Origin of the sequence: Collinsella aerofaciens, from assembly GCF_019131995.1 — a bacterium.
In the GTDB taxonomy this organism is placed as follows: Bacteria; Actinomycetota; Coriobacteriia; order Coriobacteriales; family Coriobacteriaceae; genus Collinsella; species Collinsella aerofaciens_S.
On record NZ_JAHONA010000010.1, the window covers coordinates 1 to 56,763 of the forward strand.

At 62.0% G+C, this 56,763-nt stretch carries 59 protein-coding genes (1 of these 59 only partly in view); 17 read left to right on the forward strand and 42 right to left on the reverse strand.

The window, feature by feature from the left end; translation table 11 throughout:
• Positions 1-390 precede the first annotated feature (390 nt).
• From KSY82_RS04575 to KSY82_RS04585, 3 genes are all read left to right on the forward strand, one after another.
• Positions 391-840 carry a DUF4869 domain-containing protein gene (locus KSY82_RS04575; RefSeq protein WP_217750364.1) on the forward strand — a complete coding sequence of 150 codons (450 nt, stop codon included), beginning with the start codon at positions 391-393 and terminating at the stop codon, positions 838-840.
• 97 nt (positions 841-937) lie between these two features.
• The gene (locus KSY82_RS04580; protein WP_217750365.1) at positions 938-1,993 is read left to right on the forward strand and encodes an IS1595 family transposase; all 1,056 of its coding nucleotides are present in this window, start codon (positions 938-940) and stop codon (positions 1,991-1,993) included.
• Positions 1,994-2,039: 46 nt separating this feature from the next.
• The gene (locus tag KSY82_RS04585) at positions 2,040-2,237 is read left to right on the forward strand and encodes a type II toxin-antitoxin system RelB/DinJ family antitoxin (RefSeq protein WP_217750366.1); all 198 of its coding nucleotides are present in this window, start codon (positions 2,040-2,042) and stop codon (positions 2,235-2,237) included.
• A gap of 684 nt (positions 2,238-2,921) precedes the next feature.
• On the opposite strand, the gene KSY82_RS04590 is transcribed toward KSY82_RS04585, so the two are convergent.
• Positions 2,922-3,530, reverse strand: coding sequence for a PBECR4 domain-containing protein (locus KSY82_RS04590; protein ID WP_217750367.1), 609 nt, complete (start codon positions 3,528-3,530; stop codon positions 2,922-2,924).
• A 416-nt stretch (positions 3,531-3,946) separates the two neighbouring features.
• Here KSY82_RS04590 and KSY82_RS04595 point away from each other — a divergent pair, with 416 nt between their 5' ends.
• Positions 3,947-4,396: a DUF4869 domain-containing protein gene (locus tag KSY82_RS04595; protein ID WP_138112761.1), complete on the forward strand. Its 450-nt coding sequence runs from the start codon at positions 3,947-3,949 to the stop codon at positions 4,394-4,396.
• Positions 4,396-5,373 (forward strand): hypothetical protein, encoded by a 978-nt coding sequence (locus KSY82_RS04600; RefSeq protein ID WP_217750368.1) that lies wholly within the window; start codon positions 4,396-4,398, stop codon positions 5,371-5,373. Before KSY82_RS04595 ends, KSY82_RS04600 begins: the two co-directional genes overlap by 1 nt.
• Here the strand turns inward: KSY82_RS04600 and KSY82_RS04605 are convergent.
• The 5 genes from KSY82_RS04605 to KSY82_RS04625 all read right to left on the reverse strand — a co-directional run bounded on the left by KSY82_RS04605 (position 5,370) and on the right by KSY82_RS04625 (position 12,280).
• Positions 5,370-7,856: a glycosyltransferase family 2 protein gene (locus tag KSY82_RS04605; protein ID WP_217750369.1), complete on the reverse strand. Its 2,487-nt coding sequence runs from the start codon at positions 7,854-7,856 to the stop codon at positions 5,370-5,372. The genes KSY82_RS04600 and KSY82_RS04605 overlap by 4 nt on opposite strands.
• Complete coding sequence (locus tag KSY82_RS04610; protein WP_217750370.1) at positions 7,857-8,924, reverse strand: glycosyltransferase family 2 protein; 1,068 nt, start codon at positions 8,922-8,924, stop codon at positions 7,857-7,859.
• Between the two features lie 12 nt (positions 8,925-8,936).
• Positions 8,937-10,055 (reverse strand): glycosyltransferase family 2 protein, encoded by a 1,119-nt coding sequence (locus KSY82_RS04615; RefSeq protein WP_217750371.1) that lies wholly within the window; start codon positions 10,053-10,055, stop codon positions 8,937-8,939.
• A gap of 74 nt (positions 10,056-10,129) precedes the next feature.
• Positions 10,130-11,170, reverse strand: coding sequence for a glycosyltransferase family 2 protein (locus tag KSY82_RS04620; RefSeq protein ID WP_217750372.1), 1,041 nt, complete (start codon positions 11,168-11,170; stop codon positions 10,130-10,132).
• A gap of 6 nt (positions 11,171-11,176) precedes the next feature.
• Positions 11,177-12,280, reverse strand: a complete 1,104-nt coding sequence (locus KSY82_RS04625; protein WP_217750373.1) for a glycosyltransferase family 2 protein — start codon at positions 12,278-12,280, stop codon at positions 11,177-11,179.
• Positions 12,281-12,392: 112 nt separating this feature from the next.
• On the opposite strand from KSY82_RS04625, the gene KSY82_RS04630 reads away from it, so the two are divergent.
• A complete protein-coding gene (locus KSY82_RS04630; RefSeq protein ID WP_217750374.1) occupies positions 12,393-13,523 on the forward strand; it encodes an acyltransferase family protein in 1,131 nt (376 codons plus the stop codon).
• A 170-nt stretch (positions 13,524-13,693) separates the two neighbouring features.
• Positions 13,694-14,713 (forward strand): glycosyltransferase, encoded by a 1,020-nt coding sequence (locus tag KSY82_RS04635; protein ID WP_217750375.1) that lies wholly within the window; start codon positions 13,694-13,696, stop codon positions 14,711-14,713.
• Between the two features lie 24 nt (positions 14,714-14,737).
• Here KSY82_RS04635 and KSY82_RS04640 read toward each other — a convergent pair whose 3' ends face one another.
• The 5 genes from KSY82_RS04640 to KSY82_RS04660 form a co-directional block, all read right to left on the reverse strand.
• Entirely contained in the window at positions 14,738-16,534 is a 1,797-nt protein-coding gene (locus KSY82_RS04640; protein WP_217750376.1) for an AAA family ATPase, read from the reverse strand.
• A 202-nt stretch (positions 16,535-16,736) separates the two neighbouring features.
• Positions 16,737-18,524, reverse strand: coding sequence for a VgrG-related protein (locus KSY82_RS04645; protein WP_217750377.1), 1,788 nt, complete (start codon positions 18,522-18,524; stop codon positions 16,737-16,739).
• A gap of 128 nt (positions 18,525-18,652) precedes the next feature.
• The gene (locus KSY82_RS04650; protein ID WP_055286557.1) at positions 18,653-19,072 is read right to left on the reverse strand and encodes an HI0074 family nucleotidyltransferase substrate-binding subunit; all 420 of its coding nucleotides are present in this window, start codon (positions 19,070-19,072) and stop codon (positions 18,653-18,655) included.
• On the reverse strand, positions 19,059-19,346 hold the full coding sequence (locus KSY82_RS04655; protein WP_006235563.1) for a nucleotidyltransferase family protein: 288 nt from the start codon (positions 19,344-19,346) through the stop codon (positions 19,059-19,061). The genes KSY82_RS04650 and KSY82_RS04655 overlap by 14 nt, the downstream gene beginning before the upstream one ends.
• Before the next feature lie 8 nt (positions 19,347-19,354).
• Positions 19,355-19,786: an RrF2 family transcriptional regulator gene (locus KSY82_RS04660; RefSeq protein WP_055310594.1), complete on the reverse strand. Its 432-nt coding sequence runs from the start codon at positions 19,784-19,786 to the stop codon at positions 19,355-19,357.
• A gap of 224 nt (positions 19,787-20,010) precedes the next feature.
• On the opposite strand from KSY82_RS04660, the gene sufC reads away from it, so the two are divergent.
• From sufC to sufU, 5 genes are read left to right on the forward strand one after another with little or no spacing between them, the layout of a single operon-like run.
• Entirely contained in the window at positions 20,011-20,811 is an 801-nt protein-coding gene (gene sufC / locus KSY82_RS04665; RefSeq protein WP_217750378.1) for a Fe-S cluster assembly ATPase SufC, read from the forward strand.
• A gap of 12 nt (positions 20,812-20,823) precedes the next feature.
• Positions 20,824-22,236: a Fe-S cluster assembly protein SufB gene (gene sufB, locus KSY82_RS04670; protein ID WP_022094821.1), complete on the forward strand. Its 1,413-nt coding sequence runs from the start codon at positions 20,824-20,826 to the stop codon at positions 22,234-22,236.
• Complete coding sequence (locus KSY82_RS04675; RefSeq protein WP_217750379.1) at positions 22,236-23,507, forward strand: SufB/SufD family protein; 1,272 nt, start codon at positions 22,236-22,238, stop codon at positions 23,505-23,507. The genes sufB and KSY82_RS04675 overlap by 1 nt, the downstream gene beginning before the upstream one ends.
• Complete coding sequence (locus KSY82_RS04680) at positions 23,504-24,829, forward strand: aminotransferase class V-fold PLP-dependent enzyme (RefSeq protein ID WP_217750380.1); 1,326 nt, start codon at positions 23,504-23,506, stop codon at positions 24,827-24,829. The genes KSY82_RS04675 and KSY82_RS04680 overlap by 4 nt, the downstream gene beginning before the upstream one ends.
• The gene (gene sufU / locus KSY82_RS04685; protein ID WP_217750381.1) at positions 24,822-25,256 is read left to right on the forward strand and encodes a Fe-S cluster assembly sulfur transfer protein SufU; all 435 of its coding nucleotides are present in this window, start codon (positions 24,822-24,824) and stop codon (positions 25,254-25,256) included. The genes KSY82_RS04680 and sufU overlap by 8 nt, the downstream gene beginning before the upstream one ends.
• 659 nt (positions 25,257-25,915) lie before the next feature.
• Here the strand turns inward: sufU and KSY82_RS04690 are convergent.
• A complete protein-coding gene (locus KSY82_RS04690) occupies positions 25,916-26,908 on the reverse strand; it encodes a transposase (RefSeq protein WP_217750382.1) in 993 nt (330 codons plus the stop codon).
• A gap of 223 nt (positions 26,909-27,131) precedes the next feature.
• On the opposite strand from KSY82_RS04690, the gene KSY82_RS04695 reads away from it, so the two are divergent.
• The 4 genes from KSY82_RS04695 to dinD all read left to right on the forward strand — a co-directional run bounded on the left by KSY82_RS04695 (position 27,132) and on the right by dinD (position 31,759).
• Positions 27,132-27,866: an iron-sulfur cluster assembly scaffold protein gene (locus KSY82_RS04695; RefSeq protein WP_006235554.1), complete on the forward strand. Its 735-nt coding sequence runs from the start codon at positions 27,132-27,134 to the stop codon at positions 27,864-27,866.
• Between the two features lie 18 nt (positions 27,867-27,884).
• Complete coding sequence (locus KSY82_RS04700) at positions 27,885-28,889, forward strand: GGGtGRT protein (protein ID WP_117640944.1); 1,005 nt, start codon at positions 27,885-27,887, stop codon at positions 28,887-28,889.
• Between the two features lie 321 nt (positions 28,890-29,210).
• Positions 29,211-30,737, forward strand: a complete 1,527-nt coding sequence (locus KSY82_RS04705) for an FAD-dependent oxidoreductase (protein ID WP_217750383.1) — start codon at positions 29,211-29,213, stop codon at positions 30,735-30,737.
• Between the two features lie 161 nt (positions 30,738-30,898).
• Positions 30,899-31,759, forward strand: a complete 861-nt coding sequence (dinD, locus tag KSY82_RS04710; RefSeq protein ID WP_195502660.1) for a DNA damage-inducible protein D — start codon at positions 30,899-30,901, stop codon at positions 31,757-31,759.
• Positions 31,760-32,352: 593 nt separating this feature from the next.
• Here the strand turns inward: dinD and KSY82_RS04715 are convergent.
• From KSY82_RS04715 to KSY82_RS04770, 13 genes are all read right to left on the reverse strand, one after another.
• Positions 32,353-33,306 carry an endolysin-like domain-containing protein gene (locus KSY82_RS04715; protein ID WP_217750384.1) on the reverse strand — a complete coding sequence of 318 codons (954 nt, stop codon included), beginning with the start codon at positions 33,304-33,306 and terminating at the stop codon, positions 32,353-32,355.
• 3 nt (positions 33,307-33,309) lie between these two features.
• Entirely contained in the window at positions 33,310-33,585 is a 276-nt protein-coding gene (locus KSY82_RS04720) for a phage holin (RefSeq protein WP_195445938.1), read from the reverse strand.
• Between the two features lie 10 nt (positions 33,586-33,595).
• Positions 33,596-33,907: a hemolysin XhlA family protein gene (locus tag KSY82_RS04725; protein ID WP_217750385.1), complete on the reverse strand. Its 312-nt coding sequence runs from the start codon at positions 33,905-33,907 to the stop codon at positions 33,596-33,598.
• Between the two features lies 1 nt (position 33,908).
• Positions 33,909-34,091, reverse strand: coding sequence for an XkdX family protein (locus KSY82_RS04730; protein WP_195445940.1), 183 nt, complete (start codon positions 34,089-34,091; stop codon positions 33,909-33,911).
• Complete coding sequence (locus KSY82_RS04735) at positions 34,091-34,417, reverse strand: hypothetical protein (RefSeq protein ID WP_006235545.1); 327 nt, start codon at positions 34,415-34,417, stop codon at positions 34,091-34,093. The genes KSY82_RS04730 and KSY82_RS04735 overlap by 1 nt, the downstream gene beginning before the upstream one ends.
• A gap of 118 nt (positions 34,418-34,535) precedes the next feature.
• Positions 34,536-35,282: an RNA-directed DNA polymerase gene (locus tag KSY82_RS04740; RefSeq protein ID WP_497463193.1), complete on the reverse strand. Its 747-nt coding sequence runs from the start codon at positions 35,280-35,282 to the stop codon at positions 34,536-34,538.
• A gap of 62 nt (positions 35,283-35,344) precedes the next feature.
• The gene (locus KSY82_RS10365; protein WP_254881722.1) at positions 35,345-35,773 is read right to left on the reverse strand and encodes a hypothetical protein; all 429 of its coding nucleotides are present in this window, start codon (positions 35,771-35,773) and stop codon (positions 35,345-35,347) included.
• Positions 35,774-35,965: 192 nt separating this feature from the next.
• Positions 35,966-36,883, reverse strand: coding sequence for a DUF6273 domain-containing protein (locus KSY82_RS04745; RefSeq protein WP_217750386.1), 918 nt, complete (start codon positions 36,881-36,883; stop codon positions 35,966-35,968).
• 9 nt (positions 36,884-36,892) lie between these two features.
• Complete coding sequence (locus tag KSY82_RS04750) at positions 36,893-37,531, reverse strand: hypothetical protein (RefSeq protein WP_217750387.1); 639 nt, start codon at positions 37,529-37,531, stop codon at positions 36,893-36,895.
• Between the two features lie 37 nt (positions 37,532-37,568).
• Positions 37,569-37,814, reverse strand: coding sequence for a hypothetical protein (locus KSY82_RS04755; RefSeq protein ID WP_195445943.1), 246 nt, complete (start codon positions 37,812-37,814; stop codon positions 37,569-37,571).
• Entirely contained in the window at positions 37,811-39,385 is a 1,575-nt protein-coding gene (locus tag KSY82_RS04760) for a carbohydrate binding domain-containing protein (protein ID WP_217750388.1), read from the reverse strand. The genes KSY82_RS04755 and KSY82_RS04760 overlap by 4 nt, the downstream gene beginning before the upstream one ends.
• Positions 39,375-41,672 carry a fibronectin type III domain-containing protein gene (locus tag KSY82_RS04765; protein ID WP_217750389.1) on the reverse strand — a complete coding sequence of 766 codons (2,298 nt, stop codon included), beginning with the start codon at positions 41,670-41,672 and terminating at the stop codon, positions 39,375-39,377. Before KSY82_RS04765 ends, KSY82_RS04760 begins: the two co-directional genes overlap by 11 nt.
• Positions 41,673-41,705: 33 nt before the next feature.
• Entirely contained in the window at positions 41,706-44,657 is a 2,952-nt protein-coding gene (locus KSY82_RS04770; protein ID WP_217750390.1) for a tape measure protein, read from the reverse strand.
• Between KSY82_RS04770 and KSY82_RS04775 the strand changes: the two genes are divergently transcribed.
• The gene (locus KSY82_RS04775; RefSeq protein WP_217750391.1) at positions 44,656-45,228 is read left to right on the forward strand and encodes a hypothetical protein; all 573 of its coding nucleotides are present in this window, start codon (positions 44,656-44,658) and stop codon (positions 45,226-45,228) included. The two genes, KSY82_RS04770 and KSY82_RS04775, sit on opposite strands and share 2 nt — an antisense overlap.
• Here the strand turns inward: KSY82_RS04775 and KSY82_RS04780 are convergent.
• The 17 genes from KSY82_RS04780 to KSY82_RS04860 form a co-directional block, all read right to left on the reverse strand.
• Positions 45,225-45,614, reverse strand: coding sequence for a hypothetical protein (locus tag KSY82_RS04780; protein ID WP_117648023.1), 390 nt, complete (start codon positions 45,612-45,614; stop codon positions 45,225-45,227). The genes KSY82_RS04775 and KSY82_RS04780 overlap by 4 nt on opposite strands.
• A gap of 63 nt (positions 45,615-45,677) precedes the next feature.
• Positions 45,678-46,310 carry a phage tail tube protein gene (locus KSY82_RS04785; RefSeq protein WP_217750392.1) on the reverse strand — a complete coding sequence of 211 codons (633 nt, stop codon included), beginning with the start codon at positions 46,308-46,310 and terminating at the stop codon, positions 45,678-45,680.
• Positions 46,311-46,679 (reverse strand): hypothetical protein, encoded by a 369-nt coding sequence (locus KSY82_RS04790; protein WP_217750393.1) that lies wholly within the window; start codon positions 46,677-46,679, stop codon positions 46,311-46,313.
• Between the two features lie 9 nt (positions 46,680-46,688).
• A complete protein-coding gene (locus tag KSY82_RS04795; RefSeq protein ID WP_217750394.1) occupies positions 46,689-47,012 on the reverse strand; it encodes a hypothetical protein in 324 nt (107 codons plus the stop codon).
• The gene (locus KSY82_RS04800; RefSeq protein WP_217750395.1) at positions 47,005-47,337 is read right to left on the reverse strand and encodes a hypothetical protein; all 333 of its coding nucleotides are present in this window, start codon (positions 47,335-47,337) and stop codon (positions 47,005-47,007) included. The genes KSY82_RS04795 and KSY82_RS04800 overlap by 8 nt, the downstream gene beginning before the upstream one ends.
• Before the next feature lie 17 nt (positions 47,338-47,354).
• Positions 47,355-47,774 (reverse strand): hypothetical protein, encoded by a 420-nt coding sequence (locus tag KSY82_RS04805; protein WP_217750396.1) that lies wholly within the window; start codon positions 47,772-47,774, stop codon positions 47,355-47,357.
• A gap of 10 nt (positions 47,775-47,784) precedes the next feature.
• A complete protein-coding gene (locus tag KSY82_RS04810; RefSeq protein ID WP_217750397.1) occupies positions 47,785-48,723 on the reverse strand; it encodes a hypothetical protein in 939 nt (312 codons plus the stop codon).
• Positions 48,724-48,736: 13 nt separating this feature from the next.
• Positions 48,737-49,297 carry a heavy metal transporter gene (locus KSY82_RS04815; protein WP_195445430.1) on the reverse strand — a complete coding sequence of 187 codons (561 nt, stop codon included), beginning with the start codon at positions 49,295-49,297 and terminating at the stop codon, positions 48,737-48,739.
• A 185-nt stretch (positions 49,298-49,482) separates the two neighbouring features.
• The gene (locus KSY82_RS04820) at positions 49,483-50,364 is read right to left on the reverse strand and encodes a VG15 protein (protein ID WP_217750398.1); all 882 of its coding nucleotides are present in this window, start codon (positions 50,362-50,364) and stop codon (positions 49,483-49,485) included.
• The gene (locus KSY82_RS04825; protein WP_217750399.1) at positions 50,361-51,782 is read right to left on the reverse strand and encodes a phage portal protein; all 1,422 of its coding nucleotides are present in this window, start codon (positions 51,780-51,782) and stop codon (positions 50,361-50,363) included. The genes KSY82_RS04820 and KSY82_RS04825 overlap by 4 nt, the downstream gene beginning before the upstream one ends.
• An 83-nt stretch (positions 51,783-51,865) precedes the next feature.
• Entirely contained in the window at positions 51,866-53,293 is a 1,428-nt protein-coding gene (locus KSY82_RS04830; RefSeq protein ID WP_217750400.1) for a DEAD/DEAH box helicase family protein, read from the reverse strand.
• A gap of 7 nt (positions 53,294-53,300) precedes the next feature.
• Positions 53,301-53,684: a P27 family phage terminase small subunit gene (locus tag KSY82_RS04835; protein ID WP_217750401.1), complete on the reverse strand. Its 384-nt coding sequence runs from the start codon at positions 53,682-53,684 to the stop codon at positions 53,301-53,303.
• 71 nt (positions 53,685-53,755) lie between these two features.
• Complete coding sequence (locus KSY82_RS04840) at positions 53,756-53,971, reverse strand: hypothetical protein (protein ID WP_195445425.1); 216 nt, start codon at positions 53,969-53,971, stop codon at positions 53,756-53,758.
• A 16-nt stretch (positions 53,972-53,987) separates the two neighbouring features.
• Positions 53,988-54,536: a hypothetical protein gene (locus KSY82_RS04845; RefSeq protein ID WP_196032889.1), complete on the reverse strand. Its 549-nt coding sequence runs from the start codon at positions 54,534-54,536 to the stop codon at positions 53,988-53,990.
• Positions 54,537-54,639: 103 nt separating this feature from the next.
• Positions 54,640-55,650, reverse strand: a complete 1,011-nt coding sequence (locus KSY82_RS10535) for a DUF4417 domain-containing protein (RefSeq protein WP_217750402.1) — start codon at positions 55,648-55,650, stop codon at positions 54,640-54,642.
• A gap of 155 nt (positions 55,651-55,805) precedes the next feature.
• Entirely contained in the window at positions 55,806-56,213 is a 408-nt protein-coding gene (locus KSY82_RS04855) for an HNH endonuclease (RefSeq protein ID WP_196032886.1), read from the reverse strand.
• 514 nt (positions 56,214-56,727) lie between these two features.
• Positions 56,728-56,763: the 3' end of a sigma factor-like helix-turn-helix DNA-binding protein gene (locus KSY82_RS04860; protein WP_195445418.1), read on the reverse strand. Its footprint extends 417 nt past the window's final position; only the last 36 of its 453 coding nucleotides appear in the window; its start codon lies off the right edge, out of view; it ends in the stop codon at positions 56,728-56,730.

Consider the following 56,763-nt stretch of genomic DNA (forward strand, 5'->3'; position numbering starts at 1 on the left):
AGGCGGTTTTCTGCTGGCTGTCAGCCGCGGCATCCTCACGGAAACCTAGTTGTCGCCGGAATTATAGTTCCCGGCGCGGACTCACCTTATCTCCCCGGTGCGGGCTCGATATCCTCTCGGATATCTAATCGTCTTGGACTTTAACCCGCCCAAGCACAGTACAGCTTTTACGTGCCGCCACACGGAGCTTAGCTCGTGGACTATTTTCTAAAATAAAGACCTTCAAGGCAACTTGGGTTCAAGCACGGACAAACAAAACAGGCACTGAATACACGACTTGTTTATCAATAGTTATCAATCAAATGCGTTACCAGCAAATATCGTCCGTCTCATACGCTGCGATACAATCAATCTCACCAAATGCTTAACCAGTAAGTCGAAGGGACCAACGTGCTAACAATTCACTATGGTGATATGGAAAACGTTATCTATAATACGTCGGTTTACTTCGATAACATCTATTCGCCCGAATGGTTTCAAGATGCTTTTGCGCAGAGAATTATTAAATCCATTGATAAGGGCGGCGTGGTTGGACCCGGCGCAATAAACACCAAGATCCTTGGCATTATCCCACCGGAAAGGCTATCGGGCGGAACTAAGACGCTGCTGCTCATGTACTTCATGCCTCAGAACATATACAACGCCACAACCTGTAGCGACAATTGCGCTTACTGGATTCTAAGAATCGCCGCACAGCATGATCTGACGATCAACCTCTACCATCTGATGGATTTTGGAAACGGCAAGTTCACGGCAACCATTGCAAACACGGGTGATGTCGTTCACACGATGTTCGACCTTGTCCCTATAGCCGCAAAATGCCTAAGGGAGAACTCCTGACACGCGCTTTCGCTAGGCTCTGTTAGACCAAGATTGGCATACATGTGTCCTCACGGTGCCATATCGTTGACCCCGTAGACCGCGATGATGGGGCAGCATGAACGCCGAAGACCTGGTCCTCAACTTCAAGAAGGGCATGGCGAACCTCAGCAAGACCGAGCGCCGCCGCGCTATCGAGTCCGTCAGGGACGTGATCCGCGCGGCGGCGTTCGACGACGCGGCCGGCTCCGTCTACGAAATCGAACGCTGCCCGCGCTGCGGGTCCGTCGCGGTCGTGAAGAAGGGCAAATCGAAGAACGGCGAGCAGCGCTACCTCTGCCGGGGCTGCGGCAGGACCTTCGGCATGGGCAGCGAGCGCATCCTGGGGACGAGCAGGCTTCCGAAGGAGACCTGGATGGCCTACGCCGAGTGCTTCGTGCTCATGCTGCCCCTGCGCGAGTGCGCGAGGCGCTGCCGCGTCTGCCTCAAGACCGCCTACACCATGCGCCACAGGCTGATCGAGTGCCTCTCGGCCTACTCCCCCTCGTCCAGGGTCGAGCGGGGCTGCGGCTGCGAGCTCGACGAGACCTACTTCCCCGAGTCGTTCAAGGGCAACCACGCGAAGGGGTCGTTCACGATGCCGCGCCCCTCCCGGCACCGCGGCAAGCAGGTGCACAGGCGCGGGCTGTCGCGCGAGCGGATCTGCGTCATGACCGGCGTGAACGACTCGAACGAGACGTTCCTCGAGGTCACGGGGCGGGGCGCCCTTTCGAGGGAGCGCGCCATGGACGCGCTGAGGGGCCGCATCGCGGCCGGCTCGGTCGTCGCGACCGACAGGGCGGCCGTCTACGTCAATGTCCTCGCGGAACTCGAGGTCGCCGCGCACGCGGCCTACGACCCCAAGGACCGCTCCGGGGGAACCATCAACCGGATCAACACCGTCCACTCGCTCCTCGGCGCCTTCATGGAGCCGTTCAAGGGCGTGTCGACGAAGCACCTCGATGCCTACCTCGCCTGGTTCAGGTGGTGCCGAACCTTCATGGCGACCGATTCCGGCGCCGCCGGGCGCACGGTCGCGCGGCAGCTCGCGCACGGCGTCTGCAGGAGCCGCGTCCGCGACATGTTCAACGTGGAGCCGCCCTACATGGACTACTGGGCCGCGCCCGCCGCATAGAGGCGGTAGAATGGTCGCACCGCGATACACGAGGAGGGGTGAGGCCATGCCGTCGAACATACCGGCCACGACGATCCGTATCGACCCGGAGGTCAAGAAGGAGGCCACGGCCATCCTGGACGAGCTCGGCCTGTCCATGTCCACCGCCGTCAATGCGTTCCTCAGGGCGCTCGTCCGGGAGGGCGGGATGCCGTTCGAGATGAGGGTCAAGACGCCGGCGCCCGACGGGGAGACGGCGAGTTAGCCGGCAGGTCGGCATGTCAATCCTGGTCTAACAGAGCCTTTTCTAAAGCGAGAAGTACTCGCTCTCAGCGGATAAGTTCGGCCCCAACCACGGATCGCCCGTCAAGAAGAACTCCGGCCAGCGCTGAATGAACAGTGCCTGTTCACGTTTCCAGCGGCGCAGCTTTTCCTCGTTGGCCTCTTCCCTGCCACGTGAGGTGAACTCGTAGTGGTACAGCTCGGCATAGGGCGTAAAGATGGTGCGGAAGCCCGCCTCCCCCTGGCGCCAAATGCCTCGACCGCGAAGCTGTCCAATTCAAGATGGTCGGCATCGGTCCAGGCTCGGAAGCCTCTGAGACGCCCGACTCGTAGTACGTAACCTTGTCTATAAACAGGCTTTCCGCACTCACAGCATAAGAAGGCCCGTGCAACAAAACACAAAGGTAGGCCAGAGCAACAAGCAGGATGCAACGGCGATGATGGCCCAACAAGACAACAGGCATGAGTGCGCCGATCTACACGGCAAGCCAATAAACAGGGTTGGGAAATGCCTGGTGGCAGTACTCATCAGCGTATTAAGATCAAATCCTAGCCCAGACTCATAACAGATCGAATCCCTGCAACAGCGGGAAAAGTCGACGTAAATCGTTTAAGTATGCGGCAAGCGGAGAGGGTGTATGGGCGCTCGCACGCGTCTTTGAATCTTCTAATGAGCAAGAAGAGAGGGATCTAGGAGAGACCTAATAGTTCTTGGAAGCTGGGAATCATCGAACTCACCATCTTTAAACAAGAGGGAATCATATAGCTTCTTATCGTTCTGTCTCGAAAAGATATGAGTGACCAGATGCACATCGTGGGCCTTTGAAAAACAATCTTCGTCCCTTAAAGATTCAGCAATATAACAACCGCCCCTATAGTTCATGAGTAAGGAAAAGTTCAAGTCTGTTGTTCCAAACTTATAGCACTGCGATTTTGTTGATATGTCTTCGAGCATAAAGCACGCGGAGGTTGCAAAAGAGGCAAGCTGAACAATATGGTTGACTTTTCTGCGACACAGAGCGTAGGGATGGCGATTCGAAAAGTCGATCTGCGACGCAGCAAGTTTTCCTCTGGATGCCAATTTGAAAAACTGCTTAGCCGACAAATGACTATCTACGCCAGTTAAATGCTTGAAATTTTCGGCCTTATAAATAACTTCGATATACCTGTCATCGAAAACGTACATGAATGACTTTCCGACAAGAAAACCGCGATAAAGTTTTGCTGCCTGATTAATTTCCGCAACTATCGCCTTCCGATCTTCAGCCCTACCCATACTGCCCCAATCAAAAAAGCCGGGATAACCCCGGCTGATAATCAAAGAGGCGGTTTTCTGCTGGCTGTCAGCCGCGGCATCCTCACGGAAACCTAGTTGTCGCCGGAATTATAGTCCCCGGCGCGGACTCACCTTATCTCCCCGGTGCGGGCTCGATATCCTCTCGGATATCTAATCGTCTTGGACTTTTTACCTGCCCAAGCACAGTACAGCTTTTACGTGCCGCCACACGGAGCTTAGCTCAAGATTATTATCTATAACTCAAGCCACTAAAGCAAGCTACGCACGGGCATGGTCAAATTAAATTCAAACCTTGGTCATCAATCACATCTACCGCGGGCCGATAACGCCCGCCTCATGTGCTGCGATATAATCAATCTCACTAGATGCCAAATCAGCAAGCCGAAGGAGCTGACGTGCTAACAATTCACTATGGTGATATGGAAAACGTTATCTACAACACGTCCGTTTACTTCGATAACGTATATTCGCCCCAGTGGTTTCAAGACTCCTTTGCCCAAAGGGTCATAAAATCCATCGACAAAGGCACCGTGGTAGGCCCCAATGCAATCGATACCAAGATTCTAGGCATCATTCCTCCCGAGAAACTATCCAGCGGCACCAAAACGCTACTGCTTATGTACTTTATGCCGCAGAATATATATAACGCCTCAAATTGCGGTGATAATTGCGCCTACTGGATTCTGAGGATCGCCGCGCAAAAGGATCTAACAATCAATCTCTACCACATAATGGATTTTGGAAACGGCAAATTCACGGTAACCATTGCAAATACGGGCGATATAGTCCACACAATGTTTGACCTTGTCCCCATAGCTGGAAAATGCCTAAGGGAGAACTCCTGATGCGCGGATCATACAAGGTAATTATTCAAAATAACCGGGTTCAGTTTAAACTGACCATCAATAGAAATCTGACCATCATCCAAGGTAACAGTGCTACAGGCAAGACAACTCTGCTTGATATGGTGGCAGCTCACGAAGAGCTTGGGGCACAAAGCGGCGTAACAGTAAGTTGCAAAGTGCCCTGTAAAACAATATCTGGAAAATATTGGCGTAGAGATCTCCAAGAGATTTCCAGCAGTATTGTTTTTATTGATGAGGGCAATACTTTTGTTCGATCAAGAGAATTTGCCCATGAAGCAAAGCGTAGCTCAAACTACTACGTAATTGTCGCCAGAGAGTCACTGCGCCAACTGCCCTATAGCGTTGATGAAATCTACGGTCTTAAGAACACCAACCGAACCACAACGAAGTATCCCGTTTACTCTCGTGTCTACACCTCTACATATCGTATTTACGGTGATACTGATTTTAGAGGCGAGAGGCCCGAGCTTGTCATTGTCGAGGACACAAATTCGGGCTACGAATTCTTCAGTTTGCTATGCAAAAAGAGCAGCATTAAATGCATCAGCGCGGGAGGCAAATCAAATATTTGCAACTGCATTATGGACGCACCGGAAAACGACATCCTCGTGATTGCCGACGGTGCCGCCTTTGGACCAGAAATTGCGGAAGCAGCTGCTCTATTGCGCCGAAAGAACATCAAGCTATTCCTACCGGAATCGTTTGAATGGCTCGTGTTGAAGTCGGGATTATTCAACAGCAAACACATTAAGGACATGCTGCTTAACCCCGCTGAACATATCGAAAGCTCAAAGTTCTTTAGCTGGGAGAGGTTCTTTACTGCAGAACTCATCGAATGCTCACGAGACACACGTTTTCGATATGACAAGAGCTGCATGAACGAGGAGTACTTGAACCCCACCGCCCTTGCAGCTCTTGAGGATACTTTGCCGAAACTTGGCATTACTTCGCACTAAAACGAGAAGTACTCACTGTCGGAGGATAGGTTCGGTCCGAGCCACGGGTCACCATCGAGGAAGAGCTCCGGCCAGCGTTGCATGAACAGAGCTTGCTCGCGTTTCCAGCGGCGCAGCTTTTCCTCGTTAGCCTCTTCCCTGCCGCGCGAGGTGAACTCGTAGTGGTACAGCTCGGCATAGGGCGTAAAGATGGTGCGGTAGCCCGCCTCCCACACGCGCAGGCAAAAGTCTGCGTCGTTAAAGCCGACGGCGAATTCCTCGTTGTAGCCCCCGACCTGCTCAAATACGTCACGTCGCACCATCTGGCAGGCGCCCGTTACGGCGCTAAAGTTGCCCGGACGCACAGCACGGGCAAGATAGCCCTCGCGCTTTGCCGAGAAGTCTTGGTTGGCATGGGCAAGTGCGCCGCGCACACCGACCAAAATGCCAGCGTGCTGCACCAGGTGGTCGGCAAAATAGAGCTTGGCACCCACCACGCCCGCATCGGGACGTTGCAGACAACCCATCATCTCTTCGATAAAGTCGGGGCTAATGACCTCGGTATCGTTGTTGAGCAGCAGCAGGTAGTCGCCCTTGGCGTGCTCCACACCAAAATTGATGATCTGAGAGTAATTAAACTCGCCCGGCCAGTACACAACGCGCGCGATGCCCTTGCCTTCTGATGCTGAAGCCACGCGTTCCGGCAGGGTTTCGTAATACGCAAACGTATCCGGGGCTTCGCTGTTGTTCTCCACCAAGACGATCTCATAGTTGGCATACGTGGCCTTCTGGGCAATCGACATCACACAGGCATCGAGCGTCTCAACGTGGTCCTTGGTGGGAATCACAATGCTCACCAGCGGCGCAGGCTCCGGCAGCGCAAAGCGCATGCGGTAGACAAACGGCGTCTCGGTCTCCTCGACCGTTCCGCAAATGCCCAGCGCGTTAAAGTGGCGCTGCAGCGCAAGACGACCGGCTTCAATAGCATACGGCTTGCTATCGGCAGAGCCATCGGCGGTCGACCCCGGATGAACGCGCCAGTGATACAGCACGTGCGCAACATGTTCAAACCGCGCGCCCGCCGCAAGGCAGCGGAGCGTCAGGTCGTAGTCCTGGGCACCCGCAACGTCTTCTGGGGACGTGCCGATACGATCGATAAGCGCCTTCTCCACCATCAGGAAATGCGTCACGCAGTTATGGCTATAGAGCAAGTCTACATTGAGCTTGGTCTTAAAGACCGGCTGGCCCCACTCCCCCGTTTTCTGAAACATGTCCTCGTCGCAGAACAGGACCTGGGGACGCTCGCCCTCGGCAGCATTGTTCAGCGCGGCAACATAGTGGAACAACGCGTCCGGCTCCAGAATGTCATCGTGGTCCAAGAACGCGATGTAGTCGCCCATCGCTTGCTCAATACCCGCGTTGGTGTTGACCACAATGCCGCCGTTGCCGGGCAGCCCAAAGCGACGAACGCGCTCGTCGTGGGCGCCTGCCGCAAGGTCGGCAACCGCATCCCATTCAGGTGAGGCATCCATAAGGAGCAATTCCCAGTTGTCATAGCTCTGGGCTAGCACCGAGTCCAGCAGCTCGCGCAGGTAGACTCGATCGGTCTTGTAGCACGGCACCACAATGCTCACGAGCGGCCTATAGGCAAAGGCCGCCGAAGCGACACGCTGGCACGCCAAATCGCCCGGCTTTGCGCGATGCTGCTCAAACCAACGTCGATAAGCTGCGTCGTCTGCACGCGAGTCCTTCATACGGTTCCAGCTGTCGTCGACCATGCCGTTGTACAGGCGACCATCCATGGCGCAAAACCCGCTCTGGATCTGCTCTGTGGGATCGCTCACAATCGCGACAAAATCTCGTATATCCTGAGGCATCTCAACGCTCAGAAACGTTTTATTGACGCGGCATCCGTCCTGCTGCGGCACATCGACCTGCGACTCAAACACATGCACGGTGACATCGATGGCATTCATATGCGTATCGGAGATCTGGAACTCGGGTGCGCACTGGGGGTCTCCCGCCCAGGTAACCTCATAGCGCCACACCGCGCCGGAGTCTGCCGGCAAATAGCGAATGGCATCGATCTCGTAGCGACCGCAGCATTCGCCACGCTGCGCATCGCGGATAAGCGCGCACAGCGCAGGCTTTGCTTTGTAGTTAATCTTGGATTCCAGCTTGGCCACGCGGCTATCGAGGCGAATAGAGCCCAACCTTTGACCACCGGATGCAAAAACGACATCCATCGACGAGCCATCCAAAAACGGAAGTACCATGACGGCGAGCTCGCGCTCGTAACCGGAAACGGAAGGGCAAAGCGCCAGCACACGGCCATGATCGACCGGGAGCACCAGCGACGGCACACGAGAACCGCTCGTCGTCGCATGGACAAACGCTTGAGAACCCTCCCGCTCAATAAGCGCGGCGACATCCTGACCGGCAAAACGAAGCAGCACAAACAGACGGCCCTGGCTGCGGCAAAGTGCCAAACGTTTGATACTCATCTACACTTCTCGCTTTCCCAGGGCGTTCGCTGCCATGCGTTTGCAGGCACCCAGGCGCCCAAACCTCAAGACGTCGTAATCGAACATGAGCTTTTTGCACAAACGAGCAGCAGGGGCCTTACCGATAAGTGCCGCGCGCACCATGGCGGCAACCGAAGGAGCACATTGTGCGAGCGCAGCATCGTTGTCCACGGCAGAACCGTTAAGCGCCGCGGCAACGGCAGCAAACACTTTGCCGCAGTCCGAACCCAGCAACCTCAGCGCATCGTACAGCACCAGATCACACAGGAAGTACGCCAGGTCATCAGCATGCTGTGCGTCGAGACCGTCGCGCTGCCAGTCAGCCAGCATAGCGGAGTAAATCTTCACGTGCTCCAGCAGACGTGTCTCGTCGTCGTAGCGCATGGTGTCCATGAGCGAACCCTTGCGAGCCACGCGATAGTCGTACAACTTGTTCGAGATAAGCGCGGTCTTGTGCGAACGACCGTACACGGCAAAGTCGAAGACCTGGTCCTCGCCATACTTAACGGTTTCGTCAAACACGATCCCGTTGCCCAGCAAAAACTCACGTTTGCAGGCGGTGCGCCATGCAAAGGGGCGAGATGCTTCCTTAAACAGCAGGTCAGAGCTATAGCCTTCAAACGACACATCGCGCGGGCTCAGCACATAGTTAAGCCACGGATACCCCGCCTCCAGCGGATACGGATTCGCGCCAAAGGTCAAAACGTCGCAGTCCTCGCGCCCAAAGGCATCGACGATCACACGGCACGCATCGGGCGTAAATCGGTCGTCGGAATCCAAGAACGCGACGATAGGCGCCGTGGACGCAGCGATACCCGCATTGCGCGCGCTCGACAGGCCGCCGTTCTCCTTATCGACCAGCGTAAAGCGCGCGTCCTTTTCGCAATAGGTAGCCGCAATATCGCGCGAACCGTCCGGCGAGCCATCGTTGACCAGCACGCCTTCCCAATCGGGCATGTCCTGTGCAAGCAGGGAGTCCAGGCACCAGGCCAGGCACTCCTCCACGTTATAGATGGGAACGACAACGGAAATCTTGGGGGTAGCCATAGTCACTCGCTCCTACTGTGCTGCCGGAACGTCGTCAGGGTGCGGGTTGTCGCCGTAGGTGCGCTGATACGTCAGCACGCGCCAGACCAGCGGTAGGCCGCCAATCTTAAAGTAATGCTTAAACGTATTGAGCTTGCCCGGCTTCTTAAAGTCAAAACGCGAATCGATATAGGCGCGGGGCGACTTGACCATCAGGCGCAAGTCGGTCTCGCCGCGCGGGTCGAACAGCGACAGGTCAAAGCGGCCGGCATCCCAATCGGCCTTGAGCTCGGGTGAAGCCTTCTCCCAAAACTGCTCGCGTAGCTCATCGACCAGACGCTCATCATTCCAACGGTACGTATCGACCTTCATGCGCATTAAAATGCCCTGAAGCTGAGCCTTAAGCTCGGGGCGCTCGTCCAAAAAACGTTGCATCTCGGCATATTCGTCGCAAACGCAAAACACCTTGTTGGGCGAATTAACGGAGCTCTTCTCGTTATCTTGGCGATAGCACAAAATGGGGTCCGCAATAAACGCGGCACGTTCGGCACAAGCCCAAACCTTAAAGTTAAAGCCTGCGTCCTGATACGAGGCACCCGGCGTGGGAAGGAACCGAATCTGATTGTCGTTAAGGAACGTGCGCCGATAGATAGCCGACCAAATGGAAGGTTTGCGGTAGAAGATGCCCGGGCGATCGACAGAGCGATACGCGGCGCCTGTCATGTGCTCGTCAATAATCCCAAACAGCTCACGGTGCTCGCTGGGCGTGGACCAATACAGGTAAAAGTCGCCCTTTACCACATCGGCATGCTCAGCATCGGCCTTGGCGACCAGCTTTTGGAGCGAATCCTCAAACATAAAGTCGTCGGACTCAAGGATGCCCACGTACTCACCGCGCGCCATCTCCAGGCCGCGGTTCATCGAGTCGCCGTAGCCACTGTTGGCTTTGTCGATCATCTTTACACGGGGGTCGCGCTCCATGTACTCGCGAATGATATCCGGCGAGCTATCGGTGGAACCATCGTTGATACAGATTATCTCGATGTCCTTGAGCGTCTGCGCCACGGCGGAATCGAGGCACTCGCGCAGGTAGCGTTCGACATTGCAAATGGGAACAAGCAGCGAAACTTTAGGGGTATCAGAGTTCTGCAAGAGAACCTCCTGTTGAATAGCGTGTAACAGGGTTATTTTAGCAGCCGGGTTGCGGCGGGCGGCAGCGCTTGGAATTATACAAAGCGCTCCAGGCAGGCTTTGAGACCGCGAGTCGAAAGATAGAACAGCGTGGCATCTGCCATCGAAACGCCCGAGGTCGCCGCAACGAGCTTGTGGGCAACACGGCGAACGGCGCCCTTAGCAGGCATATCCGCCCACTCCGTTCCCAAAAACGTCGTGAGGTCCATGTTGACGCGAGCCGTCACGCGATGGAAGTCATCGGAATCCAAGCGCGCCAAATCAAACACGATAAGGTCCAGGAACCAGGTGATTAGCTCGCCGGGACACAGGTCCATAAGACCGTAGCCCGCCCAGTCCTCCAAGACCTCCTCGAGCATTCTCATATGGGCATCGAGCTTTTTGGCGCGAGCCTCGACACTGTTGAACTCGTGCGTCGCCGATTCGCTCTCCATCACGTAGTGGTAGAACTTGTCCGGCATGACGACGGTCTTGTGGGCAAGCGCATAAGCCGCAAATTGGAAGACGACGTCCTCGCCCAAAGCCAGACCGAGAGCGAAGCGAATGCCTTCGCGATTGAGCAGCTCGCGCGAAAAAGCCGCACGGCAGGCATAGGGCTGCGCATTCGAATGGAACAGCAGTTGGGGATCACGGGCGCCGAAGGTACCGGCTTTGGGGCTCATGAGTTGCTGGACGCGTTTGGGAGCAGCATCGGCAGGTTCACAGACGCCGCCAAAAACGGCGGCCTCGGCATCTGCAGATTCCATGGCATGCAGCACGCGCTCGATCGTCTGGGCATCGATGTAATCGTCGGCGTCCACAAAAAAGACGGTCTCGCCCTCGGCGGCATCGATACCGGCATTTCGAGCGCACGAAACGCCCGCGTTTTCCTGGTCAATCACCAGTACGCGATCGTCGGCCTGCACGATCTGGCGCAACACGTTCAACGAATCATCAGTCGAACCATCGTTGACGCAAACAACCTGAATCGAGCGCTCGGACTGGGCCAACAGCGAATCGACGCATCGCTGAATGGAGCGCGACGAATTGTAGACGGGAACGACAATGGTCGCTTTGGGGGTCAAAGTCTCTCCCATGTCGACCTACCCCCTCAGCGATTCGATGAGGAAGGCGGCGACCACGCCCGGGCCTCCAACCGAGGCGTAATACTTAGCACGCCCCAATGCACCATCCGTCGCAAAACTCGGATGTTCGTCAACCCAGCCCTCAGGATCTTTGAGGATGGCAGCGAGGTTCGCGCGCTTCCACGGCTTGAGGTCGTCAAGCGAAAACTCCCCCGCGTCCAAGGCCGCCTGAAATTCCTTGGCCATCTGAACCAAGAACTCCTTATAGAACTTAGGCGCCAAGCGCACGTAGTTCCACATATACGAATCGTACTTAATGAGTTGATTGAACTTGAGCATGCGCGCGACATCGCCGCTTACGTGGTCACGGGCATAATCCTCTCGAATCCAACGCTCAATCTCGGCATACTCGGTATTGACGCAAAAGACCTTAGCCGAAGAATTGACCGAGGAATTCTCATTGTCCTGGCGATACGACAACACGGCATCATGCAGGTAAACAGCCTTATCGGCGCACGCGATCACCTTAAAGGCGAATGACGTGTCCTGAAAGGATGCCCCCGGAGTCGGCAGGAACGTAATACCGTTGCGGTCAAGAAAATCGCGACGGTACACGGCCGACCAAATCGACGGCTTTTGCTTAAAGAACTGCGTCGTATCGCTCGGGTGCACCGGCTTGCCACAGTCCTTGGCTTTAAACATCTCGTGCAGCGAACGGCGCTCCTCGGGCTTAGACCAGTAGAAATCAAAGTTCGCCTTCGCAAAGTCGGCATTATTGCTATCGGCGGCCGAGACAAGCTTTTCGAGTGCGTCGGGCGCCATAAAGTCATCGGACTCCAAGATGCCAACGTACTTGCCACGCGCCATATCGAGCCCGCGGTTCATCGAGTCGCCATAGCCGCTGTTGGCCTTGTCGATCATCTTGACGCGCCTATCGCGCTCTATATACTCGCGGATAATCGCCGGCGAGTTGTCGGTCGACCCGTCGTTAATGCAGATGATCTCAATATCCTTGAGCGTCTGCGCCAGGGCGGAATCGAGGCACTCGCGCAGGTAGCGCTGAACATTGTAAATGGGAATAAGCAGCGACAGAACAGGGCTGCCAGAGGCGTTAGTAGACAAATGTGCTCCTTAGGAAATACCTGTCGTTTCATGGTATCAAAGGGTCAGCGCGCTAACGGGCGTTTATATAATCTATGGAGCTCGCAGAGGCAAACCGATAAGAAAGGACGTCATGCAGCCCAAAGCCGCACGCAACATATCCATCGAAGCGCTGCGTTTGGTCGCGGTCGTCGGCATCGCGGTGTTCCACACCTTTCAGTGGACCTTTCAAGCCGTCTGCGTCGGCGCCGTGGAATATGCCCCACTTGCGATGTTCCCCTATTCCGGCGTGCTCGGTTTTATTAACTTGCTTGGCTGCTGGGCCAACGAGGTCTTCTTTATGATCTCGGGCTATTTTCTCATCGCTTCGGCCGCGCGTGCTTGGGACGGTGGAGCAACGTGGAAGTCGCAAATGCAACGGACGGCGCAGCGCCTTGGCAAGGTCATTATGCCCACTGCGTTTTATTGCCTCGTGGCGCTCGCGTGGTCCACGGTCGTCTCCCCCATTCCCGATGTTACCCTCAACACGCACTACTGGTACACGCTAGGCCTTGAGTTTATCTGGGTCTATGCCGCTACGGTCTTCATGGCGCCATGGTTTGGACTGGCTAAGAGTCGACTCCCCCAGAAAACCCACACGACGACGGTCATCGCCGTTGGCATCTTCGCATTTGTTGTTAACGGGTATTTAGCCGCCATGAGCGCGACAAGCGGCGGTGAGTTTTCTTGGCTGCAGAAGCTCATGAGCGCCGTCACGTACGCTATCGCGTTTTTGATCGGCGGACTGCTCCGCGATGTAACCGACGCCATGGATTCGGACAGGGCGGGCGCCTTGGGCACGCGCTCGCTCGTGACGGTTTTGGTGCTCACCATCATCCTGGAAGGAGCACTCTCCTTCACCGTCGACCTCACGGCAATGGCAGTCCTCTCCTACAAATCGACCTCGCTGATCTCGTTTGCCCTCGCTGCCGCCTCCTTGCTCTTTGCGGCAACCCGACGCAGTGTCTCAGGCAATCCGCGGACTGCAGGTGTCACCGTCATCTTATCGACCGCCACGCTCGGTTTCTATGTGATGCAGTCGCTCACCAGTAGCCTGTGGCGTCCCATCTTCAATACGTTGCTCGCAAACATACTGGTCAGCCAAAACAGCCCGGCAGCTATATGCATCGTCACGGGTACCGTCATTAGCATCGTCTTTGCCTTAGTGCTCCTCATCATCGACGCAGCTAGAAGCCTTATCGCTCGCAAGCTCAAGCGACAATAGACACGCTGCCGTAAGACGCTAAAGCCGCTACAGCCGTGGCAGGTTCCTGCGTTTTATTCAAAGCTTGCCGCCAAGGTGCGCCGAGCCTTTACAATAGGACAGTCCCAAGGACGTATTCGATAGCTTCCGCGCAGCACTCGCCCGCCGCGCGTGAAAGGATATATTGCCCCATGCCTTCAACCCTCCCCGCTCCCATCGATAAGCTCGCCATCGTCGTCGTTACGTACAAGCGCCAGGAACTCCTGGCCAACTTGTTCGACTCCATGACCGAGCTCACGGCAACGCCCTGGCGCATCGTGATTGTCGATAACGAGAATTCGCGCGAGACCGAGGCCATGTGCACCGCATTCAACGAGCGCTTGGCCAACCTGTGGGGCATCGACACCGAGCAGCCCGACGCGCAGGGCGGCACCGACCGCGTCATCTACGCACCGCAGCTCGAAAACGGCGGCGGTGCGGGCGGCTTCTCCGCCGGCACTAAATGCGCCTACGACCTGGGCGCCCAGTGGTTCTGGGTGATGGACGACGACGTGCTCGTCATCCCCGAAGGCATCGAGCGCTTGGCCAAGTGGACCGACCGCTACGATGTCATCCAGGGTTCGCGCCTGGACTTCGACGGCGGCGCGTTCTTTTGGCAGTACCAACTGATCCTTTCGCTCGGCATTCCAAACCCTGTCGCCAAGTGGGATCTGGGTCCCGAGGGCTACCGCACCATGAACCAGCTGTGCTTTGAGGGCGGCATGTTCTCGCGCCGCGTGGTCGACAAGATTGGCCTGCCCGACGCGCGCTTCTTTATCTACGGCGACGATGCCTGCTATGGCTACGTGGCCAGCCAGCACTTCCCCGCCGCCGTTGTTGCCGACGTGGTTCTCAAGCGCGCCCGCGCTGTCTCTAACTGGGATATCGCCGGCAAGCGCCAGCTCAACTCTACGAGCGACACCAACCGTTACTACATCATGCGCAACCGCGGTTATCTGGCCCGCTACATGCAGATCTACGGCGACTATCACCCCGTGCTGTTCCGTCTGGGCAACGCCGCGACCTTCTGCAAGGAATTTATTCGCCTGGCCGCCGTTGACAAGTGCTTTAAGACCGGAATTCCGGCGCTGCGCCGCGGCATGAAGGACGCCCGCAAGATCATCAAGGACCCCAACTGGAAGCCCATGCCGCCCATGAAGGACACCGAGTAACGGAAGTCGGAAACACCTCGGCGCTTAAAGCCGCTGGCACACCGTAGCCACATGCTGCCCATCAAAACCGAACCCCCAGCGCATGCGACCCACGCCGGGGCGTGGCACACGGATTTCGTCGATGCCGTCGCGCTCTATGTCGAGTAGCGACTGCACGGCCAGCAATTCCAGGCCCAGCGCATCCACATCGGGGTCATACATCAAGTTAATCGTTATCAGCGGGCGCTCGTCCAGCATGCCAATCGTGTCTGCTACGTCGAACACGGCACCCGTAGGGAAAACCTGGATGTCCCAGCGACCCGCGCCACACTTTCGCCTCGAGGCAGGATTGGCATAACCCGGCAAGCCAAAGCAGAGCCCCTGCAAGAGCAGATGATATGGCAGCGGCTTATCTGGGTCGGTCTCACCGATTCCAGCATCCCCCAGGATGCGGCTTAGCGCCCGCCTCACGGTATCCTCGTTCCCACGGCACAGCCCGTCGCGAAACGCATCGACGTCTCGAATGTCTTCGGCAGCGCACTCAAACCACTCAATAATCACTAGACGCAAGGCCTGGCGAAGCTCGTTATTGGGCAATCGCAAAGCACGGAGGCGATCGCCATGCTCTGGCTCCTCAGTCATATCCGTCGTGAGAAAACCGGACAGATACAGCGCTGTCCACATGCCATCGTCAGGCGAGAAATCTGGCTCTGCAGTGCCCAAACAAAGCGGGACCTCAGCGCACCCATGGGCCTCGAGCAAATCAAACAAGACCGAAAGGCGGTCGAGATTCCACCCGGCAACTACCCTACTCAGGCAATCCGCATACCCATACAGATCGGCGCGCACAGGCGCCGTGCAGCCTCGGTCCAGAAAACCGATCACGCGCGCCGGACTCGAGCAATAGGCCCTGCCAAACCGATATCCCTCGAGCCATTCACGCGCATCCTCCAGGTATTCCTCGCGCCCAGCATGATTCAACAGAGCCTGGACCTCGGCATCCGAAAAGCCGAAACAACGGTCACACCAGGTCGAAAGCGGCGTCGTCAGACAATACGAGCAGCCATGCAAAGAAAGCGCCGCTTCGGCAGGGCCGGGACATTCCCCCATCAGACACGTCAGCCGCAACGAATCGCGCGCAGTGGCAATGACCTCGAAAAGCACGCGATCAAATATCCCTGCCGGATCGGCGCCGGAAGCGACCCTCGCGCTCGCACGGCCCAACCACGCCGCGTCGTACCCATCAACGAGCAATACAACCTGCTCATCGCAGGCCATCTCCAGCAGCTCAATGAGCACGCCAAGCACCGAGGCGACCTCGTCCTCGCTCGCCGCGCCACGCGCAACACGTTCGATGTGACGCACCTTGTCTCGAGCTAAATCCGGAGCCTCCAAAAGCGCCAGCAGGCGGGCGCACTCGTCCGAAAGAGCATCGCGCACGACGTCGGCAATAGCGGCGCCACGCCTCGCAGCGCCAGAAAAATCCAGCGATATCACCGGATAGCAAGCGTACTCATCCCGATAGCGCCCGCCGTTCGCATCCCAAATCTGAGCATCGGCAAACAAACGCTGACCAGAGCGACCGACCGCTGGACGCTCCAGAAAAGCCCTGAGCATCGACAAGTTCATGCTCTTGCCAAAACCCTCGGGTCGACAGCACACCACAACGGACGCGTCGCAGTCCAACACATCGGCAATAAACATGGTCTTGTCAACCAGCATGCAGCAACCAAGGGCCTCCGCATAGTCGTGCATGCCAATGGGCAAAACCGCATCGTCGGCACAGCCGATCAAGCGCACGCCAAAGCCAGCAGCACAATCAACATTTGCCTGTTCAGACACCAAAACGTTCCCCCTAAATCGCTGCACGATGCCAATTGTAATGACCGCCTCGCGCGTACCGACGACGCCGGGCGAACATATCGGGCAACGGTAGCAACAAGAGGTGTGAGGGGGCATAACTAATCGTTGCACAACAAAACGGGGCCCGATGCATTCGCACCGGACCCCGTCCCAACTCTTTAGTTATCTAGCAACCAAGAGGCTACTCCTCCGAGCCGTCCTCCCCAGAAGCCTTCTTCTGCTGATCGAGCTTATGCTTACCACTTACGATAGACGTAGCGCCCAGCGTGGCCAAGCTTGCACTGGCAAGGCTCGCCATCACAATCAGATCGCCCGTCTTGGGCATGTTGCCACCCGAGGACTTGGTAGTTGTAGTCGTCGTGGTCGTAGTGGTCACCGTTTTGGAGTCATTTTGCTCCTGGACCTGGTTGTCAGCACCGCTCTTGTCGTCGTCTTCGGACTGTTTCTTTTCGCCCTCGGTCTTGCTCTCGTCCTTCTTCTGACCGGACTTGTCGCCCTTCTCATCAGAGCTAGAACCCTTATCGGATTCGGTCTTCTCGGAAGCCTTGTCCTTTGAGTCGCCCTTTGCGGCCTCGGTCTTTTCCATGGAAACCTGATCAGAGTTGTCCTTGTTCTGAGTCGAGCCATTATTGACGCCAGCCATCAGCGAAGAGCCCAGCGTAGAACCAAGCTGCACGGAGAAAGAAGGCTTCTTGTCCGGCGAAGCAACGGGAGCGTCCGGCGCCTTATTCGAGTCGTCCTTGGAATCATCGGAATCAGGCGTTACATCAGAGCCGGAGCCATTGTTAGAGCCGGTGCCAACGGACGAATCGCTCGAGCCGGTAGATGAGTTAGAGGTGTCAGCGTCGGTCGAACCAGAAGCGTCGCTGTCCGTATTGCCGACAGAGCTTGAAGACGAATCGCCCGCAGCAGAGCCGTTCGAATTGGAGCCGTTCGGGGCAGAGCCGTCGTTGGTAGTGCCGCCAGCAGAGCCATTACCGTCAGCATCGGTCGAGGGCGCATCCATCCTGTCATCGTTGACATCGTCACTCGAGCCGTCATTCGAATCAGGTGTCGGCGAGGGCGCCGGCGTAGGCTCGGGCTGCTCGGGCTTGTTGTCCTTCGCAGCGGCAGCCTCGTCCTCGGCGATATAGACCAGGCAGTCCTTTAGCTCGTTGCGGTAGCGGTTCTTCCAGCCCTCGTGGTACTGGGGCTGGCTTGCATACTTGGTCGCCACGTTATTGACCACGCTGCTGGAAAGCGCCGTCACAAACTCGCGGTCGGACATATCGTTGGAAAGATTCGCCCAGCGGAAAAAGTCCCTGCAGCCACCAGTGCCGCACATGTTGGTAATGCTCCACACCATGCCCTTGACGCAATCGGCGCGGCCCGAAATATCAATACCCAGGCCGCTCTTGAGCCACGCCTCGGTAACCGCATAGTACGAGTTGTACGCATAGGCATCTTGAAGTGCTGAGAACTCAACAGGATCGGTGTTGTACGCACCTTGGAAGGCATCCTGCGCGATATGGCCCAGCTCGGTGAGCTGTCCGTTCTCGTACATGGCATTGCTCGCGTTGGAAACCTCGCTGCCGCGATCAATCGCATCCTTGAGCATGCCGTACTTGGCAGAATCGTAGTTGTAAACCTGCTTCATAAACGGAATGAGCGACCAACGACGGTCGAACTGGTAATAGCCCAGCGCGTTGTAGCCGTCACCATACGAAAAGCCCTGGTTATAGTTGCCATGGCTCTCATATTTGGTGAAGTACTTCATCTCGGGAGTCACGTTGACAAACGAGACACCCTGAACCGACCTCAACACGCCCGAGAAGGACTGTTGGGTGTAAAGGCCCTTATCGATATCGGTGGCATCCGAGGCAACGCCCGGCGTGGGCTCCTCAGCAGCGGCGGGTGCCGGCGCGGAAACGGCGCCAAACGAAAGCGCCAGCGTCAGGCCCGCGACAATAGCAGAATGCTTGGGCTGCATAAGATCCTCCCTGCATTGGTGTAGTTAAAGTTCAGTTTGCAAAGATAAAAGTAAGTATTGCAGCTCGCCCGTTGTTACACAACAACCCCTCGGTAAACGGCAACAACCCTCCGCGAAATCTTAAGGAATTAAACAAACTGGTCGTCGGGCGCCATCAGAAGCTCGCCGTATCGCTCCATCAGCCCGTCCCTCAACTGACAGAAAGCGGGGATATAGACGTTCAAGATGCGCTGAATCAAATCTTGAGCGAGCTTGTTGTCGTAGATATGGACGTTCGTATTGCGGTCTCTGAGCATGTCTAGCCAGGCCGCCTCATCAATAAAGTCGTAGAATCGGTACGACTCCTTCAAGATGGCACGAGGAGACCCCGACGCGGCAAGCGTGGCGCCCTCATACTCGAGCAGACGCTTAAGGAGCTTCCAGCTAAGTTCAAATTGAAGATTGAACTTATTAATCAATCCACTCTGAACAAAATCATTGTTGAGATCCTGATTGGGCGCATCCTCAAGATTCGCCAAGGCGCTAACAAAGTTCTCATATTTTTTCATACAGAATCACACCATCCCTGGCAATCTCATCGAGCAATTGCTGCGATAGGGACTCGTCGAGATTGACGACATCTACATCTAAAAGAGTATCAAGATGTTCCTCGATCAAATATGAGAAACGGCCGAAATCCCGGCAACCTGCTACGGCGATGTCAATATCGCTCTTGGGCAAGTTGTCGCCTCGAGCACGAGAACCAAACAACACGACCTTCTCGGCGTCACATTCCCGAGCAAAAACTTCGATTTGCTTGTACACCTTGTCGAGAGATGCCATTTGCACCCCTACAGCTTGATGTCAAAGTTGATCTCGGGGACGGCGGCCAGGTCGGCCAACGTCACGCCGTCGACGTACTTTTCGATCACGTCATCCAGACCGCGCCAGAACTTGACGGTCGAGCACAAATCGCTACGGGTGCAGCTGTTGTCGATGCCATCGCACGCCACCGGAGCCGTGCTGCCCTCGACGGCACGCAGGATGTCGCCGGCACGCACCTCGGCCGGGTCCTTAGCCATCATGTAGCCGCCGCCCTTGCCGCGCACGCTCTTAAGCAGGCCCGCCTTCATAAGCGGACGAACCAGCTGCTCCAGATACTTTTGCGAAATATGCTCGCGGTCAGCGACCTCGCGAAGGGCAATCTTGCCCTCGGCGTCACCAAGCGCTGCGATATAGATCATCAGACGGAGGGCATAGCGGCCCTTGGAAGAAATGAGCATACCTACCCTCCCATCGCATCTGGGACAACATAACCAGGTTTGTTTGTCCCAAATTTAAAGTAAGTGGGACAAACACAACAGGTTATTTTGTCCCAGAATTTGAAAAGTCGAGTGGATTAGTCGGGTTTTCCCTTGACTAACGCCGAACCCATAGTAACTTTATTCCGAGAAGATTCCTAGGGTTTAGTACACCTATGAGTACACCATATACAGAGAGGGACAGCATGAGCGCAAATCCGCTGCTTTCCATCGAAGGTCTGACCGCCTCCGTGGACGAGAAGACCATCCTCCACAACGTCAACCTCAACGTCGCCGCCGGCGAGACCCACGTGTTGATGGGTCCCAACGGCGCCGGCAAGTCCACCCTCGGCCACCTGGTCATGGGCGACCCCGTTTACACGGTCAACGACGGCCGCATCGTCTTTGACGGCCAGGACATCACCGAGCTCACCACCGACAAGCGCTCGCGCGCCGGCCTGTTCCTGAGCTTCCAGGCCCCGGTCGAGATTCCGGGCGTGCCGCTGTCGAGCTTTTTGCGCGCCAGCATCGCCGGCCGCCCCGGCCTGGAGATGAAGGGCAAGGAGTTCCGCCGTCGCGTCAAGGAGCTCGCGGCCGAGCTCAACATGGATACCGCCTACCTCAACCGTGAGCTGGGCGTGGGCTTCTCGGGCGGCGAGAAGAAGAAGGTCGAGATGCTCCAGCTTTTGCTGCTGCAGCCCAAGCTCGCCATCCTGGACGAAACCGACTCAGGCCTGGACGTCGACGCCCTGTCAACCGTCAGCCACGGCATGGACGCCTACCGCAAGAGTTGCGACGGCTCCATGCTCATCATCACGCACAACACGCGCATCCTGGAGCACCTGGATGTCGACCGCGTCCACGTTATGGTCAAGGGCCACATCGTGCGCGAGGACGACGCCTCGCTCATCCCCTGGATCGACAAGAACGGCTTTGAGACCTTCGAGCGCGAGGCCGCCGAGCAGCGCACCCAGGTCGAGGCCGCCGCTGCCGAGCAGCAGGCGTAAAGGGGCGACGCAATGACCAAGAACCGCACCGAGGTCGCGGACATCGACCGCAGCCTCTACGACTTCACCTATGGCGAGGAGGGATTCGAGCGCCTCGACGCCGGCATCACGCCCGACATCGTGCGCGAGATCAGCGCCAAGAAGGACGAGCCGCAGTGGATGCTCGACCTGCGCCTCAAGTCCCTCGAGATCTTCAACCGCTTCCCGGATCCGACGTGGGGCCCCTCCATCGAGGGCCTGGACATGGACAACATCGTCACCTACGTCAAGCCCAACACCGACCAAAAGCACGACTGGGAGTCGGTGCCCGACGACATCAAGAACACCTTTGAGCGCCTAGGTATCCCCGAGGCCGAGCGCAGCTACCTGGCGGGCGTCGGCGCGCAGTACGACTCCGAGCTCGTCTACCACAACATGCAGGACACCGCGTCCAAGATGGGCATCGTCTACTCCGGCATCGAGGAGGCCCTGCACGACCCGCAGTGGGAGCCGCTCATCCACGAGAAGTTCATGACGCTCATCCCGCCCACCGACCACAAGTTTGCGGCCCTGCACGGCGCCGTGTGGTCGGGCGGCTCGTTTGTCTACGTGCCCAAGGGCACCAAGTTGGACTTCCCGCTGCAGAGCTACTTCCGCCTTAACGCCAAGGGCGCCGGCCAGTTTGAGCACACGCTCATCATCGTCGAGGACGATGCCGACCTGCACTTCATTGAGGGTTGCTCCGCGCCCAAGTACAACGTGGCCAACCTCCACGCCGGCGCCGTCGAGCTCTTTGTGGGCAAGCGTGCGCACCTGCGCTACTCGACCATCGAGAACTGGTCCAAGAACATGTACAACCTCAACACCAAGCGTGCGCGCGTGGACGAGGACGGCGACATCGAGTGGATCAGCGGCTCCTTCGGCAGCCACGTGGGCTACCTCTACCCCATGAGCGTGCTCAACGGCCGTCGCGCCCGCTCGAGCTTTACCGGCATCACCTTTGCCGGCGCCGGGCAGAACCTCGACACCGGCTGCAAGGTCGTGCTCAACGCGCCCGAGACCTCGGCAACCGTCGAGACCAAGGGCATCTCCAAGAGCGGCGGCATCCAGACCTTCCGCAGCTCCATCGTGGCCACGCCCAAGGCCGAGGGCTCCAAGGCAACCGTGAGCTGCCAGTCGCTCATGCTCGACGACCAGAGCCGCTCCGACACCATCCCCGCCATGGACATCCGCGCCAAGAATGTCGACATCGGCCACGAGGCCACCATCGGACGTATCGGCGACGACAAGGTGTTCTACCTGATGAGCCGCGGTATCTCGGAGGAAGAGGCCCGTACCATGATCGTCAACGGCTTTGCCAACCCGGTCTCCAAGGAGCTGCCGTTGGAGTACGCCGTCGAGATGAACAACCTGATCAAGCTCGAGATGGAAGGAGCGATCGGATAATGAAACAGACCACCAACACCGCTGCTACCACCCTTGAGCAGGTTAATGCGATGCCGGCTGCCACTTGGGGTTGGCTCAAGATGAACCAGACCAAGCTTGAGCTTTCGGACGAACTTGCCGCCGCCCCCGCCGAGGCCGTTGAGGTTGAGGGCCTGGACGAGCAATTTGCTGGCGCTGCCGACGCGTTTAACGCCGCCATGGACGCCATGGCCGAGCGCTTCCCCGAGCGCCGTGCCTCCGCCCCCGGCGACGCCGCCGACCGCGCACGCATCACGCCCGAGACCGAGCTCGACGTGCCCGCCACCTCCGTCTACCAGGCCAGCGCCATCAAACTCGAGGAGGAGCTCTCCCCTGCCGAGGCCTTCGAGAGCGGCATGGGCGAGGCTGCCTACACCTATCTGACCGACCACGCCACCAAGTGCATCGTCATCGACGTGCCCGCATACCAGCACGCCACGGTTACCGTGCGCGTGAGTGGCATCGACGCGGCTGCCGCCATCGCCGCTATCGATGTCGTCGCCCGCCCGCAGGCAACGCTCGACCTGTGCATAGCCCTGGACTCCCCCGTTGCCGGCCAAGGCGTCGTGGGCTCCGTGCTACGCGTGTGCGCCCACGAGTACGCCACCGTCAACGTAACCTGCACGCAGACGCTCGACGATAGCTGGATCGCGCTCGACGACACCGGCCTGTTCCTGGACGAGGGTGCGCGCGTCAACGTGCAGCACACCGTCCTGGGCGCCGGCGCCAGCGCCACCGGCCTTGCCGGCGACCTTCTAGGCGATACCGCCAAGGTCACCATCGATACTGACTACCTGGGCGCCCGCGAGCAGGTGCGCGACTTTAACTACGAGCTGCGCCACCGCGGTCGCAAGACCGAGTGCGAGATCGACGCCAACGGCGTGCTGACCGGCACGTCCAAGAAGGTCTACCGCGGCACCATCGACCTCGTGCACGGCTGCAAGGGTGCAACCGGCACCGAGCGCGAGACGGTGCTTTTGGCCAACAAGGGCGTCGACAACAAGACCGTCCCCGTCATCCTCTGCGACGAGGACGACGTCGCCGGCAACCACGGCGCCACCATCGGCCACGTCCGCGACGAGCAGTTGTTCTACCTCGCCTGCCGCGGCCTTGACCAAAACGCCGCCGAGGACCTGTTCATCCGCGCCAAGTTGGAGGATGCTGCGCTTTCCGCCACTGACGAGCGCACCCGCGCCGCCGTCGTCCGCTTGGGCAACAACCTGATCGACAACTTTGAAGAGGAGCTCGCATGATCGACACCGAGCACGTTAAATGCGACACCTGTACCGCACCGGAGCCTATGGAGCTCGACGCCAGCGACGAGGCCTCGCGCGGCTGGCCTACCGTCGACATCGAAACCAATCCCTACAAGGCGCAGTTCCCGCTGTTCCAGCAGCACCCCGAGATCGCCTTCCTCGATAGTGCCGCCACCGCCCAGCGCCCTGCCTGCGTGCTCGACGCCGAGCGCGACTTCTATCAGCGCATGAATGCCAACCCCCTGCGCGGCCTGTACTCGCTGTCCGTCGAGGCCACCGAGGCCATCGCGAAGGTCCGCCAGCAGATCGCCGACCTCATCGGCGCTCCCCAGGCCAACGAGGTCGTCTTCACCCGCAACACGAGCGAGTCGCTCAACCTGGTCGCCAAGAGCTTTGCGCCCACAGTGCTCGAACCGGGCGACGAGGTCGTTATCACCATCATGGAGCACCACTCCAACCTAATTCCGTGGCAGCAGGTCTGCCGCGAGACCGGCGCCAAGCTCGTCTACCTCTACCCCACCAAGACCGGCCAGCTCACCACCGAGGAGGTTCTTGCCAAGGTGGGCCCCAAGACCAAGATGCTGGCCGTGGGACAAGTCTCCAACGTGCTAGGCGTCGAGAACCCGGTCAAGAACCTCGGCAAGCTCGTGCACAAGTACGGCGGCTACCTGGTCGTCGACGGTGCGCAGTCGCTGCCGCACATGCCGGTCGATGTGGCCGACCTGGGCGCCGACTTCTTTGCCTTTAGCGCACACAAGGCCATGGGCCCCATGGGCATTGGCGTGCTGTGGGGCAAGATGGACCTGCTCAACGCCATGCCGCCCATGCTTACCGGCGGTGAGATGATCGACTCGGTCACCGAGCAGGATGCCGTCTGGGCGCCCGTCCCCGAGAAGTTCGAGGCCGGCACGCAGGACGCCGCCGGCATCTTCGCCACGGGTGCGGCACTCGACTACCTGGTCAACACGGTGGGTTACGAGAACATCCAGGCACGCGAGCAGGCACTCGTCCACTACCTGATGGGCGAGCTCATGCAGCTCGACTTTGTCCAGATCATCGGCTCCATCTATTGGGACAACCACCACGGCGTTGTAAGCTTTAACGTCAAGGGCATCCACCCGCACGACGTCGCGAGCATCATGGACATGGACGGCGTCTGCATCCGCGCCGGCCACCACTGCGCGCAGCCGCTGCTCACCTGGCTGGGCGTCGAGAACCTTGCTTGCTGCCGCGCCAGCGTGGCCTTCTACAACGACAAGGCCGACATCGACAAGTTCATCGCCGGCCTGCATCACGTTTGGAGCACGTTCAATGGGTAATCTGTACACCTCCATCACATTTATGGAGCACAACTCGCACCCCGACTATAAGTACGAGATGGATGCTCCCACGCACGAGCACGACGGCATCAACCCCAGCTGCGGCGACGAGCTCACCTTGCAGCTGCGCGTCGAGAACGGCGTGATCGAGGAGGCCTCCTTTACCGGCCACGGCTGCGCCATCAGTCAGGCCAGCGCCGACATCATGGCCGACCTCATCACCGGCGAGACCGTCGAGGAAGCTCGCCGCCTAGCAGAGCTCTTCCTCGCCATGATCCGCGGCGAGAAGCTCTCCGAGGAGGACCTGGAAGACCTGGACGAAGCCGCCCAGCTCCAGGACATCTCGCACATGCCCGCCCGCGTCAAATGCGCCGAGCTCGCCTGGCGCACCCTCGACGGCATGCTCGAGGGGCAAACAAACCAGTAGTTTATGCCCCGAATCCAAGTTTTTTGATTGCCGAGCCGCCCGATACGGGCGGCTCTGTTTTTACCTAATGAGCGCGAACGCACAAAGTCCGCGCGTCCGGCGCCCCGTCTGACATTTGCTACACAGCCAGACGCGAGCACGGGCGTTTTCCACAGCACCAAAGGCCTGCGGCAGGGCCCCGGGCCCGCCAAGCAATGCGCCAAGCCCCGTTCTGCGAAGCCCCGACTCACTTCGCGCCTGCCGCAGACGGGTACCATAGGGAGCGGCGTGCATTTTTGCGAGTATTCAGCATGCAAAGCTGTGTGCATACGCATCGGAAGCGTTAATCAACGTCTTTAGGCGCATATATATTGTGTTTTAGAACAGACATCGCGGTCTGACGGGACGCAGGCACGTGCTTCAAGGGCGCAACGACAGGGATCAATAGCTTCGGGGCCCGCATGTTGCAAGATTGCGGCGGTGCCGACAGCACCACGATGCTGAAAACTCCGTTTTTTGCACGGCGCAGACAGGGGTAGGCACGGGCAAACCCGGACTGAGCTGTTTTTTATGCAAGATGGCGATTTTTCTATGCATATTAAGAAGTGCAGTTACCGTACCAAGCTTTTGAACGCTGGTTGCAGCGTATGGACGACTCCAGCTGCAGTGAACAGACGACCCTACATCACGTTTCCGCCAGCCCTCATCGCCGTTCGCGCGCGGGCGCGCACGATACGAGAGACGGTACTTTTGCCAATCCCGGTATACCGCTCAATCTGGCGCACCGTAAAACCGGCATTGTTCAATCCAACAATAACGGTATCGCGCTGCGCCGTCGGTGCAGTTTTAATCCCGTTGAGAGGAACCCCGAGGCTCTTCGCCAACTTGCCGGCAAAGGCGTGGCGTTCCCACTCCGTCTCTTTCATATCGCCCAGCGCTAGCTCGCCGCCGTCGGGCGTCGAAAGCGAATGGGCAATAAAGCCCTCGGCAGAACCAAAAAGCTCAAGCACGCAAGAAGGATCAGAAAATCCCCTCGCGACATCAGCCGCGTCACCGTCGTAAGCGCGCAAATGCTCGGCAAAGCTGCTCCAGGGATAACGCTCGATTAAGCTGATGCCCGCCTCCTGCGGATCAGCGTGTACGGAGCGAATAGCCTCCATCACCTGCCAGTCGGTATCGAGCGAGCGCCGGTCAAAACGGTTCTGGAACAGATGGCCTGTGCGCCTCGTGCGTTTATTGAACCGCCGCGCGTACGTCAAAAGCAGTCGGTGCATCGCCGCGCTCATCCTGTCCTCGTAATCTGCAAGCACCAAATGCACGTGATTGCCCATAAGGCACCAGGCGATAACCGTCACACCCTCCTCCCGGCAGCAGTCGCGCATCAGCTCCAAAAACTCCCACCGGTCTTCATCGCCCTCAAAGACGAGCTGCTTGCCCGCACCGCGAGCACAGACATGGTAAAAGCCGGTAACCGTTCTCCAAACGCGCTGCATGGCGCTCCCTTCGCCGGGATCTGCTTGCCATCCAATACAGCACGATTGAAGCGTGCCATCAAAACATTCACGCAAAACAATACACTCGCGCGGCCAAAGGCAGCAAACAGGCGGCGAACGGCACCGTTGCAACAGGTCAACCCCTGCAACGCTTACAAGAGCTGACCAAAAGCTTGCCAAAGACGGACCCCCTCTATGGAAGTTCGCGACCACAGAACATAGAGTTAAATCGTTTCAATTAAAACTTCCGGACTTCTCGCTACGAAAACTGAGCCGTTCGCCGAATATTCCGTGCATTTCGCGGTATTATAGGGGCTGCATGTCATGTCCCTTTCGAAGGGTCGCCCGGCAATCGCCAGCCACGACCCCCAGACGGGACGCCAACACGATAGAGAGGAGAGGCATGCAGTACTCACAGGAAGTGGAGAACATGTGCCCCGTTGCCAAGGGTGCATACCACGGCCCCGCACCCATCCCCGAGGAGGGCAAGTGGGTCCAGGCTAAGGAGATTTCCGACATCTCCGGTCTTACGCACGGTGTGGGTTGGTGCGCACCTCAGCAGGGCGCCTGCAAGCTCACGCTGAACGTCAAGGACGGCATCATCGAGGAGGCCCTCGTTGAGACCATCGGCTGCTCGGGCATGACCCACTCTGCCGCCATGGCTTCCGAGATCCTTCCCGGTAAGACCATCCTCGAGGCCCTCAACACCGACCTCGTCTGCGACGCCATCAACGTTGCTATGCGTGAGATCTTCCTGCAGATCGTTTACGGCCGCAGCCAGACCGCGTTCTCCGAGGGCGGCCTGCCCGTGGGCGCCTCCCTCGACGACCTCGGCAAGGGCCTTCGCTCTCAGGTCGGCACCATGTTCGGCACCAAGGCCAAGGGCGCTCGTTACCTCGAGCTCGCTCAGGGCTACGTCACCCGCATGGCTCTCAACGACAAGAACGAGATCATCGCATTCGAGTTCCTGAACCTCGGCAAGTTCACCGACGCCGTCAAGGCCGGCAAGACCCCCGAGGAGGCCATCGCTGGCGCTATGGGCCACTATGGTCAGTGGGAGAACGCTGCCAAGTACATCGACCCGCGCACCGACGAGGAGACTCATTCCGTCGCCAGCGTGTTCCCGGTTCACGAGTAGAAAGGGAGGGAAATAACTATGACTGTTACGTTCGAAGGTTACGAGCGCCGCGCTGACAAGATCAACAAGTGCCTCGCCGACAACGGCATCGCCTCCCTCGAGGAAGCTCTGCAGATCTGCACCGACAAGGGCTTCAACCCGCGTGAGATCGTCAACAACACCCAGTCCATCGCCTTCCAGAACGCTGAGTGGGCCTACACCCTCGGCTGCGCTCTCGCTGTCAAGCGTGGCGCCAAGTCCGCTTCTGAGGCTGCCGCCATCATCGGCGAGGGCATCCAGGCCTTCACCGTTCCCGGCTCCGTCGCCGAGGACCGCAAGGTCGGTCTGGGCCACGGCAACCTGGGCGCTATGCTGCTCTCCGACGACACCGAGTGCTTCGCCTTCCTGGCCGGCCACGAGTCCTTCGCTGCCGCTGAGGGCGCTATCGGCCTGGCTCTGAACGCCAACAAGGCTCGCAAGAAGCCGCTGCGCGTTATCCTCAACGGTCTGGGCAAGGACGCCGCTCAGATCATCGCCCGCATCAACGGCTTCACCTATGTGAAGACCCAGTTCGACTACTACACGGGCGAGCTCAAGGTCGTCGAGACCATCCCCTACTCCGATGGTCCCCGCGCTGCCGTTAACTGCTACGGCTCCGACGACGTCCGCGAGGGCGTTGCCATCATGTGGCACGAGAACGTCGACATCTCGATCACCGGTAACTCCACCAACCCCACGCGCTTCCAGCACCCCGTCGCTGGCACCTACAAGAAGGAGCGCATCGAGGCTGGCAAGAAGTACTTCTCCGTCGCTTCTGGTGGCGGCACTGGCCGCACCCTGCACCCGGACAACATGGGCGCCGGCCCTGCCTCTTACGGCATGACCGACACCATGGGCCGTATGCACTCCGACGCCCAGTTCGCCGGTTCTTCCTCCGTGCCTGCGCACGTCGACATGATGGGTCTCATCGGCATGGGCAACAACCCCATGGTTGGTGCCACCGTCGCCTGCGCTGTCGCCGTCGAGGAGGCCCTCAAGGCCTAATCGCGCCCGCGCGATGCTCATATAGTTGAGCTTTGGAGCCGCTACCTTTCGAGGTAGCGGCTCTTTTTGTTTGCCCCGTCTCAAATTGGTTACTCTTATTAAAGGGTCCGATGTATCAGTTGTGGTGAAATACGGACTGAATTGCATCCATACAGGCCAAAACAGTCCGTATTCCACCGCAACTTATCAAATGGGCCGACCGAAGTGGCCGAGTCCACCTGACGCCCACCTGCCATATTTGCCCTTTACCGATTTGCCGGGTCTTTGCGGCCCCATTGCCGATCACCCGTGCGACAATGCGCCGGACGAGAAAGGAATCCGATGGAATCGACTGATGTACTGGTAATTGGATCTGGCATTGCGGGCCTTTGTGCCGCAATCGAAGCGGCACGCACGGGCGCAACCGTCGCTGTGGCAAGCGCCGGCAAGACCATGAGTGGATCGAGCTTCTTCCCTGGAACCTGGGGCCTAGGGCTTATCGGACCCGTTAACGAAGACGACGAACAAGACCTCATCGACACCATCCAGACCGTCGGCGGCGGTGTCGCCGACCCCGAGCTTGTCCAGACGTTTGTCCACGGCATTCCCCAGGCAATTGAATGGCTCGAGCAAGACCTGGGCGTTGAGCTCAAGCGTCCGCAAAACGCTGAGAGCGCTCAGCAAAAGCAGTTTATCCCCTGCTTTGACCACAAGACGCGCATGTGGCGCGGCCTCACCCGCAAGCCCCTTGAGGACGCTCTGACAGCCCGGATCGAGTCGCTCGGCATTCGCCTGCTCCCCCGCCATGAGCTTATCGACCTTATTGAGGACACGAACGGCAGAATCACCGGAACCGTGCTCTACAACCTCACCGAAGATCGAATCGTGCCCTTTGCTACCAAAGCCACGATCATCGCAGCCGGTGGCACGGGTGGCCTGTTCGAGCGAAGCCTCACTTCCGCCGACGTGCTCAGCTCATCACAGGCCATCGCGCTGGCGCACGGCGCATCGCTTACTAATATAGAGTTCATGCAGATGATGTCCGGCTTCATCGAGCCCAAGCGCAACCTTGTCTTTAACGAGAAGACCTGGCGCTACGTACATGTAGACCAGCCGGCAGATATTGCCGACGACAAGCTGGACGACCTGCTCGAGCAGCGCTCTGGATATGGTCCCTTCACGTCACGCTTGGCCTCCCGCGCTATCGATCTCGTCATCGATCAGGCAGGTGTCGAAGGCCTGGCACTCCACTACGACTTCCCCCGCGAGGATGTCCCAGAGTTTGTGCAGACCTTTGCCACCTGGCTGCAAGACGAGCACGGCATCGCCCCGACTGACGAGATGCGCGTTGCGATGTATGCCCACGCCGCTAACGGCGGCATCAAGATCGATAAGACCGCGTACACGGGCGTTGAGGGTCTCTACGCTTGCGGCGAGGCGACAGGCGGCATGCACGGAGCCGACCGCATTGGTGGCTTGTCAAGCGCCAACGGCATCGTGTTCGGGCGCATCGCAGGCGCATCGGCAGCCCTTGCAGCGCAGAAAGAGCCTAAGACAGCCCTGAAGGCGGATATCGCCCTCCCCCAGCACGGCATTGCCACAACAGATGCCGAGCGCCTGACCCGCAGCCTTAAGCACACGATGAGTACCTATTGCATGATCAACCGCACCGAAACAGGCCTATCCGAAGCACTACACGAGCTTGAGGGCTTGAAGACGGAGGCAACGACCTTGAGCACACAGAAAGCCCAGGACAGCGAAATCGCTGCCCTCGCCCGCCTTCAGTCGCAGATTCAACTAGCACAGGAAATGGTCAAAGCCATGCGCAAGCGAACCGAAAGCCTCGGATCGCACTATCGAACGGACTAAACTGGACACCCATCTAAAGCAGAACACACCTAATCGATATCTATGGGCCCCGTGAGCTCGAGGTGGCACGGGGCCTATTCGTGTCCGCACGGCAGCGTATCCTAATTCTGAATACAGAGCGGGCAAAGCCCGCACAGACAATAGACCAGCGAGGAGGAGATATGGACAGTAGTGATATCGAGAAGTGGCGTGTCAAACTTGATAGCTACGCCAATGTGGAAGACGGCGTTGAGTATTGGCTCGCACGCGATTTAATGGAACCCATGGGGTACACTCGATGGGAGAACTTCGCCGAAGTTGTTAAGAGGGCAACAGTCTCATGCGAAACAAACAAAACTCCAGTTGATTCCCATTTTCGTGACACCACGAAAATGGTAACTGCCGGTGTCGCCGCTCGCGCGGTTAAAGACTACAAACTTACGCGCTATGCATGCTATTTAATCGCACAGAACGGAGATTCAAACAAGCCAGAGATCGCGCTCGCCCAGGCATACTTTGCCGTGCAGACGCGCCGCCAAGAGCTCATAGAGCAGCGCTTCGCAGAGATTCAGCGCTTGCAGGCGCGCCACTCGCTATCCGATTCAGAGAAACAGCTCTCGGGTATTGCGTTCAAACGCGGCGTGGACTCCAAAGGATTCGCGATCATCAAGTCGAAGGGCGATGAGGCGTTATTCGGCGGCAGAAGCACGGCGGAAATGAAGCAGCAGCTCGGCGTACCCAAGAGCGCGGCATTGGCGGACAGGTTAGCCGATGTCCTCATCAAAGCAAAGGACCTTACGAACTCGATGACGGCCTTCAACGCCGAGGAACACGACCTGTACGGCCTGGACCAGATCAAGCAAGAGCACGTCGAGAACAACACAAGCGTGCGTGGCAGCCTCATCGACCGCGGAATTGTCCCCGAGAACCTACCGCCTGCCGAGGATACAAAAAAGCTCGAGCGTCGCGTGAAGGCAGACGAGAAGAAACTCAAGGAGGGTACTGACGGTTTTACCGATCCCCAGGGTAGGCTCGATCTGTGAAAGCGGCTGTGCCCTTTCGGGTTCGACCCCATGCGAGGTCAACAAAAAAGCGACCAGCCGAAGCCAGTCTCTTTAACATGCTTTAGTGGGCCGTCAGGGGGTCAGCCTGCTGCGCAGGCGGCCGCTGCGGCGCCAAGGCGCCTTGCGCGCTACGCTGGTAAATGCTTACGTATTTCCTCAGCTCCGCGCCCTTACGGGTTCGACCCCATACGAGGTCAACAAAAAAGCGACCAGCCTGAGCCAGTCGCTTTAACAATCTTTGGGTGGGCCGTCAGGGGGTCGAACCCTGGACCTTGGGATTAAGAGTCTTGAACGTGATGTTATGGAGTGCCTTGTAGCAGCAAAATCGCAGGTAGTTATGTTTCCACACGCTCTCACCGCACTGAAACTGCATTGCAGAACGGATATTGACGGATATCTGGCAATGCATAAAGCCCCTCCCCGGCAGTTCATGCCGGGGAGGGGCTGCATCTATCAATTTCTAAAGTCTTTTTGGCTGCCGACGCGCACGATTGCCCATCCGAGAAGACCGGTCAGCAGTCCTGCAGCAGCGCCGACAATAAAACAGATATCAAATGGATTCATATGCACACCTATCGATAGAGTTGCTTGACGAGCGCTTGGCCGATGGCGACGTTGGTGTCGCGGCCCTGGTATCCGTCCGCACCCGATGATCCGCACGAGATACCTTGAGCGATGAGCCACTGCTGGTGTTTGAAGACCGTTCCCGAACCCATCTGTCGCGCCTGAACACCGCCGACCACGGGATAGACTTTGCATCCGACCTTGTCCTGCAGGGCGCGGACGGCATTCGAGCCAACCCCGCCCTTGACGTACTCGATTACGCCGCGGTCGCATGCCCAAAGGTATCGCTCATTCGCCGGCCATTGACCGGAGATCACGCCATCGGCAGTCGTGCCGAGCTGGCATTGCAGCTCCTTGGCCATCTTCGGGCCGAAATATCGCGTGTCTCCGAGGCTCGGGACCGTATTGTCCGCGACTTCCGTATTTGACCCATTCAGTGTCTTGCCGTCGCCAAGCCAGTAGAGCGTGCCGTCCCATGGGTAGCTGTAGTACGCCTTGATGTTGGACTCGCGCCCGGTCTGGTCGCCCTTGGTGCCGGTGACGGTCCCCTTTTCAGAAATGGAGAATTGGGCCAAGAGGTCGCCGCGAGCGGATCCATAGGGAGAGACGCACACGGCGGTGTGGCACTTCTCGTTGAGGTAGATGTCTCCACGCTGGGCGGACTTGACGCCCATCTTACGCCAGCCGAAAAGGCCCGTCTTGAGCAGCTGCTCCCGCATGTTTCCGGTATACGAGGCTCCGAAGGTATTGACGCCGACCGCGCGGAGGGCGGTCACTACGGCCGAGGAACAGTCGCGATCGCCACCGGCAATAGTGACGGTGGTGCCGTCGGACAGACAAATCGTCTCGGTCGTTCCGTCCCCCATGCGGTTGGCCTGCGAGTATCCGTGACCGCCGCCCCCATCATGGGAGACGAGGTGTTCCATGACCTGCGCGAAGGCCTCGCGCTGTGTGATGGCCATGGCCTACTCAACCGCCTTGGCGTCATATGCGGCATGGGGCTCGCTGTACGACATGGCACGCTTCGAGTCCGACGCGCCCTTGGTGGTCGGATCGACGATCACGCCGAAGCCGGCGAGAACGGTCAGGATGATTCCGACGAGCTGGATGAGCGACCCCTGGGAGATAGGCGCCACGACTCCGAGGATTCCGAGCACCTGATAGGCTGCGCTGATTACGGCGGCGGCCAATGCCGCGAGCGTCTGCTTATTCTTGAAGCGAAGGGCCCAGTTGATTTTCATTTTTCAGCTCCTAATCTGACCCGCCGATACCGTGATGCAGGTCGTAATTCTTCTCGACGCGGTCGAGCCGGTTGAACAAGGTGATGATCTGTTGCTCGACCTTCGTGAGGCGCTCGCCGTGGTCGTCGAGCTTGCGGTTGATCTCCTTGACGCCATCCTTGATCTCGCTCGTGTCGCCGCAAAGGCTGTCGAGCTTGTCTTCGGTCCGCTGCTCCTTGGCAGACGATGTTTTGGATACGGAGACGCGCCCGATGAAGAACGTGACAATCACAACGGCGGCCGAGAGGACCGACGTTGCCTCCCCGATGCTCAGCGCCGGCACCCTAAACCTCCTCCGCGTACTCTTCTCCGACGATCTCCTCATATTCGTCGCATGTGATCCACTTGCAGGCCACGGCTCGATGCACCATGGCCTTGGTCCAGAGGCCGCGCTCGTAGTAGCGCCTCACCTTGTCATAGTTCTTCGAGTGCGCCGCCGTGGTTGCAGCCTTGACGCGTCCCGCCATTACTGTTCACCCCCGACCGTCATCATCAGGTAGTCGATGTTTGCCGTGTTGGTCTCGGTTTGGCTGGGCTCGGCGACCTTCTCGCGCATCTGCTCAAGCAGCTTGTCCACGTCCGGGGCCTCACCCTTTCCGTAGGCGGCGACGGCCGCGGTGTAGGCGAGCTTTCGCGCCTTCCGCTCAACGTACTCGTCATCGTCGATAACGCCCGCGTCGTGCGCCGCGTCGGGGTCGCCGATCTGCGACAGCAGATCGCGCAGGGCGTTGACCTCGGCCATGGTGCCGTCTTGAAGCTCGTTGGGGCGCGGCATGTCTTCCTCAGTGTCCATGCGGACTCCTCTCTTGTCGGGGAATGTGTCGCCATCGTATTGGCGCCGTGAGATTGCCGGGCCGCTTCGATGGGCGCAAAGAAAGAAGGCGCGCCGCGGCACGCCTTCGATGCTTCTGTTATTTCGCGGCCGCTTCGCTTAGGCCGCTGCTTTGAGTTGCCGGTTCTCCGCTATTGCGAGGGCTTGCCTCCGCTTGAATCGTCCCTCGGGTTGGCCTGCATTGAGCACCCCCCCCCTCCCGCGCGAGATTTTCGAACAGGCTGTGGTACAGCGCGTCCATGGCCAAAACGCTGCGGTGCGCGTCCAGCCGCTTCATGCCGCCGCGCCAGCTCTGGTAGCTCCGCTCAACCTGCTCGGGGGTCATGACGCCATCGGCGACCATGCGGGCCATCTTCTTCAGCTTGCGGCGCTCGCGCGTGATGGAGTCGCGGCACGGCTTCACGACTATGCGGCCCGTCTCCGTGTAGAAGATGCGCTTCTTCAGCCACGTGAAGCCGCGCGACAGCTTCACCACGCGGGTCTTGCGCGGGTTCAGCTCTATGCCCAGCTCGGCGCACTTGCGCCCTATCAGCAGCAGGCACACCTGCAGGTACTCCTTGCTCTCGTGGATCAGGTAGAAGTCGTCCATATAGCGCCCGTAGGCCTCAGGGCGCAGCATCTCGGTCACGTAGTGGTCGATGCGGTTGGGGTGGGCCACCGCGCATATCTGGTTCGGCTCGCTGCCCAGACCCAGGCCCACCTCGCCCTGTGCGTCTATCAGGCGGTGCTCGAGGGCGACCACGCGCGGATCGAGCAGTGCGTCGGCCACCTGCCGCTTGACGGGTTCGTGGGCTATGCGGGCGAAGTAATCTGAGAAGTCGCCCAAAAGGATGTATCCCTCGCGCCTGTGCCGCCGCCAGTGGTCGGCCAGGTGGCGCTTGAGCAGCTTCAGGGCGTAGTCGGTGCGCGCCCCTTGATGTTGGCGGAGTTGGCCGTTATGAGTGTCGGGACTATCGCGGGTACGAGGGCGTTCTGAGAAAGCGACTTCTGAATCACTCGCTCTGGGAAGTGCACGGCGCTGATGTGGCGCAGCTTGCCGCGCTCCCACAGGTCGAAGCGGATGAAGCCCCGGCATATGTCGCGGCCCTCCAGAAGGTCGTTCCTCGATTTGACCGCGTTTCGCAGATAGTCCTTCATATAACGCTGCGTGGAGGACTTCCACATCACGCCGCCCGCCGCCTGCTTGGAGGCCTTGCAAAGGCTGTTGAGGTCGGCCACGGCCTCAAGGGTGCACGGCTTCACGCGCTCGGCCTTGGCCTTGGCGCACCTCTCCTCGCGGCGCTTGCGGCGCGCGGCCCTTCTTTCCTCGGAGTTCATCGAAGGCACCCCGCACGGCTCTCAGTGTGGCTCTGGCAGCCGCTTGAGGTATGGCCATGAAACGCGGCGAAGCCACGGAGCGCCGCGCCATGCAAGCAGCGTCCGGCCACCCTCGCGGGGTGCGTATTTACGGGCGCATGCCCGACGGTCGCGCCTTCCTTCCTCTTCGCGCGCTGCTTTCGGCCCTGGGGCCTACTCGGTCTGGCAATAAGGGAATCCGGGGCGGGGGCGAACCCAGACGTTCGTCGCGGAGTTGCAGTTGGCATTGCCGTCGTTGCTGACGTAGCACACGTCGGACGACGAGCCACCCATGACGGAACGCAGCCACCAGCCGTACCGATTTCCGTTGACTCGGTGGGCGGTGTCGCGGAACAGGTCCCACTGGCAGTCGAAGCCGACGCTGTAGCCCTTCGTCCCCCACACGGGGCAGCCGTACACCTCCATCTCCGACAGCGAGAACACCTTGCCGATATCCTGCCAGCTCCACGAGTTGGAGTCGTTGAGCGCGCCGCTTGCGCTGTAACGCTCCTCCAGCAGGACGCGCTGGGTCAGCAGGTACTTGGTCAGCCCCTCGGGCAGGCAGGCCTCGAAGGCCGTCTCCCACGCCTTGAGGTTGCTGTTGGGGTAGGGGCATTTCTGGTCGGCGGTGCCCTGGTTCGTGTTGGTGGTGTTCCACATTAGGAAGCTGTCGTTTGCCACGCCTGTCACGGATTTTGCCACGGCCACGGGGGCGGACGCCACGAACGCGATATGGTGGCCCTTGCTGTTGTCGCCGCAGTAGAGGTACGGGTCGATGTGGGCAAGCAGGAACCGCGCAGATTGCTGGGTGGTGACGGCGGACGCGCTCACGAGAGGCACGTCGATGTAGTCCCCGACGCGAAGGCCCGCGAAGTTGCCGGCCGCCGCTCGCTTGTGCAGCGCGTCGTACACGCTGCCGCTGCCGATCTCTCCCGCCAGGATGGTGGCGATGTTCTGCCCGCCGTACTTGCCGATTTGGCCCTGGCGGTTGTACTCGGCGTTGTTGAGCGCCGTCTGCGCGTTGCTGCGCGCGGTATCGTCGATGACGTTGAGCGACTGGCCGCCGACGACCAGTGTCTTTGCATTTGCCATTTATCCTCCTTAGGCAAGGGTTACCGTGCTGCCCGAGACCGAGCACGTGCCGCCGAACGACACCGTGTCGCCGGACACCGACGCCTTGGATGCCGGGCAGTAGACGGTCCCGTCCACGTAGATGAACTTCCCCGTCGCGTCGGCGAGCATCGTCGCGAGCTGGCCGTTCTGACGGCGCAGCTCCGCGATATCGGATTCGCCGCCGGCGCCCTGCGCCACCGAGTTCGCGATCTGCAGCGCCTGGTTCGCGGCGGCCTCGGCATGAGACGCCGCGCCGTTGGCCGCGGCGGCCGCATTGCTCGCCAGCGCAGTCGAGGCGCTTGCGGTATCGTTCGCGGCATTCGCCTTCTGAACGGCGGCGTTGGCGTTCTCGGTGGCAGTCGAGCACTTCGCGGCGGCCGTTCTGGCAGCTCCGGCGGCGACGTTGGCGTCATATGCCTGGGTCTTTGCGGTGCCTGCGGCGCTGCTCGCCAGCGACGCGGCGCTCTCGGCCCTCTTTCGCGCCGCCTCGACTTCGTCGTAGTTTGCCGGGCGGAACAGGTAGGTGGTGATGCTACCGTCGCTCTCCGTCACGTCGAGGCCGTCGATATAGTCGTCCTCCCCGATCTTCACCTCGTAGACGGCGGACCCGTCGCTGTTGTTGGCCATGCGGATTCCCTTCCGCGGGCCTGCGCCCGCACGATAATCAAGCGATGATCCCGATCGCCGTCCAGAGCGGAGGCGACCCGATGAGGATGGCGCGCTGACCGGGCGCCGCGCCCCGGCAGGACGTCGTCATGCAGATGCCGGCGACAACCGAGCCCCCGATGCGCACGTCGACGGTCCTGGAGTCCGCCGCGACGACGGTGCCGTAGGCGATCGAGACGCCGGGCGCCGATGGGCCGGCGACGATATCGGCGAGGTCCGCGGCCAGGGACGGCATGACGCTCACGAGGCATCACCCCTCATGTACATGCGGAGCTCGATCCTCATGGGGCATCCCATCGAGAGCTCGAGGTCCATCTTCCGGATGCAGGCGCGGGCGAGCTCGATCCCGACAGACGGCAGCCTGATGGCGCACGCCGAGTAGACGTCCGCCGACGGGTTGAAGATCGCCGTGATGGTCGGGCGGCGGATGACCGAGCACTCGGTGGCGAGCAGGCTCGCCGCTTTCTCGTTCGCAGCCTCGACCGCGAACTGCGTTGCCACAACGCCCTCCTCGACCTTGACCTGCGCTACGTCGATGTACGATCCGGTCGGCGCGCTAGCGGCAAGGTAGATGTAGCCCGCGCTGTATTCCTCGGACTTGGCCGGGGTGGCCGTGAGCGACAGCCTCGTCCAGCCCGGCCCGATGGCGACCGTCGCGGTCTCTCCCCCGTCGTCCTCGCGCCAGATTGGCTGGACCCTCACCTGCACCCTCTGCGACGCGTAGAGGTAGACGGACTCGGTGTACGGCTGGCCCTTCTTGAGGGATATCTTGTCCTGGGCGATGCCGATCTCACCGGAGCCCGACCCCTTCGTGATGCGGATCGCCTGGCTGATGCCGCCGATCGGGCACCCGGAGACGCCGACGGTCTCGATGGTCCCCCCGCCGCCGCTGGACCTGAAGGTCGCGCTGTCGTGGGTGCCGTCTCCGGCGAGCGGGTAGGAGCCGCCGGCGATGACGCTCTCCCCTGACGGGAGGTCGCTGTACTGGTACCGCTTCACGATGCGCCGGCCCGTGGAGACGGTCGACCACTCGCTCTGCGGGCTGTCGTCCGAGGCCGTTCCCCTGACGCTCTCGCCCTGGGTAGCGAAGTCGACGTGCACCACGTTCACCGCGTCGAAGTCGTCCTGCTCGTCGGTGAGGTCGGGAAGCACCCGGCAGTCCTCGCCCTCTGAGAAGGTGCGGTCGATCGGCCTCGCCGCCGGCTCCAGGTAACGCCTGAACAGCACGCGCCCGTAGGCGTCGGTCGACGCGCTCCTGAATCCTGCGGCCGAGAGCAGCCTGTTGACCGCGCCCAGCTTGTTGTCCTGCGTGTCCGCCGTGGCGGCGATCCCGAAGACCCATGCCGTCGACAGTGTGTAGTCGCTCGGCTCCGCGACCACCTCGAGCCCGCACCCCTCCGCGATCGCCTTGGCCGCGGAGACCGCGTTTGCGCCCGCCGGCACGGTGTACGGCTCGTCGAAGTCGTCCTTCGCGAGGTCGTGGAGTCTGCCGTAGAGCGTCGCGGTGCCGGTCGCCACCTCGCCGCTCACCGTGCGGGACGGCGTCGAGCACTCGAAGGTCCCCAGGCACACGGTGCGCGACGCGCCCGAGATCGGGTCCTCCGCGTCGAGGTAGATACGCACGAAGTCGTTGCCCATGTCGAGCCTGCCGACGTAGTCCAGTGATGCGGACTCATAGGTGTCCGTGTCCTGGTTGCGGCTGATGCTCCCGCCGGTGAAGCACTCGATGGCGCCGGTCTCCAGGCCGGTCGGCCGCGAAACGCGGGCGTACCGGTAGGAGGTCCTGAACGACGCGAGCCAGATATCATCCGACACCGTTGGGCTCCCTCCATCGCTCCCTCTTCGTCGATACGGACACCCTGTAGTCCTCAGGCGCGCACCTGGTGAGCGTTCCCGTGACGGCGGCGAAGCCGCGGTCGCCCAGATGGGGTCGCACCCAGGCGCTTCCGTAGCGGCCGAACAGGCCGCGGACGCGCAGGTAATCGTCCTCCTCGATCGTGAACTCCATCGACTCCTTCATCGAGAGGTTGCCGCTCTCGAACCCCATGGGCAGGCCGCCGCCGACGAAGTGGAACTGGTCGCGCTCGCGCTCGGGGCTCGCCGAGTACTGCGGCGGGCCACCCATGTTCCTGTCGCCCACGACGACCTCGGAGGCGTCCGGCCCGAAGTTGAGGGCGAACCCGTCGCACGGGCACACGGTCCCCACCTCGGTCGTCGAGGTGGTTCCGGAGGCCGCGTAGCCGCGCGCGACGTAGGAGAACCCGACGTTGAGCGGCGGCAGGCGGTCGATGACGCTCTGCCCGGACTTGAGGCCGCTGGCGAGCAGGAGCCTCGAGCCGTCCGCGAGCACGCGCTCGATATCGAACGAGGTACACGGCGGCAGGCTGTGGACGGTGGCGCGCGTCCCCTTTATCGACATGCCGCCCCTGATGCGGATGTTGCCCTCGGGCGTCATGGCCATGGGGCCGCGCAGCTTGTGGTCCCTGACGGAGAACTCCGAGATGCCGTCTCGCACCGTGACGACGGCTGCGAGCGCGTCGCTGTAGGAGACGTTGACGATGGGCGTGGCGGGCACGAGCCAGTCGGTCGAGAACGAGCGGGTGACGGTCGTGGACAGGCTCGAGCCGCCGCGGACGGTGAGCTCGAGGACGTACGCGGACCTGTTCTCCAGGCCGGAGGCGATCTCGTGCGACCGCGCGCCCGCGGCGACCGATGTGTCGATGACCGCGGAGCCGCCGCGCAGCAGCCTCAGGCGCTGGTAGGTGATGCCGGTCTCGTCGACAGCGGCCCAGGCGGCGCGCAGCGGGAGCTCGACGACGGCCTCGCCGTCCTCCGCGGGGGTCGTGAAGAACGCCTGCGGCGGGTCGGCGACCCTGAACACCGCGTACTCCGACCACGCTCCCCATGAGGGGTCGGCGCCCTTTGTGCGGACGCGTAGCCGGTAGGTGCCCTTCGCGGACAGGCTCAGGGATGTCGTCGACGTGGGCCCGGTGATGTGGTGCGGGACGGTCTTGCCATCGGGCCCGACCAGCTCAATCTGCGCCGCCGTCTGGGCTGTCCCGTCGGGGTGGTTCCGCGTCCAGCCGATGGTCGCCGTCGACCCAGTCGGGTAGGCGGGGTCGACCCCGGAGACGGCGGGCGCGTACGGCGGGCAGATCGTCGCCACTGCGTTGGATGCCGTCCACGCGGAGAAGACGGTGTCCCCCGCGCCCGCCACGGGCTCCTCGCGGTAGGTGCGGACCTCGTAGACGACCTTCTCTCCCGCCACGGCAGACGGGTCGGTCATGGTCCAGACGCCCGGCTCCTGCCTGTCGGCGGTAAGGGCGCGGGGCTTGTAGGTCCTGCCGCCGTCGGAGGTCGCGCGGACATCGAAGCCGCTAATCCAGGACGGGATATCGGGACCCCTGACGACCAGCGAGACCTCGCCGTCGCCGGAGCGCGATAGCGAGACCGATGCCGGTGGGGAGGGCGTCTTGTAGACGCGGACGGAGCTCGTTCTCTCCGACGTGCCGCCTCGCCAGCGCGCCCTCACGTCGTAGTCGTAGTAGTTGTTTGCCGATGTCGACGTGTCGCGCCAGTTGGAGATCGTGACGCTGTTGTAGGGGTTCTCGGTGTCGCCGCCGTTGGTATGGCGGTAGACGTTGATGCCGTCGTAGTACTTCCTGGCGTCGTCGTCCGGGTGGTTGACCCACTCGAGCTCGGTTGTCCCGTCGGTCGAGCGCGTGACCCTGAGGTCGGTCGTGGCCGCGGGCTCGTATGCCGGGACCTTACCGATCCTGGCGCCCTCGCCGCAAGAGGTCGTCGCACCGACACCGCCGTAGCCGCCGACCGACACGGACTCGGTGTACGCCTCGACCCAGACGTCGTAGTCGTTGTCCTTGCGCTCCGCGTCGGTGTACCCGCTGACGGTGACGGCGCGCTTCCAGGAGGAGGTCGTGTAGCCGTCGCCCGACGCGCGCCAGACGCCGCCGACCTTGACGTGCAGGCGCACGCCGTAGTAGTACCAGTCTCCGAAGTCGACGGTGGCGGTCCAGTAGATGCGGGCCGTGGTGTCGTTCACGTTCGACACGGACGTGGAGAGGTTGACGGTGTAGTACGTCACGCCTCCCCTGGTCGTCTGCGCTGATGCCACCTGCTACCCCCTTCCGGTCCTGACGGTCCTCTTGAGTTCGGAGACCAGCGCCCTGAGCGCCTCCGCGACGCGCTCGTCGACCTCGAGGGCCGACCCGTCGAGGTAGATGTTGTAGACGTCGCCGCGCTGGCCCCCGAGCTTTGCCATCTGCTCGGCGATGGTCGCCGCGAACGGCTCCGAGTACTTTCGGTTGGTGAGCGGCACGATTGCCTCGGCGCCGTCCTCGCCCACCCAGTCGAGCGGGTAGCCGGTCACCGGCGCGTCGACGATGGCTCCGTGCGCGTGCATGCGGATGCCGCCATCGGCGTGCCGTATGCCGCCTGCGGCCTTCTCGTTGCGCGTCCTGTTGACGGTCACGTAGGTCGTGGTGATCGTCGCCGACCTTGAGTGGAACGGCTCGTTCATCACCGCCTGCATCGCGGACTGGCACTTCGGCAGCGTCCCGTAGCTCGCCTTGGCGGTCATCTCCTTGCTCTTGAGCTTGGTGCCGTTGAGCTTGTCCACCGAGGTCTGCGCCCTGTCGACTTCCTTCTTGTCGACCTTTGTCTTGGCGCTCTTGGACTGGAGAGCCGTGCCGTTCCAGGTCACGAGGTTGCCCTGGGCGTCGCGCAGGTCGCCGACGCTCACGTCGACGACGCCGTTCTTGTCCATCAGCTGCGAGCCGTTCCAGGTGTAAACGTTGCCCTGGGCGTCCATGAGCTGGGCCTGGTTGACGGTAACGTTGCCGTTCTTGTCGACGATGGGCTGCGCGTTGTAGTTCTGGACGGCCCACACCATCTGGTCGATGTTGCCGTTGAAGTTGCTTGCGAGCGCGGCGAGGTTGGCGGAGCCGATGCTGTTGAGCGTCTCGGTCGACACGCCGGCCGCGGCGCAGGCGTCCGAGAACGCGCCGAAGTCGATGTTCTCCTTCGAGAACGCCTTCTTGAGCTTGCCGCCCATGTCCTCGAGCGCGGCCTGGATCTGGCTCGCCGCGCGGACCGTCGAGGCGGCGCCCTCGTCCATCGAGACGCCCCACCCGTCGAGGTCGTCGACGATGGAGCGGGCGGTGCCGTCGTAGTCCTGAGCCAGCTTGGCGAGCTGATCGTCGCTGAGGCTCGCCAGCTGCTCGGTGTCGACGCCGAGCTGCGTGAGAGAGCCGGAGACGGCGGACAGGGTCTCGCCGTTGGCCGAGAGCTGCGCCTGGAAGAGCGTCAGCTGCGCCTGGGCGAAGTGCTCGAAGGTGCTGCCGGCCTCCTGCGAGGTCAGGCTCGCGTCGCCGAGCTTGCCGTTGAGCACGTCGATGCTATCCGAGGCGGAGTCGAACTGCTTCTTCGCCTCGTTGTACTCCCTGCCGACCTTCTCGGTGCAGGCGAGCGCCTCGAGCTCGCCCTTGGTGAGCTCCGGGTAGCTCTTCGCCAGCTCCTTGAGGCGGTCCTGGTAGGGCTTCGTCTTGGAGGCGAGCGTGTCGGCCGCCTCGGACTGCGCCTGGTACGCCTCGGTGAGGTTCGCCGTGAGGGCGCTCACCTCGGCGTCCTTCTTCTTGGATGCGACGAGCTCGTCGATGGACTGCTTGAGGTTCTTGACGTTGCCGTCCGCGTCGACGTACTGCCCGTTCGCCACGTCCTGCGCCGAGATGTTGAGCCCGAGCTGGTCGTTGAGCAGCTGCAGCGCCCACGTGAGCCGGCCCTGTGCGTCGGTGGACAGGTCGGTCTTGCCGGCGTAGTTGTCGATGATCTGCTGCGCGGTGTTGAGCTGCGCGATCTGCGACTCGGCGGCCCTCGTGTTCTCGTTCATGGCGTCGACGTGCTTGCCGATCGACTCGGCGAGCTCGTCGACCGACATCGCCGAGAAGGAGGACTTCTTGCCTACATTCTCGACCCTGCCGGCGTAGGACTCGAGCGCCACGGTGTTCGAGGCCGCGTCGACCAGGCCGGTCGTGGCCTTGTTCAGCGCGTCCGTGCGGGCCTGCCACTCGACCTGCTTCTCGATGAGTATGCCGATGCCGGCGGCCGCGACGGTGCAGCCGATGGCAACCGGGTTGAAGCCGATGCCCACTGCCTCGAGCGACTCGGCGAAGGTTCCGGCGCCCCCGCGGGCGAGCTTGAAGGCCTCGGTGGCCTTGCCCACGCCGCTCGCGACGCCGGAGAGGACCGGTACCGCCTTCTGCCACGCCGCGATGCCCGCCGCCCCCGAGACGATCTCGGGCGCCAGGCTCTTGAACCCGCCGTAGAGCTGCTTGACCATCGGCATCGACGCCGAGACACCTCCGTTGACGACCTTGAAGAAGCCGTTCGCGGCGCCCTTCGCGTCGTCGAGCACCCCGGCGATGTTGTTCCTGCCGATCGCCTCGAGCGTCCCGGTGACGCCCTTGGTCACGGAGTTCGACATGTTCTGGATGCTCGTCTGGACGCCGCCGGCCGCGGTCTCGGCCTGGTCCTTGAAGGACGCGAAGCTCGCGCCGCCCTGCGTGTCGAGCTCGACCATCTTGTCCATGAGCTGGTCGAGGGTGATGGTCGGGTCCTTGCCCCCGCCGCCGAGCGCGGCGTACAGGTCGTTGGCGTTGGCCGTGGGGCCGAGCATGGCTTTGGCCAGCTGGTCCATCTGGCCCGGCATGGCCGTCGTCAGCGAGCGCCAGTCCTCCATCTCGGGCTTGCCCTTGGAGAGGATCTGGCGGAACTGCTCCATCGCCGCCGAGCACAGCTGGGTAGAGCTGCCCGAGGCGACGAGCATGTCGTTGAGCGCGAGGCCGACGTCGGTGGCCCTGTCGAGGTCACCGACCGTGGCGGTGATGCCCTGGACGACCGAGACCATGTCGTCGAGCCTGGTGGGCAGCGTCGACAGGCGGTCGGACATCTTGCCGATCGATGCGTTGGCGGAATCGGCGGAGTACCCGAGGGACTGCATGACCTTCGGGTAGTTGTTGAGCGTGTCGAAGCGGCTGATCGCCGACCCGACATGGGACGAGATGGAGTCCATGGCCTTCGACGTGAGCGTCGAGAAGGCGCCTATCATCGCGCCGGAGCCGGCCAGCCCCTTCCCGAACCCGGAGCCGGTGCTCTTGCCGAGGCTGGAGCCGGACTTGCTCGCCTGTCCCTCGCACTTGCCGAGCGCGGACTCGACCGACTTGGTGTGGTTGTCGAACCTGGGGACGATCAGCAGGTCCGCGCGTCCGATCTCAGCCATCCGTCACCTCCACCCACTCGGTGTTCTCGATGCGGGCGCGGACCGACGCCGCGCGCTCTGCCGCGGCGCCGGCGGCGGCCACGTCCCGCGGGCGGGGCGCCCTCGGTGCATCCGATGCCCTGCCGCCGCACAGCGCGGTCGCCGCCGCGTAGACGCTGTCCACGATGTCCGCCGCCAGGTGCTGCTCCCGGGTCCAGCTGCGCTCCGGGTGGAGGGCCGCCACGGTGAGCGAGCCGTCAGGCAGCGTCCTCACGAGGTCGTACGCCTCGGCGGCGCCGACCTCGTCGTAGCAGCAGCCGTAGCAGACCCTGAAGTCGTGCCTGAGCAGGGGCAGGTGGCGCTCCTCGAGGTCGGCGAGCTCTAGAAGTTTTTTAGTTCGGCCGAGTAGAGCAGCTTGTTGTATGCGTAGCCCAGGGCGTCGTCGTCCTGCGTGCCGTCGTCCTCGGTCACGGCCTCCATGAGGCTCGCGTACTGCTCGTCGCCGAGGAGGAAGCGGAACGCCCCGTCGAGCTCCTCGGTCGTGCGGTCCTCCTTGTTCATGGCGTCGATGAAGCGGCGGTCGTGCGCGCGCTTGACGGGGATGCTCATGGCGATGCCCAGCACGGTCAGCTCGGCGCGGCGTCCTCGCTTCTGCTCGATGAGCTTCGCCTTGTCCGCAGCCGTCTGCGCGGCGGCGGTCGTGAAGCCGAGGACCTTGGCGTACGCCTCGAGCTCGCCCTCGTCCATCATTGCCAGGTAGTCCTTGTTCATCTTTCCTCCCAGATAAAGGGCCGCCCCGGCAAAACCGGGGCGGCGTTCTCGTTATGGCCCTGCCTACGCGGCGGGCTTTGCACGGTAGATGTCGAACAGCGGCTTGTCCGCGGTCTTGAGGACCGTGAAGGTGAAGCCGTACTGGACCAGTCCGCCGGGCTTGTGCTCGACGTCGTCATAGGAGTCGATGGAGACGCGCGGGATGACGGTGCGGCGGAGGTTGCCCGTGTCCTCGAGCTCATCGATGACGAGCGGGACGCGCACGTCGGAGTTGGCGACGGCCTTGATGTGGCTGAACGTTCCGTCCTCGTTCGTCTCGACGTTGCCGGCGCCGTAGCGCAGCTTGGCGACGGAGGAGCGGACGGACTCGATGAAGACCATCTTGTACTGGTGCTTCTCCTCGGAGACCTTGGTGAGCACGATGGACTGGTGCCAGCCCTTGAACTCGTTGACCGTCACGCCCTTGGAGGCCGTGAAGCCGTCGGGCGACAGGTCGCCCAACGACACGAGGTCGGAGAGCGTGGAGATCTTAGTCGTGGCGTCGGCCGGGAGCGTCGGGTTGGCCTTGAAGCTCGTGTACACGCAGCCGCCCTCGACGGGTGAGCCGGTGGTTACGAGCGAGGGGTCGATGTCGGCTGCCGGGGTCGCGTCCTCGGACGCGAGGGCGACCTTGGCCTCTTCGTTGTTGGATGCCATTTATCCTTCTTTCGGTTGGTATGTCTTCAGTCGGTACAGCGCGTACCAGCGCGGGGACCGGGCGAGGTAGTCGTAGTCTGTCCGCATCTCGAGCTCCTCGCAGGCGCAGAAGCCCCGCGCGAACGGCAGGCGCGACATCGCGTCGCCCACGAGCTCGGCGAGCTCCTCGGCCTTGGCCTCTGTCGGGGCCCACATGATGACCTCGACCTGCGGCGAGTCGACGAGCGCGTCCTGCCGGGCGCCCCCGCACCGGCGGACCACCACGACGGTCCCCGGCCGTTCCCCGGGCAGGTCGACCTGAACGGGCACGCCGCTCAGGGCGGACTCGAGGATCGCCCTGAGCTCGCCCATCACGTTGAGTCTCGGCACGTTCCCTCCTTAGAGCAGGTGGTCGAGCGTGTGGTTGCGGTTCTGGTCGAATGCGCCGGCCGGGGTCGCGGCGCGGACGACGCCGAGCGTGTCGCAGGAGCCCGACTTGACGACGCCCACGTAGGGGGCGCCGTCGAATGTCCCCGGGTATTTCTTCTCGAGTGACTTGCGGTAGCCCGACGGCACGTGGTGCGACGCGGCCGCGGCGTTGGCCTTCGCCGCGAGGCGGGCGGTCTCGGTCGCCACCCAGGAGCGGACGCCCGCGCCCTTCGTGACGGCGATGACGCCCGCGTCGCTGTGGACGAAGCGCCCGAACCTGATCTTGTCAGCCATGGACCCTCCCCGCCGTCGCCGTCATGTTCCACGCCGTGGGGCAGGGGTTCGTGACGTCGGGGGAACCGACCACCAGCAGTGCGATATCGGGGTCGGCGGGCATACCGCGCCCCGTCAGGGCGATGCGGCAGCGCGCCAGCGGCGGCCCCGCGTACGTCTTGGGGAACGCGATGGAGTAGCTCGCCTCGACGCCGTCCGGCCGTACGGCATCCCCCACATCAGAACCGGCCAGGGGCCGCACGAGGCATCCCGGGACGACGATGGCCTCCCACTCGACGACAGGCTCGCCCATGGCGTCCCTGCCCGTCTCTTTGCTCGAAAGCACCGTCACCTCCTCGCCCATCACAGCCCGCCCCCGTAGCTCGGGCACACGGTGCCGATGCGCTGGCCGCGTCCGAGGAGCCTCTTGAGCGCGGTGAGCGTCGAGCGGTCGAAGTAGGCAGTGCCGCTCGGGTTCTGGTAGGTGAAGCTCCCCTGGAACCCGTTGGCCGTGAAGCTCGACTGAGAGACGCCGGTGAGGTCCTCCACGCCCATGGGCGCGCAGGCCGGCTGGACGAGCTTCTTGCGGGCCGCGTCGGTCACCAGGTCGCGGGCCAGCTCCCTGGCGTCGCCCGTCAGGGAGCGGTAGCGCGACATGCCGAGGGTCGCGCGGAGCTTGGCGCTCTGTCTCGACAGCTCGGCAGCGACGCGTTCCTCGTCGGTCGCCGCGTCCCCCGTGTCGATGCGGTACTCGTCGACCGTAGCGAACGCGTAGTCGTCCACGTCGGCCTCCTTACTTGGTCGTGATGGTTCCCTTCACGATGTAGTCCTTCACCTCGGGGAAGAACGTCGCGCCGGCGAGCACGTTGGTCTCGACGGACACGTGGTCGTACGCCGGGGTGTGCGCGACGCCGATCAGGCCGGAGTCGGAGACCGTGTACGTGAGGCCGGAGGTCGCGAGCTCGCCGAAGTCCACGCCGAAGATGCGGATGTTGTCGGCGGGGGTGGCGATCATGGTTCCCTTGGCGACCTGGTTGGTCAGGAAGACGCCCGAGAGGCCCAGGAAGCTCTCGAGGTAGGTCAGGCCGAACAGGTTCTGGTCGGTGATGGTCGCGTTGCCGAGGTAGTCGGCTGCGTCGTCTCGGTTGATGAAGTGGACGACGCGCTCGGCGGCGTCGCCGTTGGTCTCGAGGGTGTTGCCGAGCTTGGCGTCGACTGCAGCGGCGCACGCCTGCAGGCCCTTGCCGGTCGCCGTGCCCGTTCCCTTGAGCAGGAAGGAGAAGAACTGCGAGACGATGCTGCGGCGCACGAGCGAGGCCATGTGCTTGTCTGTCTTGAGCACGGCGTTGACGTAGCCGGACTGCTGGATCGCCTTGTGCGTGGTCATGCGGCGGTACGGGAAGGCCTCGGCCTCGCCGACGGGCTCGTAGGTGGCGGTGAACTTGGACAGCGCGACCTCGTCGCCCTCGACGTAGGCGGTGCCGGAGCTGGAGCCCAGCTGGACGGCGCTATCGCCGGTGGCGGACTCCTTGGATCCGGCGGTCTTGGAGTTGTTGAGCTCGCCGGCCACCTTGAGCATCTTGAGCGTGGTGCCGGCGGCGATGGTCTCGGCGCCGAAGATGCCGAGGACCTCGAGCAGTCGGTCGAGGTCGCCCTCGAAGTTGCGGATGAACTCCTGGTCCATCGAGGCGTTGATGGCCGTGGAGTCGGAGATGTTTGCGGGTACGGGCATGTTTGCCCCTTTCTTACTTGTAGAGGTCCATGTGCGCGGCGCGGGCCATGATGCGCTTGGCGGGGTCCTTGATGGACTCGATGGACTCCTTGTTCACTTTCTTGCCTCCGCCGGAGCCGCCCTTGTCGAGCGGGTATCCGGGCTGGCGCGACTCGGCGAAGTCGGCGACGGCCTTTGCCGAGGCCGTCATCGACTCCTCGTCGTCGCCGTGGATGAGCGCGGCCGGCACGCCGGTGGCCTGGGACACGCGCGCCAGCGTGCGCTCGCGCTCGCGCTCGGCCTCGGATGCGGCGAGGCGGCCCTTCAGGTCGTTGAGCTCGTCGTTGAGGGACTCGACGGTGGGCGTCTGCGCGCCCTGTGCGTCCCACAGGTCGGCCTTGCCTTTGTTCTCCTTGGCCCGGGCCTCCCACTTGCGGGACTCCTTCTTGAATCGCTCGGCCTCGGCCTTCCAGTCGATCGCTGCCGGCTCCTGTGGGGCCCCGGATCCCTGGTCGCCGCCGGGCTCCGCCGGCGCCGCCGGCTGCGGGGGCTCGACGGGATCGGTCACGTTGTTGGCTTGCTGTTGGGTAGGCATCTTGCACTCCTTCCGGCCCCGTGCGGGGCTCGCTTCGCGCCTCCGTGCGGCGGCGCTGGCGGTGTTTTGGCATGGAAAAGGCCGCCTCCCGTGCGGGCTGCGGCCTCGTGTTCCCGCCGGCGCGTTGCGTGTCTTCGCCGGCGACGCTTGATGGCGCGTCGCGCCCGCCCTCCCACGGGGCGTCCTCACTTGGCCGAGAGCCTCTTGCTCACGCCCGCCGCGGTCTGCGCGAGCGACTTGGCGTAGGGGCTCCCCGGTTGGAAGCCCATTGCCAGCCCCGCCCTGTTCGCGGTGGCCATGCGGGCCTTGAGGTCATCTGGGGACGATGCCCCCTCCATGTACCTCTGGATGTCGCCGATGCTGGCGAACCTCTTCCCGTCCACGAATGCGGCGACCACCTTGCCGCCGCTGCGGCGGGCGCGCGATCCCGTGCGGCGGGAACCCCATTCGGGGTGCTTAGCGCGGTACTCGTCGTAGAGCGCCGCAGGGTCGTAGCCGTCGAGCGCGGGGCTGTCGGAGAAGTCGGCGACCGGTATGCACCTGCAGCTCGGGTGGCGCTCGGCGCCGGCGGTCGCCGAGCTCTTGAAGACGAAGCCGCGCGACCCGATCATCCGGCACCAGTCGCACGCGCCCGCGTGCGGCACCAGCGCCCAGCGCGGGTGTGCCGGGTCGGCCATGGCGTTGCCCTGGATCGTGGCGTCCGCGTAGCCCATGGCGCGCTGCACGGCCCTCGCCGCGAGGGCGGCGGCGGTCGCGGAAGTCCGCAGCGCCTCGTCGACGTCGCTCGCGAGGAGCCCGCCGTGGCCGGGGTCGAACTGCCGCGGCTCGTATCCCTGCGCCGGGCCGGCGCCCGAGCGCATGGCGGCGTAGAACTCGACGGCCGCCGCCGCGGCGAACGAGCCGAACTTGGCCACGAGCGCCGCGTAGGTGCGCGCCAGCGCCCGGTAGAGCTCCTCGCCGTAGAGGCCCGCGCACTCGTCTATCGCCTGCGCGACAGCCGCCTGCAGCAGGTCGGCGTTTATCCCGAGCGCGCGGGCGTAGCGGTCGAAGTCCCCGCGCGGTATCACTCCGCCTCACCGCCGGCTGGCGGCAGGGCCGCGGCCCTCGCGGCCTCGATGGCCATCGTGTCGGCCATGGCGTTGAGCGACGCGATGGCGCCGCCCTGCTGCTTTTCGCGCTCCAGGCGGTCGATGGTCGGCTGGGACAGGCCCACGCCCTCGTAGTAGACGCGGGTGCCCACCATGCTCTCGTCCGCGGCGCCGAGTTTCGTCCAGGCGTCGGCGCGCGCGGCGATGGTCGGCATCGAGGGGTCCTTGAAGCACGCCTGGACGGCGCACTGCTCGTCGGTGAGCCTGGTTATCGGGACGTCGTCCTTGACCGCCATTATCATCTGCGCGATCGTCTCGAGCGCCTCGGCGTTGTGCTCGTTGATCTGCTCCACCTCGAGGATGAGCGGGTCGTTCGCCGCGCCCAGGGCGTCCGAGGACGTGTAGGTGTTCGACAGCACGCCCAGCTGTGCCAGCGGCACGTTGGTCGCGCCGGAGAACCGCTGCGCGTCGTTCTCGAACACGCGCGTGAAGTTGTCGGCGGTCGGCGCGGCGAACTGCCCTACGGTCGGGACGTCGCCGTCCTCGTCCTTGGTGATGGCGAGGAACGACCCGACGTATGCCTTGAACTTGGCTATTGGCGACGGCACGCTGTCGCCGCCCTCGTCCTCGCCTTCGTCCCCGTCCCCGTCCTTCACGGAGAAGAGGTCGTCCTTGGCGCCGAGGATGTATCGCTGTGGGAACGTGAAGAACTCCGCGCCGACCTCCATGCGCAGCACGTCGCGCATGGCCTTGTCGACGATGCCCCGGACCTCGGGCGTGAGCATCGAGTGGCCGAGCGGGCGGTCGGGGTCGGGGTCGTAGGTGAGCACCTCCATGAGCGGCCGTCCCATGGGATTCGGCTCCACCACGCAATCCCACTCGTAGGGTCCGCCGCCCGAGCCGATGCGCACCAGCGTGAGCACCGCGTCCCGGAAGTGGCACACGTAGCGGGAGGCGTTGCCAGACCGATCGACGTCGGCGAGGACGACGCCGCAGCGGATGCGGCCCTCGTCCTTGTCCCACAGGCAGCAGAACTGGTTCGCGCTGAACACGCGCACCATCGACGCGGGCTGGCCCGGCCTGCCCTTCATGACGGTCATGGCCGACACGCCGTAGGTGAGGGCGCTCGAGCACGCCTGCCGGTAGAGCGACCGCAGGCGGTTCTTGCGCACGAGGCGCTTGAGGTCCTGATCCTCCGCGCCGTCGAAGACGAAGCCGTCGAAGACGGAGCGCACGGAGTGCGCCTTGACGGCCTTGGCGCACCAGCCGGTGACGCAGTCGACTTTCTCGAGCATGGGCGGGATGGAGATGCCGAGGCTCCTCATCTCGTTCTTCATCTCGTAGTAGCGCTTGAGGACGGTGTTTCGCGCCGACACGTCGCCCCAGGTGTCGAACATGTCCTCCACGGCGGCTCGGTACGGCTTGGGGACGGCGTCGAGGTTCGGGGTCTCAACGGAGGTCCCACGCCCAATTCTCTGGATCACAGTGTCCTCTGCTTCCTGCGCGGGTTGCGCTTGGTGGTCCTCGCGCCCCACAGCGCGAGCGAGCAAGATTCGAGCGGCTCGGGCGGCACGGTCGCGTCCTCGGGGGAGCCGAAGCCCCATCCTCCCCTGGACCCGATCTTCCTGCGGACGCACTTCCTCGCCGACTCCTCGAGGGTCGGGTCGTAGGTGTGCGCGAGCGTGCCGTCGTTGAGCGCGTCCACGAAGCCGACCGCGGCGGCGACCACGTCGCGCGTCTGCGGCCTCACGACGTAGCCGCGCGGCGGCTTCATCTCCGCGAGGCGGTCGATGAGCGCGTCGGCGCCCGACATGCCGTCGATGACGACGACCGACGCGGTCGCGCGGCGGTCGTAGAGCCACTCGGCGAGCTCGCGGGCGCCGCCGGCGGTCGTTCCGACTCTGATGAGCTCGACGGCGGCCTTGCCCTTGAGCGTGCGCTGGCCGAGCTTGCAGCCCGACAGCGCGTAGGTCGACCCGTCCCTGGAGAACTTCACCCCGAAGGCCTTCTTGCCGCGGTACCGGTCGCCGATGGCGTCGATGAGCGCGCCGTCCCACGATTCCCGCTGGATGGCCCTCGTGAGCATGGCGGCAGGGCTGAACCAGCCCAGGCGCTCGTGGGCGAAGCCGGTGATCGACCCGCCGGCGAACTCCGTGCGGGTGAAGTCGAGCGACAGGATGATGCCCATGCTCGGGTTCGATTCGTAGATGAGGTCCACCACGTCGTCGAACGTGGCGTCCTGGCGCGGGCACTCGTCGGTCGCCCACGAGCACCACTCGGTGTTCGGGATGTCGCCGGCCAGGATGGCCGCGCGCGTGCGCGCGAACACGGTGCCGGGGCAGTCCTCGTTGGGCGGCGTGCCCGTGTAGATGATCTGGCGCTCGCCGGTCGCGGACGCGGCGAGCGTGTACATGATGGCGTCGTACTGGGGGTCTGTGAGCTCCTGCGCCTCGTCGAACACGACGAGCTGGATGTCATCGAAGCCTCGGGCGCTTCCGTTGGTGCGCGCCGAGAACTCGATGGAGCCGCCGTTGGTGAGGTAGATGGCCTCCTCGCCGTTCGTGCGGCGGATCCTCTCGACGAGGCACGAGAGCTCGGGGTGCTCCTTGTCCGTGAAGTAGCGGACGAGTCGGTTGAACGCCTTCTTTGCGGTCTTCACGCGGTGCGCGGTGTGGAGGATGTGCCAGCCGCAGACCGCCAGGCGGAACACCTCGTATATCTCGATGACGGCGTTCTTGCCGTTCTGGCGCGGCACGTCCAGGCCGCACGTGACGTAGGCTGGTCGGCCCTCGGCGTCGCACGCGCACCAGTCGGACAGCACGAGCGACTGCCACTCGATGGGCTCCATGCCCAGGTCCCCGCCCAGCTCGGCGGCGTCCTCGCCCTCGGAGTAGGCGGCCTCGCCCACGGCGACCCTATACCGCGGCTCTTGCCTTCCGCGCCTCGTGGCGCTCGGCGATCGAGAAGAGCTTGGTCTGGACGTTCCGGACATCTGGCACCCCCTCGTGGCCGTCGGTTATGCCGAGCTGCTTGTTGAGTTGCCTGATCTCCGCCGACGCGGTCTTCAGGGTCGCTATCTGCGGGAAGGACTTCAGGTCCCCCATGTCGTTCTGGTAGGCGGTCTGCTCGCCGAAGCTGTCCAGCTCGTCCTGGGCGAGCTCGACGATCTTGTACCACTGGCACAGCAGCGCGAGCGTCGGAGCGTCGGCCTGGGTGAACGAGCGGCCTGCCGTGAGCTCGTCCCACTTGGCGCTCTTCACGGGGTCGCCGGCGACCGCGGCGGGCTTCTCGAGGGACATCCGCCACCTCCAATCGGCATAAAAAAGCCGCCCCTGGGGGACGGCTTTAAAAAATCCTGAATACCGGCAACCTATCTGAACTGCGAGAGCATCTCGGCGTACGGGCTCAGCTCGGGCGGCTCATAGATGATGTCGCCGCCGTCTTCGGTGCGGTAGTTTCCCGGCGGGAGGTACCTGCCGTTGGGAAGCAGGCAGAGGTTCCCGCGCCACTTGACGCCGTTGGGCATCATCGCCGTGCCGAACTCGTCCTCGTCAAACTCGAAATCGTAGTCAACGTCGTATGCCATCTGGCATCAACCCCTATCACGCATAGGTGCCGGTCTTCTGGGTCACGAGAAGCCCGCTTTTCTTCGGTTGCTTCTCATAGCTGATCTCAATGCCTATTTTAGCAAACTCCGAGGTGTAGGCCTTGTTCATAGCTCTCCACATCGCGATTTCGCTCTGGTATTTCCTGCTCATGACCGAAGCGTCGGCTCGCTTTGCGGCAGACTTGACGGCCTTGCCGCTCACGCTTTTCGTCACGAGCGCGGAATAGGTCCCCTCGTTCGACGTCGCGACGATCCTTTTGACGCGTCCTCCGCTCCTGTTGTAGGCCGAGGCGATGTATTCCAGGTCGCCGCCGGAAAGCGGGCCTCCCCATTTGCGGCCGTCCGCGCCGCCATGAGGATGGTTATGGATAATCGTCGAGACGCCCTTTTCATGGGCGACGGCGGACAGCGGTGCGACTCTGGTCGACCCTTCATTACCAGTCGACCCCAGCGCATGGACATATCCCGCGTCATCGATATAGGCCGAGTGCTCGTACCTATTGTCCATCAGCTGCTCGCGAAAGCGGGCTATGGCAGACTCCACCGTCGTTCCCCCAGCAGTGCCCTTGTTCAGGGATGCGACCGCGTAGGCTGACAGTGTCGATCCGTCCTTGGCTGAACGCTTGCCGGAGTAAGAGTATGAGCCCCTACCTCCCACGGAAACCGCCTCCCTTGTACTCGACGACCTCGCAGCCGCCGAAATCGAATCCAATGTCGCCGCCGTAGGGCAGCACGCGCGCGGGCTCCAGGCGACTCATTGCCTCCGCCATGCCCTCGCGCCAGACGGCCAGGGCGTTCTCGTCCCCCTTCACGCCGACGGTCGACACGGCGACGGTCGAGCGGCGCGGGACGCCGTCGAACGCGAAGCGGAAGCTCCGGCGCTGCGCCCACGACAGGGTCGGGACTACACGGAGGCCCTGCTCCTGCCACCAGTGGCCGAGCGCCTGGGAGCGGTAGCGGTTCCACCGCTGCATGGCATCGGGCATGTCGAGGTAGAGCGAGAAGTCGGGCGTGAGGACGCAGTCGAAGCCGCGCAGGCACTCGAGGTAGGCGGCGGGGCGTGCCCACACGCGCTCGAACTGGTAGTCGTCGATAAAGAAGTGGCAGCAGCGGCCGGCCTTGTCGGCCTCGGGGGTGCTCTTGGCGTAGTTGAACCCGATCATGTCCGCCGGCTTGGCCATGCACCGCTTCATGCGGGGCATGCCGTCGCGGCCGCAGTCGGATCGGCTGACGAGGCGCAGGTTGTACGCGTCGTCCGTCCTCAGGCGCTCGTGGCCGTAGTCGAGCCGCTTGCTCTTGAAGTCCAGCCCGAACCTCGACATATCGAAGTCCTTGAGGCTGCGGACCTCCTCGCGCAGCATCGACTTGTTCCAGGTCGCCACCTCGCCGGTCTTGTTGTCGGCGATGCGGAAGGCCTTGATCTGATCGTCGGTCAGGTCGTCGCAGTACTCGATCTTGGAGTCGGGGATCTCGTCCCACCCCAGGAATCTGCAGGCCTCGACGCGCGTGTGCCCCCATACAATAACCGGGCGCTCGCGGCTCTCCAGGCCGATGGTCCCGCGCAGCCCGAACTCCTTGATGGAGTCGGCGACCACGGGGACGGCGGAGGCGTTGTGCCGGGCGTTTCGCTCATATGGGACGATGTCGTGTATCTTCACGTACACACCCGCCTAGTTTTTCTCGGTTTAGCTGCGGTTTTGGCTTGACTTCCGTAAAAAAGCGTATTCGGGGGTATTGCGGCCCTGGCGCGGGATGGTGGCCTGCCTCCATCCGTCAAAAGACCCCCGTGGGGTCGAGCGCCGGGGCGCATCCCCTACCATGAGGTCGTTTGCCGCGGCTGTTTCTCGGGCGCGGACGGGGGACTAATAAAGGGAATACGTTCGGACTTGAGCGCCTTGCACAGCTCGACGAAGGACTCAGGAGAGTTCCACGCGGCGAGATGCTCGCGGAGGGCGCGGCGTACGGCCGAGACCTCGGCGACGCTGCGGGCGCGGCGCCAGTTGTTGCAGCAGCGGTGCGCGGCGGCGACGTTGTCGCGGTCGAAGGGCGATCCGCCGCGGCTGACCGGGACGAGCTCATCGCACTCGAAGGCCCCGGGGTTGCCCGGCGGCACCCCGTAGTCTATGGGTAGCCCACATATCCAGCAGGGCCTGCCCTGCGAGCGGAGCCACCGCACGACATGGCGGCGGCGGGCGCCGTTGGCCTTGCGCGGGTTGCCCATCCCCTACCACTCCACCGGGGAGCGCCCTCGGTTGGACATGCACGCCTCGATGCCCCCGTAGCGCAACGCCTCCAGGCGCACGCCCCCGGCACCCCCCGGTCGGCGGCGGGGCGCCGCCGTGACCCCCAGGGCGCGGCGGAACGCCCACGCCATGACCGTGTCGTGGCGGCGGGCGGATCGCGCGATGTACTCTCGGCTGACCACGGGCATCATCCCCTATTGAATTAAACGCAATAGTAAGGCCGGAGTCCCTGAACTGCTGAAGGGAACCCCGGCCACTCATCTGTGCTTCCACGCACATCCGACCCGCACACCCGCGCGGGCGGCGCTGCGAATCGACACCCTAGTTATATCCCAATCGCAACGTGCAACGGTGTGCAATTGTGTGCAATCGCGTGCAACTGTAGGCAATTGTGTGCAACCGCGTGCAACCGCGTGCAATCGCGCGCAGTCCGTAGGCAAAGAGAAACCCGCCGGCGCGGGGCCGACGGGCAACGATAGAGATATATGCGGCTCAGACTGCAGCGCGGCCAAGACCCGATCGGGCGGC

Excerpts from the sequence above, each read along its gene's own strand:
- KSY82_RS04580 (WP_217750365.1), top strand. The coding sequence starts at position 938 with ATGAACGCCGAAGACCTGGTCCTCAACTTCAAGAAGGGCATGGCGAAC.
- KSY82_RS04585 (WP_217750366.1), top strand. The coding sequence starts at position 2,040 with ATGCCGTCGAACATACCGGCCACGACGATCCGTATCGACCCGGAGGTC.
- KSY82_RS04590 (WP_217750367.1), bottom strand. The coding sequence starts at position 3,530 with ATGGGTAGGGCTGAAGATCGGAAGGCGATAGTTGCGGAAATTAATCAG.
- KSY82_RS04600 (WP_217750368.1), top strand. The coding sequence starts at position 4,396 with ATGCGCGGATCATACAAGGTAATTATTCAAAATAACCGGGTTCAGTTT.
- KSY82_RS04605 (WP_217750369.1), bottom strand. The coding sequence starts at position 7,856 with ATGAGTATCAAACGTTTGGCACTTTGCCGCAGCCAGGGCCGTCTGTTT.
- KSY82_RS04610 (WP_217750370.1), bottom strand. The coding sequence starts at position 8,924 with ATGGCTACCCCCAAGATTTCCGTTGTCGTTCCCATCTATAACGTGGAG.
- KSY82_RS04620 (WP_217750372.1), bottom strand. The coding sequence starts at position 11,170 with ATGGGAGAGACTTTGACCCCCAAAGCGACCATTGTCGTTCCCGTCTAC.
- KSY82_RS04630 (WP_217750374.1), top strand. The coding sequence starts at position 12,393 with ATGCAGCCCAAAGCCGCACGCAACATATCCATCGAAGCGCTGCGTTTG.
- KSY82_RS04635 (WP_217750375.1), top strand. The coding sequence starts at position 13,694 with ATGCCTTCAACCCTCCCCGCTCCCATCGATAAGCTCGCCATCGTCGTC.
- KSY82_RS04645 (WP_217750377.1), bottom strand. The coding sequence starts at position 18,524 with ATGCAGCCCAAGCATTCTGCTATTGTCGCGGGCCTGACGCTGGCGCTT.
- KSY82_RS04650 (WP_055286557.1), bottom strand. The coding sequence starts at position 19,072 with ATGAAAAAATATGAGAACTTTGTTAGCGCCTTGGCGAATCTTGAGGAT.
- KSY82_RS04655 (WP_006235563.1), bottom strand. The coding sequence starts at position 19,346 with ATGGCATCTCTCGACAAGGTGTACAAGCAAATCGAAGTTTTTGCTCGG.
- KSY82_RS04660 (WP_055310594.1), bottom strand. The coding sequence starts at position 19,786 with ATGCTCATTTCTTCCAAGGGCCGCTATGCCCTCCGTCTGATGATCTAT.
- sufC (WP_217750378.1), top strand. The coding sequence starts at position 20,011 with ATGAGCGCAAATCCGCTGCTTTCCATCGAAGGTCTGACCGCCTCCGTG.
- sufB (WP_022094821.1), top strand. The coding sequence starts at position 20,824 with ATGACCAAGAACCGCACCGAGGTCGCGGACATCGACCGCAGCCTCTAC.
- KSY82_RS04675 (WP_217750379.1), top strand. The coding sequence starts at position 22,236 with ATGAAACAGACCACCAACACCGCTGCTACCACCCTTGAGCAGGTTAAT.
- KSY82_RS04680 (WP_217750380.1), top strand. The coding sequence starts at position 23,504 with ATGATCGACACCGAGCACGTTAAATGCGACACCTGTACCGCACCGGAG.
- sufU (WP_217750381.1), top strand. The coding sequence starts at position 24,822 with ATGGGTAATCTGTACACCTCCATCACATTTATGGAGCACAACTCGCAC.
- KSY82_RS04695 (WP_006235554.1), top strand. The coding sequence starts at position 27,132 with ATGCAGTACTCACAGGAAGTGGAGAACATGTGCCCCGTTGCCAAGGGT.
- KSY82_RS04700 (WP_117640944.1), top strand. The coding sequence starts at position 27,885 with ATGACTGTTACGTTCGAAGGTTACGAGCGCCGCGCTGACAAGATCAAC.
- KSY82_RS04705 (WP_217750383.1), top strand. The coding sequence starts at position 29,211 with ATGGAATCGACTGATGTACTGGTAATTGGATCTGGCATTGCGGGCCTT.
- dinD (WP_195502660.1), top strand. The coding sequence starts at position 30,899 with ATGGACAGTAGTGATATCGAGAAGTGGCGTGTCAAACTTGATAGCTAC.
- KSY82_RS04715 (WP_217750384.1), bottom strand. The coding sequence starts at position 33,306 with ATGGCCATCACACAGCGCGAGGCCTTCGCGCAGGTCATGGAACACCTC.
- KSY82_RS04720 (WP_195445938.1), bottom strand. The coding sequence starts at position 33,585 with ATGAAAATCAACTGGGCCCTTCGCTTCAAGAATAAGCAGACGCTCGCG.
- KSY82_RS04730 (WP_195445940.1), bottom strand. The coding sequence starts at position 34,091 with ATGGCGGGACGCGTCAAGGCTGCAACCACGGCGGCGCACTCGAAGAAC.
- KSY82_RS04735 (WP_006235545.1), bottom strand. The coding sequence starts at position 34,417 with ATGGACACTGAGGAAGACATGCCGCGCCCCAACGAGCTTCAAGACGGC.
- KSY82_RS10365 (WP_254881722.1), bottom strand. The coding sequence starts at position 35,773 with ATGAACTCCGAGGAAAGAAGGGCCGCGCGCCGCAAGCGCCGCGAGGAG.
- KSY82_RS04745 (WP_217750386.1), bottom strand. The coding sequence starts at position 36,883 with ATGGCAAATGCAAAGACACTGGTCGTCGGCGGCCAGTCGCTCAACGTC.
- KSY82_RS04750 (WP_217750387.1), bottom strand. The coding sequence starts at position 37,531 with ATGGCCAACAACAGCGACGGGTCCGCCGTCTACGAGGTGAAGATCGGG.
- KSY82_RS04775 (WP_217750391.1), top strand. The coding sequence starts at position 44,656 with ATGGCCTTCGACGTGAGCGTCGAGAAGGCGCCTATCATCGCGCCGGAG.
- KSY82_RS04770 (WP_217750390.1), bottom strand. The coding sequence starts at position 44,657 with ATGGACTCCATCTCGTCCCATGTCGGGTCGGCGATCAGCCGCTTCGAC.
- KSY82_RS04780 (WP_117648023.1), bottom strand. The coding sequence starts at position 45,614 with ATGAACAAGGACTACCTGGCAATGATGGACGAGGGCGAGCTCGAGGCG.
- KSY82_RS04785 (WP_217750392.1), bottom strand. The coding sequence starts at position 46,310 with ATGGCATCCAACAACGAAGAGGCCAAGGTCGCCCTCGCGTCCGAGGAC.
- KSY82_RS04795 (WP_217750394.1), bottom strand. The coding sequence starts at position 47,012 with ATGGCTGACAAGATCAGGTTCGGGCGCTTCGTCCACAGCGACGCGGGC.
- KSY82_RS04810 (WP_217750397.1), bottom strand. The coding sequence starts at position 48,723 with ATGCCCGTACCCGCAAACATCTCCGACTCCACGGCCATCAACGCCTCG.
- KSY82_RS04815 (WP_195445430.1), bottom strand. The coding sequence starts at position 49,297 with ATGCCTACCCAACAGCAAGCCAACAACGTGACCGATCCCGTCGAGCCC.
- KSY82_RS04825 (WP_217750399.1), bottom strand. The coding sequence starts at position 51,782 with ATGTTCGACACCTGGGGCGACGTGTCGGCGCGAAACACCGTCCTCAAG.
- KSY82_RS04835 (WP_217750401.1), bottom strand. The coding sequence starts at position 53,684 with ATGTCCCTCGAGAAGCCCGCCGCGGTCGCCGGCGACCCCGTGAAGAGC.
- KSY82_RS04840 (WP_195445425.1), bottom strand. The coding sequence starts at position 53,971 with ATGGCATACGACGTTGACTACGATTTCGAGTTTGACGAGGACGAGTTC.
- KSY82_RS04855 (WP_196032886.1), bottom strand. The coding sequence starts at position 56,213 with ATGGGCAACCCGCGCAAGGCCAACGGCGCCCGCCGCCGCCATGTCGTG.